The organism is Pseudomonas sp. GW821-FHT09A09 (assembly GCF_059418405.1).
The window spans coordinates 112,670-170,340 of sequence record NZ_JBWKPU010000011.1 but is presented as its reverse complement, the minus strand read 5'-3'; the positions used below and the strand labels follow the sequence as shown (position 1 = coordinate 170,340).

General features: G+C 59.7%; 47 protein-coding genes (2 of these 47 running past the window's edge). 24 read left to right on the top strand and 23 right to left on the bottom strand.

The window, feature by feature from the left end:
- Both AC07OV_RS12420 and AC07OV_RS12415 read left to right on the top strand, forming a co-directional pair.
- Positions 1-542: the 3' end of a PTS fructose-like transporter subunit IIB gene (locus AC07OV_RS12420; RefSeq protein WP_495092314.1), read on the top strand. The gene continues 1,165 nt to the left of window position 1, outside the view; 542 of the gene's 1,707 nt are visible here — the last part of the coding sequence; its start codon lies beyond the left edge, outside the window; its stop codon occupies positions 540-542.
- A gap of 138 nt (positions 543-680) precedes the next feature.
- The gene (locus AC07OV_RS12415) at positions 681-2,222 is read left to right on the top strand and encodes an alkaline phosphatase D family protein (RefSeq protein ID WP_494996542.1); all 1,542 of its coding nucleotides are present in this window, start codon (positions 681-683) and stop codon (positions 2,220-2,222) included.
- A gap of 115 nt (positions 2,223-2,337) precedes the next feature.
- Here AC07OV_RS12415 and AC07OV_RS12410 read toward each other — a convergent pair whose 3' ends face one another.
- Entirely contained in the window at positions 2,338-4,863 is a 2,526-nt protein-coding gene (locus AC07OV_RS12410; protein WP_495092313.1) for a PepSY domain-containing protein, read from the bottom strand.
- 136 nt (positions 4,864-4,999) lie between these two features.
- Entirely contained in the window at positions 5,000-7,306 is a 2,307-nt protein-coding gene (locus tag AC07OV_RS12405) for a TonB-dependent receptor (RefSeq protein ID WP_494996544.1), read from the bottom strand.
- A gap of 206 nt (positions 7,307-7,512) precedes the next feature.
- Between AC07OV_RS12405 and AC07OV_RS12400 the strand changes: the two genes are divergently transcribed.
- Positions 7,513-8,193, top strand: a complete 681-nt coding sequence (locus AC07OV_RS12400) for a Fe2+-dependent dioxygenase (protein ID WP_176995127.1) — start codon at positions 7,513-7,515, stop codon at positions 8,191-8,193.
- A gap of 1 nt (position 8,194) precedes the next feature.
- Entirely contained in the window at positions 8,195-8,947 is a 753-nt protein-coding gene (locus tag AC07OV_RS12395) for a tetratricopeptide repeat protein (protein ID WP_494996545.1), read from the top strand.
- 92 nt (positions 8,948-9,039) lie between these two features.
- Here AC07OV_RS12395 and AC07OV_RS12390 read toward each other — a convergent pair whose 3' ends face one another.
- A complete protein-coding gene (locus AC07OV_RS12390) occupies positions 9,040-10,203 on the bottom strand; it encodes a type III PLP-dependent enzyme (protein ID WP_494996546.1) in 1,164 nt (387 codons plus the stop codon).
- A 674-nt stretch (positions 10,204-10,877) separates the two neighbouring features.
- Here AC07OV_RS12390 and AC07OV_RS12385 point away from each other — a divergent pair.
- Positions 10,878-12,158: a DUF2599 domain-containing protein gene (locus AC07OV_RS12385; RefSeq protein ID WP_494996547.1), complete on the top strand. Its 1,281-nt coding sequence runs from the start codon at positions 10,878-10,880 to the stop codon at positions 12,156-12,158.
- 48 nt (positions 12,159-12,206) lie between these two features.
- Here the strand turns inward: AC07OV_RS12385 and AC07OV_RS12380 are convergent, their stop codons facing one another.
- Genes AC07OV_RS12380 through AC07OV_RS12365 form a run of 4 tightly spaced genes read right to left on the bottom strand, consistent with a single transcriptional unit; the run spans position 12,207 to position 15,682 of the window.
- Positions 12,207-13,364 carry an osmoprotectant ABC transporter ATP-binding protein OsmV gene (locus tag AC07OV_RS12380; RefSeq protein WP_135307767.1) on the bottom strand — a complete coding sequence of 386 codons (1,158 nt, stop codon included), beginning with the start codon at positions 13,362-13,364 and terminating at the stop codon, positions 12,207-12,209.
- Positions 13,361-14,014, bottom strand: coding sequence for an ABC transporter permease (locus tag AC07OV_RS12375; protein ID WP_016971596.1), 654 nt, complete (start codon positions 14,012-14,014; stop codon positions 13,361-13,363). The genes AC07OV_RS12380 and AC07OV_RS12375 overlap by 4 nt, the downstream gene beginning before the upstream one ends.
- A 12-nt stretch (positions 14,015-14,026) precedes the next feature.
- Complete coding sequence (locus tag AC07OV_RS12370) at positions 14,027-14,920, bottom strand: glycine betaine ABC transporter substrate-binding protein (RefSeq protein WP_178919107.1); 894 nt, start codon at positions 14,918-14,920, stop codon at positions 14,027-14,029.
- Positions 14,921-14,929: 9 nt separating this feature from the next.
- Positions 14,930-15,682 carry an ABC transporter permease gene (locus AC07OV_RS12365; protein WP_256349799.1) on the bottom strand — a complete coding sequence of 251 codons (753 nt, stop codon included), beginning with the start codon at positions 15,680-15,682 and terminating at the stop codon, positions 14,930-14,932.
- Between the two features lie 408 nt (positions 15,683-16,090).
- On the opposite strand from AC07OV_RS12365, the gene AC07OV_RS12360 reads away from it, so the two are divergent.
- The 3 genes from AC07OV_RS12360 to AC07OV_RS12350 all read left to right on the top strand — a co-directional run bounded on the left by AC07OV_RS12360 (position 16,091) and on the right by AC07OV_RS12350 (position 18,539).
- Positions 16,091-17,674, top strand: coding sequence for a peptide chain release factor 3 (locus tag AC07OV_RS12360; RefSeq protein ID WP_025856262.1), 1,584 nt, complete (start codon positions 16,091-16,093; stop codon positions 17,672-17,674).
- Positions 17,675-17,935: 261 nt separating this feature from the next.
- Complete coding sequence (locus tag AC07OV_RS12355; protein WP_176995123.1) at positions 17,936-18,181, top strand: hypothetical protein; 246 nt, start codon at positions 17,936-17,938, stop codon at positions 18,179-18,181.
- 97 nt (positions 18,182-18,278) lie between these two features.
- The gene (locus AC07OV_RS12350; protein WP_178919105.1) at positions 18,279-18,539 is read left to right on the top strand and encodes a hypothetical protein; all 261 of its coding nucleotides are present in this window, start codon (positions 18,279-18,281) and stop codon (positions 18,537-18,539) included.
- 109 nt (positions 18,540-18,648) lie between these two features.
- Here the strand turns inward: AC07OV_RS12350 and AC07OV_RS12345 are convergent, their stop codons facing one another.
- The 11 genes from AC07OV_RS12345 to AC07OV_RS12295 form a co-directional block, all read right to left on the bottom strand.
- Positions 18,649-19,620, bottom strand: coding sequence for a peptide ABC transporter ATP-binding protein (locus AC07OV_RS12345; protein ID WP_016971590.1), 972 nt, complete (start codon positions 19,618-19,620; stop codon positions 18,649-18,651).
- Positions 19,620-20,588: an ABC transporter ATP-binding protein gene (locus tag AC07OV_RS12340; protein WP_178919104.1), complete on the bottom strand. Its 969-nt coding sequence runs from the start codon at positions 20,586-20,588 to the stop codon at positions 19,620-19,622. The genes AC07OV_RS12345 and AC07OV_RS12340 overlap by 1 nt, the downstream gene beginning before the upstream one ends.
- Positions 20,589-20,598: 10 nt before the next feature.
- Entirely contained in the window at positions 20,599-21,510 is a 912-nt protein-coding gene (locus AC07OV_RS12335) for an ABC transporter permease subunit (RefSeq protein WP_176995120.1), read from the bottom strand.
- A 10-nt stretch (positions 21,511-21,520) separates the two neighbouring features.
- Entirely contained in the window at positions 21,521-22,531 is a 1,011-nt protein-coding gene (locus tag AC07OV_RS12330) for an ABC transporter permease subunit (RefSeq protein ID WP_176995119.1), read from the bottom strand.
- A gap of 74 nt (positions 22,532-22,605) precedes the next feature.
- Complete coding sequence (locus AC07OV_RS12325; protein ID WP_176995118.1) at positions 22,606-24,204, bottom strand: ABC transporter substrate-binding protein; 1,599 nt, start codon at positions 24,202-24,204, stop codon at positions 22,606-22,608.
- A gap of 80 nt (positions 24,205-24,284) precedes the next feature.
- Positions 24,285-25,682: an OprD family porin gene (locus AC07OV_RS12320; protein ID WP_176995117.1), complete on the bottom strand. Its 1,398-nt coding sequence runs from the start codon at positions 25,680-25,682 to the stop codon at positions 24,285-24,287.
- 171 nt (positions 25,683-25,853) lie between these two features.
- Positions 25,854-27,458 carry an ABC transporter substrate-binding protein gene (locus AC07OV_RS12315; protein WP_176995116.1) on the bottom strand — a complete coding sequence of 535 codons (1,605 nt, stop codon included), beginning with the start codon at positions 27,456-27,458 and terminating at the stop codon, positions 25,854-25,856.
- Positions 27,459-27,763: 305 nt separating this feature from the next.
- Positions 27,764-29,392, bottom strand: coding sequence for an ABC transporter substrate-binding protein (locus tag AC07OV_RS12310; protein WP_176995115.1), 1,629 nt, complete (start codon positions 29,390-29,392; stop codon positions 27,764-27,766).
- 258 nt (positions 29,393-29,650) lie between these two features.
- Complete coding sequence (locus tag AC07OV_RS12305; protein WP_494996550.1) at positions 29,651-31,252, bottom strand: ABC transporter substrate-binding protein; 1,602 nt, start codon at positions 31,250-31,252, stop codon at positions 29,651-29,653.
- 90 nt (positions 31,253-31,342) lie between these two features.
- Complete coding sequence (locus AC07OV_RS12300; RefSeq protein WP_495092312.1) at positions 31,343-34,651, bottom strand: dermonecrotic toxin domain-containing protein; 3,309 nt, start codon at positions 34,649-34,651, stop codon at positions 31,343-31,345.
- A 193-nt stretch (positions 34,652-34,844) separates the two neighbouring features.
- Complete coding sequence (locus AC07OV_RS12295) at positions 34,845-35,558, bottom strand: SIMPL domain-containing protein (RefSeq protein ID WP_495092311.1); 714 nt, start codon at positions 35,556-35,558, stop codon at positions 34,845-34,847.
- A gap of 207 nt (positions 35,559-35,765) precedes the next feature.
- Between AC07OV_RS12295 and AC07OV_RS12290 the strand changes: the two genes are divergently transcribed.
- The gene (locus AC07OV_RS12290) at positions 35,766-37,028 is read left to right on the top strand and encodes an ATP-binding protein (protein WP_176995111.1); all 1,263 of its coding nucleotides are present in this window, start codon (positions 35,766-35,768) and stop codon (positions 37,026-37,028) included.
- Positions 37,021-37,581 (top strand): response regulator transcription factor, encoded by a 561-nt coding sequence (locus AC07OV_RS12285; protein ID WP_003171731.1) that lies wholly within the window; start codon positions 37,021-37,023, stop codon positions 37,579-37,581. Before AC07OV_RS12290 ends, AC07OV_RS12285 begins: the two co-directional genes overlap by 8 nt.
- A gap of 54 nt (positions 37,582-37,635) precedes the next feature.
- On the opposite strand, the gene AC07OV_RS12280 is transcribed toward AC07OV_RS12285, so the two are convergent.
- Positions 37,636-40,257, bottom strand: coding sequence for a dermonecrotic toxin domain-containing protein (locus tag AC07OV_RS12280; protein ID WP_495092310.1), 2,622 nt, complete (start codon positions 40,255-40,257; stop codon positions 37,636-37,638).
- A gap of 260 nt (positions 40,258-40,517) precedes the next feature.
- Here AC07OV_RS12280 and AC07OV_RS12275 point away from each other — a divergent pair, with 260 nt between their 5' ends.
- The gene (locus tag AC07OV_RS12275; protein WP_494996554.1) at positions 40,518-42,242 is read left to right on the top strand and encodes an ABC transporter ATP-binding protein/permease; all 1,725 of its coding nucleotides are present in this window, start codon (positions 40,518-40,520) and stop codon (positions 42,240-42,242) included.
- Positions 42,243-42,412: 170 nt separating this feature from the next.
- On the opposite strand, the gene AC07OV_RS12270 is transcribed toward AC07OV_RS12275, so the two are convergent.
- Positions 42,413-42,850 (bottom strand): Z-ring associated ZapG family protein, encoded by a 438-nt coding sequence (locus AC07OV_RS12270; protein ID WP_003171734.1) that lies wholly within the window; start codon positions 42,848-42,850, stop codon positions 42,413-42,415.
- A 147-nt stretch (positions 42,851-42,997) separates the two neighbouring features.
- Between AC07OV_RS12270 and AC07OV_RS12265 the strand changes: the two genes are divergently transcribed.
- The 3 genes from AC07OV_RS12265 (at position 42,998) to zapE (ending at position 46,181) form a co-directional block, all read left to right on the top strand.
- Positions 42,998-43,627 carry an alpha/beta hydrolase gene (locus AC07OV_RS12265; protein ID WP_016971576.1) on the top strand — a complete coding sequence of 210 codons (630 nt, stop codon included), beginning with the start codon at positions 42,998-43,000 and terminating at the stop codon, positions 43,625-43,627.
- Between the two features lie 24 nt (positions 43,628-43,651).
- The gene (locus AC07OV_RS12260) at positions 43,652-45,007 is read left to right on the top strand and encodes a tryptophan--tRNA ligase (protein ID WP_176995108.1); all 1,356 of its coding nucleotides are present in this window, start codon (positions 43,652-43,654) and stop codon (positions 45,005-45,007) included.
- Positions 45,008-45,086: 79 nt separating this feature from the next.
- Complete coding sequence (gene zapE / locus AC07OV_RS12255) at positions 45,087-46,181, top strand: cell division protein ZapE (protein WP_176995107.1); 1,095 nt, start codon at positions 45,087-45,089, stop codon at positions 46,179-46,181.
- A gap of 116 nt (positions 46,182-46,297) precedes the next feature.
- Here the strand turns inward: zapE and AC07OV_RS12250 are convergent, their stop codons facing one another.
- Entirely contained in the window at positions 46,298-47,218 is a 921-nt protein-coding gene (locus AC07OV_RS12250) for a GlxA family transcriptional regulator (protein WP_176995256.1), read from the bottom strand.
- Between the two features lie 220 nt (positions 47,219-47,438).
- Here AC07OV_RS12250 and AC07OV_RS12245 point away from each other — a divergent pair, with 220 nt between their 5' ends.
- Positions 47,439-48,575 (top strand): acyl-CoA dehydrogenase family protein, encoded by a 1,137-nt coding sequence (locus AC07OV_RS12245; RefSeq protein WP_176995106.1) that lies wholly within the window; start codon positions 47,439-47,441, stop codon positions 48,573-48,575.
- Between the two features lie 113 nt (positions 48,576-48,688).
- Here the strand turns inward: AC07OV_RS12245 and AC07OV_RS12240 are convergent, their stop codons facing one another.
- Positions 48,689-49,729, bottom strand: a complete 1,041-nt coding sequence (locus tag AC07OV_RS12240; protein WP_494996555.1) for an NADP(H)-dependent aldo-keto reductase — start codon at positions 49,727-49,729, stop codon at positions 48,689-48,691.
- Positions 49,730-49,978: 249 nt separating this feature from the next.
- On the opposite strand from AC07OV_RS12240, the gene rplM reads away from it, so the two are divergent.
- From rplM to AC07OV_RS12200, 8 genes are all read left to right on the top strand, one after another.
- Positions 49,979-50,407, top strand: coding sequence for a 50S ribosomal protein L13 (gene rplM / locus AC07OV_RS12235; RefSeq protein ID WP_003188508.1), 429 nt, complete (start codon positions 49,979-49,981; stop codon positions 50,405-50,407).
- A gap of 14 nt (positions 50,408-50,421) precedes the next feature.
- Positions 50,422-50,814, top strand: a complete 393-nt coding sequence (gene rpsI, locus AC07OV_RS12230) for a 30S ribosomal protein S9 (RefSeq protein ID WP_016971570.1) — start codon at positions 50,422-50,424, stop codon at positions 50,812-50,814.
- Between the two features lie 266 nt (positions 50,815-51,080).
- Positions 51,081-51,677 carry a ubiquinol-cytochrome c reductase iron-sulfur subunit gene (petA, locus tag AC07OV_RS12225; RefSeq protein ID WP_122720920.1) on the top strand — a complete coding sequence of 199 codons (597 nt, stop codon included), beginning with the start codon at positions 51,081-51,083 and terminating at the stop codon, positions 51,675-51,677.
- A complete protein-coding gene (locus AC07OV_RS12220) occupies positions 51,677-52,888 on the top strand; it encodes a cytochrome b (RefSeq protein ID WP_176995104.1) in 1,212 nt (403 codons plus the stop codon). Before petA ends, AC07OV_RS12220 begins: the two co-directional genes overlap by 1 nt.
- Positions 52,888-53,667 carry a cytochrome c1 gene (locus tag AC07OV_RS12215; RefSeq protein ID WP_176995103.1) on the top strand — a complete coding sequence of 260 codons (780 nt, stop codon included), beginning with the start codon at positions 52,888-52,890 and terminating at the stop codon, positions 53,665-53,667. The genes AC07OV_RS12220 and AC07OV_RS12215 overlap by 1 nt, the downstream gene beginning before the upstream one ends.
- 149 nt (positions 53,668-53,816) lie before the next feature.
- Positions 53,817-54,434: a glutathione S-transferase N-terminal domain-containing protein gene (locus AC07OV_RS12210; protein ID WP_176995102.1), complete on the top strand. Its 618-nt coding sequence runs from the start codon at positions 53,817-53,819 to the stop codon at positions 54,432-54,434.
- Between the two features lie 17 nt (positions 54,435-54,451).
- A complete protein-coding gene (locus AC07OV_RS12205) occupies positions 54,452-54,871 on the top strand; it encodes a ClpXP protease specificity-enhancing factor (protein WP_176995101.1) in 420 nt (139 codons plus the stop codon).
- Between the two features lie 158 nt (positions 54,872-55,029).
- A complete protein-coding gene (locus AC07OV_RS12200) occupies positions 55,030-55,779 on the top strand; it encodes a FadR/GntR family transcriptional regulator (protein WP_016976230.1) in 750 nt (249 codons plus the stop codon).
- A 132-nt stretch (positions 55,780-55,911) separates the two neighbouring features.
- Here the strand turns inward: AC07OV_RS12200 and AC07OV_RS12195 are convergent, their stop codons facing one another.
- Positions 55,912-57,069, bottom strand: a complete 1,158-nt coding sequence (locus AC07OV_RS12195) for a phospholipase (protein WP_495092309.1) — start codon at positions 57,067-57,069, stop codon at positions 55,912-55,914.
- A 236-nt stretch (positions 57,070-57,305) separates the two neighbouring features.
- On the opposite strand from AC07OV_RS12195, the gene kdgD reads away from it, so the two are divergent.
- Positions 57,306-57,671: the 5' end (the start) of a 5-dehydro-4-deoxyglucarate dehydratase gene (gene kdgD, locus AC07OV_RS12190; protein ID WP_017138261.1), read on the top strand. Its footprint extends 546 nt past the window's final position; only the first 366 of its 912 coding nucleotides appear in the window; it begins with the start codon at positions 57,306-57,308; its stop codon lies beyond the right edge, outside the window.

The following is a 57,671-nucleotide window of genomic DNA, read 5'->3' as shown; positions in this document are numbered from 1 at the left end:
ATATGGGCACGACCAACGCGGTGCTGCTGGGCATTCTGTTGGGCGGCATGATGTGCGTCGACCTCGGTGGGCCGATCAACAAGGCGGCCTATGCGTTTTCCGTGGGCATGTTGGCGGAGCACAGTGGTGGGCCGATTGCCGCCGTGATGGCGGCGGGTATGGTGCCGCCGATTGGCATGGGCATCGCCACCTTCCTTGCGCGCCGCAAGTTCGCCCAGACAGAGCGAGAGGCCGGCAAGGCGGCGATCATTCTCGGGATGGTGTTTATCTCCGAAGGTGCGATTCCGTTTGCGGCCAAAGACCCACTGCGCGTGATTCCGGCGAGCATCGCGGGCGGCACGTTGGCAGGGGCAATTTCGATGTATTTCGGCTGCAAACTGGCAGCGCCCCACGGTGGCCTGGCGGTGCTGGTTATCCCGAATGCGATGAACCATGCGCTGTTGTATCTGCTGGCGATTGTGGCTGGTAGCGTGCTGACTGGCTTGGTCTACGCCCTGATCAAGCGCCCGGACACTGAAGAGCTGGCCGTCACTTCCGCATGACTCCCACCTGTAGGAGCCGGCTTGCCGGCGATGGCGTCCTCAAGGGCCCCATCGCCGGCAAGCCGGCTCCTACAAGTGTCATCTGGTTTTCATCCCCGCGTGGTTTAGTTTCCTTTTGACGCTCAAGAGGGAACCTGCATGAGCCACTTCGACCTCGGCCGCCGCCGCGTGATGCAAGCCGTCGGTGCTGGCCTGTTGCTGCCGGGCCTGGCGCCGGCGGTGATCGCTTCGGTGAAAGACCGTCCGCAACTCACCGACGGCGTTCAGTCCGGTGACCTGCTGGGCGACCGCGCCATGATCTGGAGCCGCAGCGACCGCCCGGCGCGGATGGTGGTGGAGTGGGACACCCGCAGCGTGTTCAGCAACCCGCGCAGATTCATCTCGCCTCTGGCCGACAACCGCACCGACTTTACCGCTCGAGTAGAACTCACCGGCTTGCCCGCCGACCAGGCGATTTTCTATCGCGTGCACTTCGAAGATGCCCAGACCGGCGTCGCCAGCGAGCCCTGGTTCGGCCACTTGCGCAGCGTGCCGCAACAGCGTCGCGACATCCGCTTTGTGTGGAGCGGCGACACCGTTGGCCAAGGCTTCGGCATCAACCCGGATATCGGTGGCATGCGTATTTACGAAGCCATGCGCCTGCGTTTGCCGGACTTCTTTATCCACAGCGGCGACACCATTTACGCCGACGGCCCGGTACCCGCGCAGCTCACCACGGAAGGTGGGCGCATCTGGCGCAATATCACTACCGAAGCCAAGAGCAAAGTCGCCGAAACTCTCGATGAGTATCGCGGCAACTACCGCTACAACCTGATGGATGAAAACGTGCGTCGCTTCAACGCCGAGGTGCCGCAGATCTGGCAGTGGGACGACCATGAGGTGGTCAATAACTGGTCGCCGAGCAAGCAGCTGGACGAGCGTTACCAGACCAAGGACATCAACACCCTGGTCGGCCGCGCACGCCAGGCCTGGCTGGAATATTCCCCCATGCGCCGGCAGGCGGCTGACGGTGGCGGGCGCATTTACCGCAAGCTCAGCTATGGCCCGTTGCTGGATGTGTTCGTGCTGGACATGCGCAGCTATCGCGGGCCCAACGATGACAACCTGGGCGGCGAAAAACCCTTCATGGGGCGTGAACAGCTGGAGTGGCTCAAGCGCGAACTCAAGGGCTCCCAGGCCCAGTGGAAAGTCGTCGCCGCCGACATGCCCATCGGCCTCGGCGTGCCCGACGGCGAGGTCAGCCCGGGCGTGCCGCGCTGGGAAGCCATCGCCAATAACGATCCGGGCGCACCCCAAGGGCGCGAGCTGGAAATGGCCGAACTGCTGGGCTTTTTAAGGGCACAAAACGTGCGTAATCACGTGTGGCTGACGGCGGATGTGCATTACTGCGCTGCCCACCATTACCACCCGGATCGCGCGGCGTTCCAGGATTTCGAACCGTTCTGGGAGTTCGTCGCCGGGCCGTTGAACGCCGGGAGTTTCGGGCCGAATGCGCTGGATAAAACCTTCGGGCCCGAGGTGGTGTTCCAGAAGGCGCCGGCGGTGCAGAACAGTTCACCGTTTGCCGGGTTTCAGTTTTTCGGCGAGGTGCAGATTGATGGGCAGACGGCGGAATTGACCGTGATATTGCGGGATTTGGATGGCGTCTCGGTGTTCGAACAAAAACTGCAACCCGCCTGACCTGGAATACGATCAAACTGTGGGAGCTGGCTTGCCTGCGATGACGATAGTGAATTCACCATCGCTATCGCAGGCAAGCCAGCTCCCACATTTGAACGTCTTCGTCCGGGAGTCATTAGTACACGTCGCGACGATAGCGGCCCTGCTCGATCAACCGTTCCACCGCCTCGCTCCCCAGGATGTCCACCAGCGCCCGGTCAACGCCGGTCGCCATTCCCTCCAGACTGCCGCAGACATAAATCGCGGCGCCATCGGCTACCCATTTGCGCAACACATCGGCCGACTCACGCAGGCGGTCCTGCACGTAGATTTTTTCTTCCTGATCGCGAGAAAACGCCAGGTCGAGCAGCGCCAGGTCACCGCTGGCCAGCCAGCCTTGCAGTTCGTCCTGGCACAGGAAGTCGTGCTTGATATTGCGCTCGCCAAACAACAGCCAGTTGCGTGTATGGCCCTCGACGATGCGCGCCTTGAGCAAGCTGCGCAGGCCGGCCAGGCCGGTGCCGTTACCCAGTAGAATCAGCGGCACTGGCGCTTCTGGCAGGTGGAAACCGCTGTTGCGGCGCAGGCGCAGGCTGATGCCTGAACCGATCGCCGCGTGTTCCGTCAGCCAGCCCGACCCCACGCCCAGGCTGCCGTCGGCGTGACGTTCCTGGCGCACGATCAACTCCAGCACACCGTCGCTGGCAATCGAGGCGATGGAGTATTCGCGCATGCCCAACGGCACCAGCGCGTTCACCAGCGCCTGGGCATGCAGGCCGACCAGATGGGTGCGGTTTTCCGGCAGTTGCCGTGTCGCCAATGCCAGGCTGAGGGACTGCGCCAGCCCGTCGATCACCACACCGTCACTGCCCGCCAGGCCGAGGCCACCGAGGAAATGCTCGATGGCCCACGGGCAGTTGCGGGGCAGGACTTCCACCAGGTCACCCGCCAACCAGCTTTGCGGCGACGGCGGTGTGAGGCCCAGCAAGTAGATGTCCGAGCCCACGCTGTCGCGGTTGAGCAGCGTGCGCTGGCTCAGTGACCAGTTTTCGAACGGCGCCGCTTGCCAGGTCGCGGCGGGCGCCTGGCCGGTGAGTTGGCCCAGTTGCTGTTGCCAGGTGAGCAGGGCGTCGGCGTCGCCGCTGTCGACTTCCACCGGCGCAAACAACGCGTTGCCGCCTTGGTGGGTCAGCCAGAAATGCAGGCGTCGGGCGAAGCCGCAGAAGTGTTCGTACTGGCGATCACCCAGGGCCAGTACCGAGTAGTTCAGGCCCTTGAGGGACAGGTCCTGGCCGAGCACGCTGCGTTCGAAACCACGGGCGCTGTCGGGGGCTTCGCCGTCGCCGAAGGTGCTGACCACGAACAGCGCATGGTGCGACTGGCTCAGGTCGTCGCGGCTGACGCTGCCCAAGGGCTGCACCTTCACCGGCAGCCCAGCGGCCTGCAATTGCCCGGCGGTCTGCCAGGCCAGATGCTCGGCAAAGCCGCTCTGGCTGGCGAAGCCGATCAACCAGGCTGGCGCATCGCTGCTGTTGGCGACAAGGCCTTGGCGGGCATCGCGGACGTGGCGCTTTTTACGGCGGCGGTCGAGGTAGAGCAGCCAGCCGGTAATAAAGAACAGCGGCATGCACAGCGCGCTGATGGTGAGGATGATGCGCCCAATCAAACCGAAGTAGCTGCCGGTGTGCAGCGCATAGACGCTAGTCAGCAGCCGGGAGCCCAGGGACTTGCTGGCGTAGCGGTCGTGGGATTTGACCTCGCCGCTGGCCGGGTCGAGGTTGATCTGGTTCAGCGCCCGGTCATGGGGCGAGTCTTTAAGCAGGTAGTAGACGGTGGCCGGCTGGCCGGCGACCGCTGGCATGCGGATGTTGTAGGCGCTCAAGCCAGGTCCGGCATTGCTGTAGATGCTGCTCCAGATGGCGTCGTAGTTGGCTACCGGCGCCGGGCCTGCGGGTGGAGGGCCGCGTTTGCGCATGCGTTCATTTTGTGGCGCGTCGGACAAGAGCTTCGTCACGCCTTGGTTGTACCAATCGTAGGACCAATACAGGCCGGTCAGTGCGGCCAGCAAATAGGCGAGCAGGCACCAGGTGCCGAACACCGAGTGCAGGTCCCAATTGAAACTGCGGCCTTTTTTGCGCCAGTCCAGGGTCAGCCAGGCGCGCCAGTTCGCCGCTTGGCGCGGCCAGCGCAGGTACAGGCCCGACAGGCAGAAGAACACCAGGATCAGTGTGCAGGCACCGGTGATTTGGCGGCCGGTATCCCCCATGACGAGGAAGCGGTGCAGCTGCAAGATAAAGCCGAACACGTCCTGGCCGACGGCGTCGCCCATGTAGTCGCCGGTGTAAGGGTCGAAGTAGCGCATCTGGCCGCGACGTTCACCGGCTGGCGGGGTGAAGAACACGCGCGCGGCGTGGCCGCTTTCGCTTTCGACCCACAGCATCGACACGGTCTTGCCTTCGGTGGCTTCGAGCTTGCGCACCAGTTCTGCAGGCGGCAGTACGCCGGCCTCGCGCTTTTGCACACTCAACACGGTCGGGTTGAGCACCAGCAGTATTTCATCCTGAAACGAGACCGCAGCCCCGGTGATCCCCATCAACGCCAGCACCAGCCCGGCAGTGATGCCGAAGAACCAGTGCAACTGGAACAGGGTTTTCTTCAACACGTCGGACCGCCTCGCTCATCTGGATATTGTTGTCACGGCGCGCATTATGCCGTGGGTTATCGAGAAATATTCTGTTTAACACGCAAAAGCCCCACGCATCCGATGCGTGGGGCTTTTGCGCGTTTGTTGCCCGCGTTTAGAAGTGGAAGCTGGTGGACAACAGGGCCGTGCGGCCGGCCGCCTGGTTGGCGAAGTGGGCCGCGTAGGCTTTGTCGTAATAGGTCTTGTCGGTCAGGTTCTGCACATTCAATTGCAGGTCGACATTCTTGGTCAGCTTGTAGCTGGCCATGGCGTCGTAGCGAGTGTAGGACGGCACGTACACCGTGTTGGCCGGGTCGCCGTAGACCTGATCGACGTAGAACGCGCCACCACCGATGGTCAGCTTCGGCGTCACGTCATATGTGGTCCACAGGCTGAACGAGTTTTCCGGCGTGTTAGGCATCTGGTTGCCTTTGTTGGAACCCGCGACGACGGCACCGGTACGGCTGCCGTTCTTGCCTGGGTCAACCAGTTCGGCTTTCAGGTAGCTGTAGCCGGCGAACACTTGCCATTGATCGGTGATCTTGCCGCTGGCCGACAGTTCCAGGCCGTCCACTCGCGATTCGCCTGCGGTTTCGTAGGTGTTGGAGTCCACCAGGATGCGCGTGTTTTTCTTCTCGGTGCGGAACACCGCAGCCGACAGGGACAGACGGTTGTGGAACAGGTCCCACTTGGTGCCCAGCTCGTAGTTGACGGTTTCTTCCGGTTTCAGGTCGCTGGTGTTGATGCCGGTCGGGATCGCGTTGCTGTCCACGCCTTCGCCCACCAGGCCACCGGCCGGCGAAGCCGACGTCGCGTAGGAGGTGTAGATGCTGCCGTTATCCAGCGGCTTCCAGACCAGGCCCGCCTGCCAGTTGAAGAACTGGCTGTCGTCCTTGACCTTGCTGCGCGCCTTGACCGTGGACGTCGGCACCGCGTTGGTGTTGGCTTCGGTGTCAAAGGTGTCGTAGCGCAGGCCGACGTTCAGCAACCATTTTGGGTCCAGTTCGATAGTGTCGAACACGTAGGCCGCACGGCTGGTGGCCTTGGTGTTGGTGCCCATGTAGTTGCGTGCGATGGAGCCGGTCCAGGCATCGTCCGGGGTCGGGTTGCTCAAGGAGGTGCACTGGCCGTTTGCAGAGCCCTTGATGACGGTGCACGTCGGATTGGCGTTGGGGCTGACGGTGTAGCCGCTGACACGGGTTTCTTCACCGGTGAATTCCAGGCCGGTGGAATAGCTGTGCTTGAAGCCCAGGGCCTGGAAGCTGCCAAACAGGTCGGTCTGGTTGGTGGTGGTCGTGGTGGTGGAGACACGGGTATTGGCACGACGCCACACGGTGCCGAACTGATTGACGTTGTGCTGGCTGTCATCCGGTTGGGTGAGCACGTAGTCCTGGCCCGTGCTGCCATGGCGCAGGGTGTTTTTCAGCGTCATGTTGTCGTTCAGGTCGTGCTCGATGGAGAACGTGCTGATGTCGGCGCGGGTCTTGCGGAAGTCACGGCTTTTCAAACCGTAGAAGTTGTTGCTGTCGCCGCCGTCGGTGGGTTTGTCGTGGACGTGGGCGGCGTTTGAGGCGCGGCTGCTGTAGCCATACGGAATCCCGGAGTCGGGCAGGTCATTGCTTTCCATATGGTAGTAGCTGAGGTTGACGCGGGTCGGGGTGCCCAGGCCAAAGGTCAGCGACGGGGCCACGCCCCAACGGTCGTAGTCGATGGCGTCGCGGCCGGCGACATTTTGCTCGTGGCTCATCAGGTTCAGGCGGAACGCGGCGCTGTCGTCGAGGAACTGGCGGTTCACGTCGAGCACGTAGCGGCGGGTCTGGTCGGAACCGTAGGTGAAGCCGCCGTTGGTGAAGTCCCGCGCTTGTGGCGTCTTGCTCACCAGGTTGATGCTGCCGCCGGCCGAGCCACGGCCGCCGAACGAGGAATTGGGGCCTTTGCTGACTTCGATCGATTCGATGTCGAAGATCTCACGGCTCTGGCCACCGGTGTCACGCACGCCGTCCAGGTAAGTGTCGCCTTGGGCGTCGAAACCACGGATGAATGGGCGATCGCCTTGAGGGTTGCCGCCTTCACCGGCGCCGAAGGTAATGCCCGGCACCGTGCGCAAGGCATCCTGCAACGAGGTGGCGGCGGTGTCTTTGAGCACTTGTTGTGGCACCACGGTGACGGAGCGCGGGGTGTCCACCAGCGGGGCGGTGTACTTCTGCGATGAGGCTTTTTCCACCTGGTAGGAGGTGTTGTCCTGTTCCTGACCGGTAATGCTGGTGGCGCCGAGGGAGATGCTGTTGCGCTCGCCTTTTTGTTCGGTGTCTTCAGCCGCTTGCGCCAAGTGGGCGGCAGAGCTGGCGCTGAGGGCAACGCCGATGGCCGAAGCCAGCATGCGTGGTGAACTGGCAGGTGTTTTTAGAGTAGTGCGCGGCATGACGTGTCCTTTCCCCAAGGATGTGAGGCCGCGGAATATAGGGTGAACAAGTATTTCTATCAATTGCGATAAATTGCTAATTGCACTGAATTTACATTCTTTACACTTTTTGCTTACGGTTTTTACGAACTCGTTCGTCTGCCGTGTTTTACAGGGCGGATAAGAATCAATACCATTAGCGCCTCTCTGATTTCAGGTACTGTCCCATGCTGCTGCACATACCCGGCCTGTTCTCTCGTGAGGAAGTGCAGCGCATTCGCCAGGCCCTGGAAACCACCGAATGGGCCGACGGTAAAATCACCGCCGGGCACCAATCCGCCAAAGCCAAACACAACCTGCAACTGCCCGAAGGCCATCCGCTGGCCAAGGAAATCGGTGCGGCAATGCTCGAACGGCTGTGGAAAAATCCGCTGTTTATGTCAGCGGCGTTACCGCACAAAGTCTTCCCGCCCTTGCTCAACTGTTACACCGCCGGTGGCAGTTTCGACTTTCATATCGACAACGCCGTACGCCAGGCCCGGGGCAGCCACGAGCGGGTGCGCACCGACCTGTCCTCCACGTTGTTCTTCAGCGACCCCGACGAATACGACGGCGGCGAACTGGAGATCCAGGACACCTTCGGCCTGCAGCGCGTCAAGCTGCCAGCCGGCGACATGGTGCTGTACCCGGGCTCCAGCCTGCACAAAGTCAATGCCGTGACCCGTGGTGCGCGCTATGCCTCGTTCTTCTGGACCCAAAGCCTGGTGCGCGAAGACAGCCAGCGCACCTTGCTGTTCGAAATGGACGGCGCGATCCAGCAACTGTCCCGCGACGTACCCGACCACCCGGCCTTGATCCAGCTCACCGGCACCTACCACAACCTGCTGCGTCGCTGGGTCGAGGTCTGACATGGGCTTTTTATTGCGCCGTGAAGAAGTGCTCAACGTCGAGCAACTGCAATCGATGCTCGACGACTCCCCCGTCCGTGCGGCCCAGGCGATCCTGATGGCGGCGAAGGAGGGTGTGGTGGACGCCCAGGCGCTGCTTGGGCAAATCCTGCTGGAAGGCCGTGGCATTGCGCGGGATGAAGCCTTGGCACTGCGCTGGTTCCAGATCGCGGCACAGGGCGGCCACCTGATGGCGCGCAACATGGCCGGGCGTTGCCTGGAACATGGCTGGGGCTGCGCCATCGACGAAGCCGCTGCCGCTCGGGAATACCAGCAAGCGGCCGAGGCGGGCCTGGATTGGGCGCAGTACAACCACGCCAATTTGCTCGCGACCGGGCGCGGTGTCGCCGAGAATCAGCAGCAGGCGTTCGCGCTTTATCGCCAGGCGGCCGAGCAGGGGCACGCCAAGTCGATGAACCTGTTGGGGCGTTATCTGGAAGACGGGCAGTGCTGCCCAAGGGATCTGGACGCTGCCGAGGCGTGGTATCGACGTTCAGCCGAAGGCGGCGATTTTCGCGGGCAGTTCAGTTATGCGGCGGTGCTGGCGGACAGAGGCCAGATCGACGCGGCGCTGGAGTGGTTGCGAGAGGCGTTGGCGGGCGGGAATCTGAAGTTTTTGCGTACGGCGCAAAAGGCGTTGGAAGCGGCGAATGATCCGCAGATCCGCGCAATGGCCGAGGCTTACCAGAAACGCGCCACACAATTAAACCTGTAGGAGCCGGCTTGCCGGCGATGGCGTCTTTAAGATCGCTATCGCCGGCAAGCCGGGCTCCTACAGGGGGATGTGATCGTTCCCGGGAAGGGTGATCAGACGTAGAAAGATTTCAATGGCGGGAAGCCGTTGAATTCAACTGCGCTGTAGCTGGTGGTGTATGCACCGGTCGACAGCCAGTACAGGCGATCACCAATGGCCAGGTTCAGCGGCAGGCCGTACTTGTAGTTCTCGTACATGATGTCGGCGCTGTCGCAGGTTGGGCCGGCGATGACCACTTCTTCCATCTCGCCTTTCTTCTCGGTCCAGATCGGGAACTTGATGGCCTCGTCCATGGTTTCGATCAGGCCGGAGAACTTGCCCACATCCGTGTACACCCAACGCTCTACCGCTGTGCGGGATTTACGCGCCACCAGCACCACTTCGCTCACCAGGATACCGGCGTTGGCAATCAACGAACGGCCTGGCTCCAGGATGATTTCCGGCAGGTCGTCGCCGAAGTCTTCCTTGAGGAAGCGGATGATTTCTTCAGCGTAGGTTTCCAGGCTGTTGGTGCGGGTGATGTAGTTGGCCGGGAAGCCACCGCCCATGTTGATCAGCTTCAGGTGGATGCCGTCTTCTTCTTTCAGGCGCTCGAAGATCACTTTGACCTTGGCGATCGCCGCGTCCCACACGCTGATGTCGCGCTGCTGCGAACCCACGTGGAAGGAGATGCCGTAAGGCACCAGGCCCAGGTCACGCGCCAGGATCAGCAGGTCCATGGCCATGTCGGTCTGGCAGCCGAACTTGCGCGACAGAGGCCAGTCAGCGGTGGTCGAGCCTTCGGTGAGGATACGCACATACACTTTCGAGCCCGGCGCGGCCTTGGCGATGTTGCGCAGGTCGGCTTCGGAGTCGGTGGAGAACAGGCGCACGCCCTTCTCGAAGAAGTAGCGGATGTCCTTGGATTTCTTGATGGTGTTGCCGTAGCTGATACGGTCCGGGCTGACGCCACGGCCCAGTACTTTGTCCAGCTCGTAGATTGAGGCGATGTCGAAGCTCGAACCTTTGTCTTTCAACAGGTCGATGATCTCGACGGCTGGGTTGGCCTTGACCGCGTAATAGACCTTGGCGAATTCGAAACCGGCGCGCAGGTCATCGTAGGCCTGGCTGATCATCGCGGTGTCGATCACCACGAACGGGGTTTCTTGCGTGTCGGCGAACGCCTTCATTTTGTCAAAAGTGGCGCGCGCGAAATAATCTTCGACCTGGATCGACATGCTGGGAACTCCTAAGGGCAAACTAGATTGATCAATGGGTGCAAATGAACGTCCTCCGTATCCCCACTTTGGTTCGCCTACTTCCCAAGGCATGTCGCCGAAAGCAAAAAGGCCATGGGATCAACCGCTTCCCTTGGCCTTGCTGTCTCGTCGTCAGTACTTGAGCCGGATGGATCGTTTCCAGCATGGACGTTCGGCGCGAACTTTAGGACGTGAGGGGCCATAGATCAACTAAAAATGTCGCGTTTTTGCACGCGTTCGTCGCGGCATCGCGGTCAGCTCCTGTTTAACCGACCTGCATGACAGGCAGATGTTCCCCCAGGGTGCCCACGGGAACGCGTTTACGGTCTGAAACCGTTGTGATCCGGCTACGGGAGGCTTTGCGCTTCCGTCAGGCAGGTTCGATAGATCTATTTCGGAATTAAATGAACCCTTGTAAGTAGGAAGCAGTATAGAAAATCACTGAAAGCCTGTGAGGTTTGACAGTAGTAAGACAAGGTGTTTTTGAGAATACTAAAGCGGGAGAGTTAACTTTTCATACGGCTGTTAATTGCGGCTAATGCTCGCTGTATGCGCATGGGTTTGCCCGTGGGCAGGTACTTAACTGCGCGCTTATAAGTGCGCGGCCAGGCAGTGGCTGCTTAGTTTGAAAGTTAATTTCTTGCGAGGCTATCATGAAAAAATATGGACTGATTGGACCGTGGGTGAAACTGTGGGTGATGAGTATTGTTGCGTTTTCATCCGGCGTTCACGCCAGTGCTGGCTCAGATGCCGTCACCCTGATGACGTACTTCTATAAACACACGGCAAGAGATTGTGGGCCCGGCAGGCTCGCGTCAGAATGTTCGGGCCTTTACCTTCGGGGCACTGACAGCGGGAAACCCTTTGTTGTATGGAATGCAAGCCCTGCTTCAAAGGTCAGCGGCGGGGTTTCGGTTTCGTATTTCAGAATCGATTCTGAATATCAGGATCTGGGTCTCCTTAAAAATAATGGGTTTGTATTAAAGCCCAACGATTTTATTGCGCCGGGTGAACTCAAAATTAAAACACTGTGTATGGCGCCCGTAGATGCCTGGACAGATAATCGAACTGATGCAGGTTGTGCTGACTATAAGGCATCGGCTGAAGTGGAAAAGACGTGTCAGGAGGCGGGGGTAAAAACCGCCGCCGCATGGCTAAGCAATTATAGAAGTGTCGGGAGTGATCACAGGAAACAATGTATTTTTGATACGGTGAAAGACTACGGAAGCTTTAATAAGGCGGATGCGTTTAATACGGCGATCGAAGCCCGGAAGTTAATCAAGGATGAAGAGATAAAAACCCAGACTGAGGCGCGACTGGCCGTGTGGCCTGATAATTCTCGTTTGCCTATTCTGGCGTTTATATACACCGGTATAAAGGGCCAGCCTGACGCTGATGGGAAGTCCTTCGCCGGTCGCACCTTGGCGCAGGATGACCAACGCAGGTGGTTTGAAGACACCCAGACCCGATTGGGAAAAGGAGAGTTCGTACCGGTAATCGATGTGAAAATGCCTGCCTCGACAGCGGATGACGCCACCTTCACCTACTCTCCCGCAGATCAGAAAGTGCCCCCAGGCGATGCTGACAAAGGTTCCTGCGATAGCTATATCGAAAAGGCAGAGTGGAATAACAACTACTATGAGCCTATTGCGAAGAAAACCATCCCCTCTCTCCAGGTTACGCCGACTGCTTGCGGGAGGACCATTGGTCCAGAAAAAACTGACGTCGCATTTGCAGAGCTGGCGCTTAAGGCAGCCAACCAGCCCTCGTGGAATCTCGACCGGATGGGCACCAGTATGCGCCGACAGTTCGTATGCCATGTTGCAACACCCAGCATTGCCGCAGGCAAAGAGACTTGGAATCTGGAACCGGATCGTCCTTATGTCTCTCAAGCAGAAGCGGTAGCTCAAGGCTGTAACCCGCAGCTGAAATAAAGCGGGCCAATTGCTGCCAAGCCAAGGCTTGGCAGCAACGCTTGAGCATTAGGCCAGTGCGGTTTCCGCAGGCGACACAATACTGGTCTTGCCCCCACGGGACTTACCAGAGCTCAAATACTCGGCAATCGACTCCTGGGTCACTTCCCCCAGGAACACCCGCTCAGCATCCATCACCGGCAACCACGAGCGATTGAACTCGTACATGCGCGACAGCAGGATGCGCAAATGCTCGTCATACGCCGCCGTGGCGTTGAACTCACGCAGGTACTGGCCGCAGGTGCCGGTCTGACGGTGCAGGTCGCGACGTCGTACGTACCCCAGCGCCTTGTTCTCTGCGCACGTGACCACCACATAGCGGCGGTCATGCTCATCCATCAATTCCAACGCATCCGCCACCGGCGTCTCAGGGCTCACCGACGGTGCGTTATCCGCCGCGTCTTCGGCCTTCACCAGCAGCAGGCGCTTGAGGGTACTGTCCTGGCCCACGAAGTTGCTGACGAACTCGTCGGCCGGGTGCGCCAGCAGCGTGTCCGGGTGGTCGATCTGCAGCAGCTTGCCGGCGCGGAAGATCGCAATCTTGTCGCCCAGCTTGATGGCTTCGTCGATGTCGTGGCTGACCATGATCACGGTCTTGTTCAGCGCGCGCTGCATCTCGAAGAATTCGTTCTGGATCATCTCCCGGTTGATCGGGTCGACTGCGCCGAACGGCTCATCCATCAACAGCAGCGGCGCATCGGCCGCCAGCGCGCGGATTACGCCGATACGCTGTTGCTGGCCGCCCGACAGTTCACGCGGGTAGCGGTGCAGGTACTGCTTGGGCTCCAGCTTGATCATGCTCATCAGCTCGCGGGCGCGGTCGTGGCATTTCTGTTTGTCCCAGCCCAGCAGCTTGGGCACCACCACGATGTTTTCCTCGATGGTCATGTTCGGGAACAGGCCGATCTGCTGGATCACGTAGCCGATGTTGCGACGCAGGGTCACCTCGTCCAGGTCGGTAGTGTCTTCGCCGTTGATCAAGATCTTGCCCGAGGTCGGCTTGATCAGGCGGTTGATCATTTTCAGCGTGGTGCTCTTGCCGCAGCCCGAAGGCCCCAGGAACACGCAAATTTCGCCTTCGTTGACGGTCAGGCTTACATCGTTGACGGCGGTGATGGTCTTGCCGTTGCTTTGAAAGGTCTTGGACAGGTTTTGAAGTTCGATCATTTGAGCAATCCTTTTGGAGTCAGCGAGCGTTGCAGCCATTGCAGGAGCAGGTCGGCGAAGATGGCCAGAAGACTGACCAGCACGGCGCCGACGATCAGCATCGACATGTCGCTGCGGCTGATGGAAGCCAGAATCAGTACACCCAGGCCACCGGCGCCGATGGTGGCGGCGATGGTCATCACGCCGATGTTCATCACTACGGCGGTGCGCACACCGGCGAGGATCACCGGCACGGCAATCGGCAGCTCGACCATGCGCAGGCGCTGGCCGAAGGTCATGCCGATGCCGCGTGCGGCTTCGCGAATGCCCGGTTCCACGCCGGTTAGGGCCAGGTAGGTGTTACGCATGATGGGCAGCAGGGAGTAAAGGAACACGGCGGTGATCGCCGGCATCGGTCCCAGGCCCTGGCCGAACTTGGAGTAGAACGGCAGCAGCAGGCCGAACAGGGCGATGGACGGCACGGTCAGCAACACGGTGGCGCTGGCTTGCAGCGGCCCGGCCAAGGTCGGGAAGCGCGTCATCAGGATGCCCAGCGGCACGCCGATGAGAATCGCGAGGATCACGGCAATGCCGACCAGGGTGATGTGCTGCCCGGTCAGGTGCAGGACTTGGGCCCAATCAAGATGGGAAAAGGCGTTCAGGAATTCCATGTCTTCTCCTCGTTAGTTGATCGGATGCTGGCGCAGGAAATCGGCGGCCACGGCGGAGGGGCTTTCGTGGTCGACGTCGACCCGCGCGTTCAGCTGGCGCATGGTTTCGTCGTCGAACAGCGCGGCCAGCGGCTTGAGGTCGGCGGCCAATTCCGGGTGGGCGTCGAGATACACCTGACGCACCACGGGCGCGGCGGTGTAGTCCGGGAAGTAGTGCTTATCGTCTTCCAGCAACTTCAATTTGAACGCGTTCAGGCGACCGTCGGTGGTGTAGACCAAGCCAGCAAACACTTGGCCATTACGCAGCGCGGTGTAGACCAGGCCAGCGTCCATCTGCCGGGTGTTCTTGCGGGTCAGGTTCATGTCGTACAGCTTGACCATGCCCGCCAGGCCGTCGGAACGGTTGGCGAACTCGGTGTCCAGCGCCACCAGGCGGTTTTCTTTGGTGTTTTCCGCCATGGCCTTCGTCAGGTCGCTGATGCTGCTGATTTCAGGATGCTCTTCGGCAACCTTCTCCGGCAGCGCCAGGGCGTAGGTGTTGCTGAAGCGTGACGGCGAGAGCCAGACCAGGCCTTTTTTCGCGTCGAGTTCTTTCACTCGGGCGTAAGACTGTTCACTGTCGAGTTTCTCGTCGACATGGTTGTAGGCCACCAGCGACACGCCGGTGTATTCCCAGATCAAATCCAGCTGCCCGCTTTCCTGGGCACTGCGCGCCAGGTTGCTGCCCAGGCCGCCGGTCACGCGGGTGTCGTAGCCTTTGGTACGCAGGTACTGGGAGGTGATTTCGGCCAGCAGGGTCTGTTCGGTGAACACCCGGGCGCCGATGCGGATCAGCGGTTTTTCAGCGGCTTGCGCAAAGCCTGCACACAGCAGGACGCAGCTCAGTATCAAGGTCAGTTTTTTCATGTCGATTCCTTAAGACGCCCGCAGCCCGCGTTCCAGCCAGAGGCGGCTGGCCAGGGTCACCAGACCGTCGAGCAGCAAGGCCAGCAACGCGGTGCACGCGGCGCCGAGCAGCAATTGCGGCTGATTGTTCAGGGCGATGCCAGGGAAGATCAGGCTGCCCAGGCTGTTGGCGCCAATCAGGAACGCCAGCGGGGCGGTACCCACGTTGATCGCCAGGGCCACGCGCACGCCGCCGATGATGATCGGCACGGCGTTGGGCAATTCCACGCGAAACAGCACCTGGCGCGGCGTCATGCCGATGCCGGTGGCGGCTTCTTTCAGGGAGCCCTGGACGTTTTTCAGGCCTTCGTAGGTGTTGCGCACGATGGGCAGGAGGGAGGCGAGGAACAGCGCGAAGATGGCCGGGCCACTGCCGATGCCGAGGACGCCGAGGGCGATGGCCAGTACGGCCAGGGGAGGGACGGTGTTGCCGATGTTGAAGATCTGCATGAAGCGTTCTGCGCGTCCGACCATGTTCGGTCGGCTGAGCAGGATACCGGCGGGGATCCCTACAACGAGGGCAGCCAGCATGGAGACAAGAACGAGGATCAGGTGAGCTTGCAGGTAAAACAACAAATCGTCGCGGTACAGTTCGATCGTGTTGATGCCGATCCAGTGGACCAGCAGGGCCAGGAGCGCGACGACAACCACGCCTCCTATCAGCCCTTTGCCATAGCGAATAGCCACAGGCGGACTCCTTTTTTCTTTTGTCGGCGAACACATTCTCCGGCGGCAATGCCATTCCTGGCTGTCGGCGAATGAGTTCGCGAAAAGCAGCTCGCCGATACCGGCAACGCGGTATGCGATCGAGCCATGAGCGCAGCCTCGTCAGGCTAACTTGCTGATTTATCAGCCCCTGTTCCGAGTGCGGTAGCAGGGGAGTGGACGTCTCGACCTTTTAAAAGGTTCCATACTTGGCAGCATTTAGCCACCCTTGCCGACGTTTTTCTCCCCCGTAGGAGCCGGCTTGCCGGCGATGGCGTCCTTGATCCAATGTTGAATTCAAGGGCCTCATCGCCGGCAAGCTGGCTCCTACGGGGGGTTGTGGTTGATGGGCGAACGGTGGTCCGGGAGCGTTGATTTGCGCTATACTCGCCGCCCTTTTTTGACTCACCTGCCAGGCGATTTCCCATGACCCACCAGGCCGCCGAAGTCGCGAAACGCCGCACTTTCGCCATTATTTCCCACCCCGATGCCGGTAAAACCACCATCACCGAGAAGCTCCTGCTGATGGGCAAGGCAATCGCGGTGGCCGGCACGGTGAAATCCCGCAAGTCCGACCGCCATGCCACCTCCGACTGGATGGAAATGGAAAAACAACGGGGTATTTCCATTACCACGTCGGTCATGCAGTTCCCGTATCGCGACCACATGGTCAACCTGCTCGACACCCCGGGCCACGAAGACTTCTCCGAAGACACCTACCGCACCCTGACGGCAGTGGACTCGGCATTGATGGTCCTCGACGGCGGTAAAGGCGTCGAGCCACGGACCATCGCGCTGATGGACGTATGCCGTCTGCGTGACACGCCGATCGTCAGCTTCATCAACAAACTCGACCGCGACATCCGCGACCCGATCGAGCTGCTCGATGAAATCGAAGCCGTCCTGAAGATCAAGGCCGCGCCGATCACCTGGCCGATTGGTTGCTACCGCGACTTCAAGGGCGTTTACCACCTGGCCGACGACTACATCATTGTCTACACCGCCGGCCACGGTCACGAGCGCACCGAAACCAAGATCATCGAGAAGCTCGACTCCGACGAAGCCCGCGCCCACCTGGGTGACGAGTACGACCGTTTTGTCGACCAGCTGGAGCTGGTGCAGGGCGCCTGCCATGAGTTCAACCAGCAGGAATTCCTCGACGGCCAATTGACCCCGGTGTTCTTCGGGACCGCCCTGGGCAACTTCGGTGTCGACCACGTGCTCGACGCCGTGGTGGATTGGGCGCCGCGCCCATTGGCCCGTGTCGCCAACGAACGCACCGTGGAACCGGTGGAAGAGAAGTTCTCGGGTTTCGTGTTCAAGATCCAGGCGAACATGGACCCCAAGCACCGCGACCGTATCGCCTTCATGCGTATCTGCTCCGGCAAATACGAAAAAGGCATGAAGATGCGCCACGTGCGCACCGGCAAGGATGTGCGCATCGGCGACGCCCTGACGTTCTTCTCTTCCGAGCGTGAACAGCTCGAAGAGGCCTACGCCGGCGACATCATCGGCCTGCACAACCACGGCACCATCCAGATCGGCGACACCTTCACCGAAGGCGAAGCGCTGGGCTTTACCGGTATCCCGCACTTCGCCCCGGAACTGTTCCGCCGCGTACGCCTGCGTGACCCGCTCAAATCCAAGCAACTGCGCCAAGGCTTGCAGCAGCTCGCGGAAGAGGGCGCCACCCAGGTGTTCTTCCCGGAGCGCAGCAACGACATCATCCTCGGCGCCGTCGGTGTGCTGCAGTTCGATGTGGTCGCCAGCCGCCTGAAAGAGGAGTACAAGGTCGAATGCTCCTACGAGCCCATCACCGTGTACTCCGCGCGCTGGATCGAGTGCAGCGATAAGAAGAAGCTGGAAGAGTTCTCCAACAAGGCCGTGGAAAACCTCGCACTCGACGGCGGCGGTCACCTGACCTACCTGGCCCCGACCCGGGTCAACCTGGCACTGATGGAAGAACGCTGGCCGGACGTGAAATTCCGCGCGACCCGCGAGCACCACTAAGGTCCGGGCGGTACAGAAAAGGGCGAAGCTGTGATGGCTTCGCCCTTTTTCATTTTGGCAGGCACCGATCAATCCTGTGGGAGCTGGCTTGCCTGCGATGGCATCAACCGGGTCTGCTTGATGCACCGAGGTGCCTGCATCGCAGGCAAGCCAGCTCCCACAATTTTGATCTTCATCCAATCCGCAGCATTGGCGCTAAGCGCGCATCCGGTCTAGCGTTTCACATATTTCACCGATTCACCGACGGAATAGGAGTTCCTGATGCGTTTAACTCGACGCGCCATTCAACTGGTGCTGCTGGGCGTCTTGGGGTTGTCCGCCTCCTGGGCGCTGGCGGGGGCAGGCACCCCCCAGTGGAAGGACACCGGCCCGGTGACCAAGCGCAAGCAAAACGAGGTCAATTCCGGCAGTTGGCAGCCCCAGGCTCAACCGGCGCCGAAGGAGGATGCAGAAAACCCTTACAACGAGGGGGAAGACAGCGAGACCTACGATGATGGCGATACCTGAGGCCTGATTGGCGCAAACCCGGGATCGGAACTAGCTTAATCCACAGCGACGGCGGAATGCCGGCGTACGTGATTCACTGACTGGACGGAAATCGACCATGACTATCTTTCAACGTGTAGTGCTGTTGCTGAAAGTGTTGGTGATGTTATCGCTGGGTGTTTCGTCTGCATGGGCCAATGCGGCCGTGCAGAGCCAGGCACCGGGCTTTGTGGCGGCGAAGACGGCGCAGGCCGGGGGCTTGCAGCTGGCCAAGAGCGAGTCGGAGCCCGGTGATGAAGACCAGGGCGGCTCAAAGGATGATGACGACCAGCAAGCGCCGCCAGACGACGATGACACCGAAGGTGACAGCGATACATAAGGCGCCATGAAAAAGCCCCGCCTGCCGGACTGATGCGCAATCCGACGGGAGGGGCGGTAGAACTCAATCAATGCCCCGGGCTCAACACCCGGGGCATTTTTGTGGCGGCTCAGGCCACGAACTGCTCCGCGTAGTGGCAAGCCACTTGGCGGTTGTCCAGCGCGCGCAACTGCGGCTCTTCGCTGCTGCAACGCGCTGTCGCGTAAGGGCAACGCTTGTGGAAGGCGCAGCCCGGCGGCGGGTTCAGCGGGTTAGGCAGCTCGCCGACGATCTTGATCTTCGGCTTGTTCGGGTCCGGGTGGATGGTCGGGGTGGCCGACAGCAACGCCTGGGTGTACGGGTGCAGCGGGCGTGCGTAGATGTCTTCTTTGGGGCCCACTTCCACCGGGCGGCCGAGGTACATCACCATCACGTCGTCGGCAACGTGCTGCACCACCGCCAGGTTGTGGGAGATGAACACGTAGGCCGTGTTGAATTCCTGTTGCAGGTCCATGAACAGGTTGAGCACCTGAGCCTGGATCGACACGTCGAGTGCCGAGGTGGGCTCATCCGCCACCAGCACTTTCGGTTGCAGCATCATGGCGCGGGCCAGGGCGATGCGCTGGCGCTGGCCACCGGAGAACATGTGCGGGTAGCGCTGATAATGCTCGGGGCGCAGGCCCACTTGCTTCATCATCGCCTGCACTTTCTCGCGGCGTTCAGCGGCGGACAGGTTGGTGTTGATCAACAGCGGCTCGCCGAGCTGATCACCGACCTTCTGCCGTGGGTTCAATGAGGCGTACGGGCTCTGGAACACCATCTGCACGTCTTTGCGCAATTGCTTGCGCTGGGCCTTGTCGGCGCCAGCCACTTCCTGGCCGGCGATTTTCAAGGAGCCCGACGACGGTTCTTCAATCAGCGTGAGGGCACGAGCCAGGGTGGACTTGCCGCAACCCGACTCGCCTACCACGGCGAGGGTCTTGCCGGCTTCCAGCTCGAACGACACCCCGTTGAGGGCACGCACGGTGGCGTGGCCCTTGAACAGGCCACGGGACACTTCGTAGTGACGGGTGAGGTCGCGGGCGGTAAGAACGACGGCCATTACGCCACCTCCTGGTTCAAGGGGTAGAAGCAGCGCGCAAGGCTGTTGGTTTTTGGATCAAGGCCCGGGCGCTGGGCGCGGCAGGATTCCTGCACATACGGGCAGCGCGGCGACAACAGGCAACCCTGCGGGCGGTCATAACGACCCGGAACGATACCCGGCAGCGTGGCCAGGCGCGTGGCGCCCAGGCTGTGCTCGGGGATCGCCTTGAGCAGGGCTTCGCTGTACGGGTGTGCCGGAATGTCGAACAACTGCGGCACCTGGCCGACTTCCACGGCTTGGCCGGCGTACATCACACATACGCGTTGGGCGGTTTCTGCCACGACGGCGAGGTCGTGGGTGATCAACACCAGGCCCATGTTCTGTTCTTTTTGCAGGGCCAGCAGCAGTTCCATGATCTGCGCCTGGATCGTTACGTCCAACGCGGTGGTTGGTTCGTCGGCGATCAGCAGTTTTGGCTCGCCGGCAATCGCCATGGCGATTGCCACACGCTGGCTCATACCGCCGGACAGTTGGTGCGGGTAGGCGTCCATACGGCTGGCAGCGCCCGGGATCTCCACTTTCTCCAGCAGTTCGATGGCACGCTTGCGCGCTTGCTTGCCGGACATTTTCAGGTGCAGGCGCAGCACTTCTTCAATCTGGAAACCCACGGTGTAGCTGGGGTTCAGCGCGGTCATCGGGTCCTGGAAGACCATGGCCAGGTCCTTGCCGACGATCTGACGACGCTGGCGGCTGCTCAGTTTGAGCATGTCCTTGCCGTCGAAGGTCAGCGAGTCGGCGGTGACGATGCCAGGGTGCTCGATCAGGCCCATCAGCGCCATCATGGTCACGGATTTACCCGAACCCGACTCGCCAACGATCGCCAATACTTCGCCTTTGTCGACCGACAGGTCCAGGCCATCGACCACCGGCACGGCGGTCTTGTCGCCGAAGCGCACGTTGAGATTCTTGATTTCTAACAGTGACATGGGAATCTCCTCAGGCGGCGTTCTTGAGTTTCGGGTCCAGCGCGTCGCGCAGGCCGTCACCCATCAAGTTGATTGCCAGCACGCTGAGCAAAATGGTCAAACCAGGCAGGCTCACCACCCACCAGGCGCGTTCGATGTAGTCGCGGGCCGAAGCCAGCATGGTGCCCCACTCAGGGGTTGGCGGTTGTACGCCAAGGCCCAGGAAGCCCAGTGCGGCGGCATCGAGAATCGCCGAAGAGAAGCTCAAGGTGGCCTGTACGATCAGCGGTGCCATGCAGTTGGGCAGCACGGTGATGAACATCAGGCGTGGCAGGCCGGCGCCGGCGAGGCGGGCGGCCGTCACGTAGTCGCGGTTCAGTTCGCCCATCACCGCCGCGCGCGTCAGACGGACGTAGGACGGCAGGGACACGATGGCAATCGCAATCACGGTGTTGATCAGGCCAGGGCCGAGGATCGCGACAATGGCTACGGCCAGCAGCAGCGAAGGCAAGGCCAGCATGATGTCCATCAAACGCATGATGGTCGGGCCGAGCAAGCGCGGGAAGAACCCGGCGAACAGGCCCAGCAGGATGCCTGGGATCAGCGACATTACCACCGACGACAAGCCGATCAGCAACGACAGGCGCGAGCCCTGGATCAGGCGCGAGAGCAAGTCACGGCCCAGCTCGTCGGTGCCCAGCAAAAATTGCATCTGCCCGCCTTCCAGCCAGGCCGGTGGGGTCAGCAGGAAGTCGCGGTATTGCTCGCTCGGGTTATGCGGGGTCACCCAGGGGGCAAAAATCGCGCAGAACACGATCAGCAGCATGAACAGCAGGCCGGCAACCGCGCCTTTGTTCTTGGAGAAGGCTTGCCAGAATTCTTTGTACGGGGACGGGTACAGCAGGCTTTGATCGACTGCCGACGCTTGGGTAGGTGTGGTCATGGTCATGATCTCAGCGCTGGTGACGGATGCGTGGGTTGGCGAAGCCGTAGAGGATATCCACCACGAAGTTCACCAGGATCACCAGGCAGGCGATCAGCAAAATGCCGTTTTGCACCACCGGGTAGTCCCGCGCGCCAATGGCTTCGATCAGCCATTTGCCGATGCCGGGCCACGAGAAGATGGTTTCGGTCAGGACCGCGCCGGCCAGCAGGGTGCCGACTTGCAGGCCGACCACGGTCAGCACCGGGATCAGCGCGTTACGCAGGCCGTGCACGAATACCACGCGCGCCGGCGACAGGCCCTTGGCCTTGGCGGTACGGATGTAGTCTTCGCGCAGCACTTCGAGCATCGACGAACGGGTCATCCGCGCGATCACGGCCAGCGGGATGGTGCCGAGCACGATGGCCGGCAGGATCAGGTGGTGCAGGGCGTCGAAGAACGCGTCCGGCTCGTCAGCCAGCAGCGTGTCGATCAGCATGAAGCCGGTGCGCGGCTCGATGTCGTAGAGCAGGTCGATCCGCCCGGACACCGGGGTCCAGCCCAGGCTCACCGAGAAGAACATGATCAGGATCAGGCCCCACCAGAAGATCGGCATCGAATATCCCGCCAGGGAGATGCCCATCACCCCATGGTCGAACAGGGATCCTCGCTTGAGTGCCGCGATCACCCCGGCCAACAGGCCCAGGACGCCGGCGAACAACAGGGCGGCCATGGACAGTTCCAGGGTCGCGGGAAACAGTGCGGTGAACTCGGTCCACACGCTGGTGCGGGTGCGCAGGGACTCGCCAAGGTCGCCTTGGGCGAGCTTGCCGACATAGTCCAGGTATTGCGCATACAGCGGCTTGTTAAGGCCAAGGCGTTCCATTGCCTGTGCGTGCATCTCGGGGTCGACGCGCCGCTCGCCCATCATGACTTCAACGGGGTCGCCAGGGATCATGCGTATCAACGCAAACGTGAGCAACGTGATGCCGAAGAACGTGGGGATCAATAACCCCAATCGGCGGGCAATAAAACTAAACATCTTGTTGTGTACCTCAATCAGCCGGTTAGGCAGGTCCGGCACCGCCAGTGTCGACGGTGCCGAGCGTCTCTTATTTACTTCACCTGGGTGGTGGCGAAGTTATTTGTGGTCAGAGGGCTTTGGGTATAACCCTCGACGTTTTTGCGCATGGCGGTGAACATCTTCGGATACGCCATTGGAATCCAGGGTTGGTCTTTCTCGAAAACGTCCTGGGCTTGTTGATAGAGTTCAGCGCGCTGGCCAGGTTCAGCGATGGCGCGCGCCTTGTCGATCAAGTCTTGAAACTCTTTGTTACACCAGCGGGCGTAGTTTTCGCCGTTTTTGGCAGCATCGCAACTCAGGTTCGGGGTGAGGAAGTTATCCGGGTCCCCGTTATCCCCGGCCCAGCCGGCCGAAACCATGTCGTGCTCACCGTTTTTAGCACGCTTGAGCATTTCGCCCCATTCCATGACTTTGATATTCACTTTCAGGCCGATCTGCGCCAGGTCCGCCTGCATGCGCTGGGCGCCGAGCATCGGGTTGGGGTTGGTCGGGCCGCCACCGTTGCGGGTGAACAGGGTGAACTCAGTGCCTTCCGGTACTCCGGCTTCCTTGAGCAGGGCGCGGGCCTTGTCCAGGTCACGTGGCGGGTTCTTCAGCTTGTCGTTGAAGCCCAGTAGCGTCGGCGGGTAAGGGCCGGTGCCGACCACGGCATTGCCTTTGCCGTACAGGGCTTCGGTGTAGCCGGCCTTGTCGAAGGCGATGTTGATCGCGTGGCGTACCCGTGCGTCGCTCATGTACTTATGGGTGGTGTTCAGCGCGGTGTAGCTGGTGGTCATCGCCGCCAGTTCGTCGACCTTCAGGTTCGGGTCGGCCTTGACGCTCGGCACGTCATCGGGCTTGGGGTACAGCGCGATCTGGCACTCGTTGGCCTTGAGCTTCTGCAGGCGCACGTTGTTGTCGGTGGTGATCGCCAGGATCAGCGGATCGGCAGGCGGCTTGCCACGGAAGTAATCCGGGTTGGCCTTGAAGCGTACCTGGGCGTCCTTGGCGTAGCGGGTGAAGATGAACGGGCCGGTGCCGATCGGCTTGGCATTCAGGTCGTCGGTCTTGCCGGACTTGAGCAACTGGTCGGCGTATTCGGCGGAGTGGATCGAGGAAAACGCCATGGCCAGGTCGGCCAAAAACGGTGCTTCAGGACGGGTCAGGGTGAAGACCACGGTGTGATCGTCGGTCTTCTCTACGCTCTTGAGCAGTTCCTTGAAGCCCATGCTTTCAAAGTACGGGTAGCCCACGCTGGACTTTTTGTGCCACGGGTGATTCGGGTCCAGCTGGCGCTGGAAGCTCCAGAGCACGTCGTCGGCATTCAGGTTGCGCGTGGGTTTGAAGTAGTCGGTGGTGTGGAACTTGATGTCGTCACGCAGGTGAAAGGTGTAGGTCAGGCCATCGGCGCTGATCTCCGGCAGGGCCTTGGCCAGTGCGGGGATCACTTCGGTGGTGCCGGGCTTGAAGTCCACCAGGCGGTTGAACATGGTTTCAGCGGCGGCGTCAGCGGTGACGGCCGTGGTGTACAGGACCGGGTCGAAACCTTCCGGGCTGGCTTCGGTGCAGACCACCAGTGGTTTGGCCGAAACGCCGATCGCAACGCTCAGCAGCGCGGCGGCCATGGCGGCTTGGAGTGGGAGCATTTTCATTCAGAGCCCTCTGCAATCGATTGAACCAGACAAGCGTAGACGGCAGGCTCGTCCTGAGCCGGCCGTCTACCTGGCGCTAATTAAAGAATGTTGAACGGAATGGTGGTGACCAGACGGAACTCACGGATGTTGCCGTCAGCCTGGTTTTCGCTGGCACGGTGAGTCACGTAGGTGCCACGGATGGTGGTGGCTTTCAGAGGGCCGCTCTGGATTGCGTAGGAAGAACCCACGCCGTATTCCTGGTGGTGTTCACCGTTCTGGGACTGGATGCCGTTGTAAGCGAAGCCTTTCACGCCGCCGTCGCCGGTGTAGTGAGTACCGTCGATGCCCCAACCGCGAGCCGAGTAGATGTTGAACTTCAGGCCTGGCACGCCGTATTCGGCCATGTTGATGCCGTAGGCAACCTGGAAGGACTTCTCGTTCGGACCGTTAAAGTCGGAAGTCAGGGAGTTGGCCAGGTAGATACCGTTGGTTTCGTGCAGGTAGTCGAAGTACTCGTTACCGTTCACTTCCTGGTACGAGAAGGTCAGGCTGTGAGCCTGGTGGGTCAGGCCGAGCGACAGCGAGTAGGTGTCGTTGTCGATCTTGCCCATCAACTTTTTGCCTTCGTCGACGGTTTTGTAGTAGTTCAGGCCGGTGGTCAGGCTCAGTACCTGGCTGTCACCCAGTTCGTGGGTAGCGCCGAAGTAGTACTGGTTCCAGAAGTCTTTCACGTTGGCGGCGAACAGGCTGGTCTTCAGACTCTTGAGTGGCTGGTAGTTGACGCCCAGGGTGCTGACCTTGTCGGTTTCCTGCTTGCCATTGCCGTATTCGGTGCGGAACTTCGAAAGGCTCTGCTCAGTCCGCGGGGATACGCGGTCAAAGACACCGCCCTGGAAAGACAGGTTGCTGAACTCTTCGCTGTTGAAGCTCACACCTTCGAAGCTCGAAGGCAATGCACGGTTGCCGATGGTGTCGACGATACCGCTGCTGAAATTCTGGCGACCGGCGGTCAAGGTGGTGTTCGACACGCGGAACTTGACGTTGGCCAGGCCCAGTTTGCTCCATTGGCCTACTGCGTCACCGTCGGAGTCAGCGAGGGTACGGTTGGAGCCGCCCTTGATGTCGCGCTTGCTGCGGTCCAGGACCACGGCGTTGTAGGCCGCCACTTCAGTGGCTACGCCCACGGTGCCTTGGGTGAAGCCCGAGGAGTAGTTGAGGATGGTGCCTTGTACCCAGTTGGTACGGTTCGCGTCGGTGCGCGTTTGACCGTGCTTCTCGTACGAGAAGCGCTGACCACGGAATTTCTTCTCGGTCGAGTACCAGTTACGCGTTGTACCGCCCAGGCTTTGACCGTCGATAAAGCCTTTGGCCTCGCTTTGGGCGCTGGTGCCGGCCAGTGTGGTTGGAACGAAGTCCTGGCTCTGGGTTTCAGCGTAGGCGGTGGCCGTGATGCTGCTGATGGCCAAGGCCAGAAGCGCGGTGCTGCTCAGTTTCATGGGTGAAGCTCCTTTGGTTCTCTTTTTTAATGCCAGTCTTTTTAGGTGAACCGGCTATTGGGTGTGTAACTCGTTCAAGCCTTTGCAAACGTTTGCCGTAGGAGAATTCCCAACAAAAGGCTGCACGTTTGCAGCAGAGCAGACTTCGCTCTGCGCAATCCGGTTATTTTCTTATGGGTTGATACTGACGCCCGAGAACACGTTGCGGCCGAAGGGGCTCACTTTGAAGCCTTCGACTTTGGCGCTTAACGGCTGGTTGACCGTCGAGTGGGCGACTGGCGTGATGGGCACCTGCTGCTTGAGCAGTTGCTGCGCCTGTTTGTACAGAACAGTCCTTTGTTCGCGGTCGGTCACGACCTTGGCTTGCTTGACCAGCTTGTCGTACGCCGGGTCACACCACATGGAGTAGTTGTTCCCGCCGATGGCGTCGCAGCTGTAGAGGGTGCCCAGCCAGTTGTCCGGGTCACCGTTGTCACCGGTCCAGCCGATCAGGCTGATATCGTGCTCACCGTTCTTGGTGCGCTTGATGTACTCGCCCCATTCGTAGCTGACGATCTTCACTTTCAGGCCGATCTTGGCCCAATCGTTCTGCAGCATTTCGGCCATCAGCTTGGCGTTGGGGTTGTACGGCCGTTGCACCGGCATCGCCCACAGGGTGATCTCGGTGCCTTCCTTCACGCCGGCGGCCTTGAGCAGTTCCTTGGCTTTTTCCGGGTTGTAGGCGGCGTCCTTGATGGTGTCGTCGTAGGACCACTGCGTCGGCGGCATGGCGTTGACCGCCAGTTGGCCAGCGCCCTGGTACACGGCGTTCAGGATGCTCTGCTTGTTCACCGCCATATCCAGCGCCTGGCGCACTTCGAGCTGGTCGAAGGGTTTGTGGCGCACGTTGTAGGCGATGTAGCCGAGGTTGAAGCCGGGCTTGGTCAGCAGTTGCAGGTTCGGGTCGGCCTTGAGGGCGTCGACGTCGGCCGGGCGTGGGTGCAGGGTCACCTGGCACTCATTGGCCTTGAGCTTCTGCACGCGCACCGAGGCGTCGGTGTTAATCGCGAAAATCAACTGGTCCAACTGCACCTTGCTCGGGTCCCAGTACTGTTTGTTGGCGACGTAGCGGATCTGCGAGTCTTTCTGGTAACGCTGGAAGACATACGGGCCGGTGCCGATCGGCTTCTGGTTAATGTCGCTGGGCTTGCCGCTCTTGAGCAACTGCTCGGCGTACTCGGCCGAGAGGATCGCGGCGAAGCTCATGGCGATGTTCTGTACGAACGCGGCGTCCACCGAGTTCAGGGTCATCACCACGGTGTGCGGGCCGGTTTTCTCGACCTTGGCAATGTTCTTGTTCAGGCTCATCCCGTTGAAGTACGGAAACTCGGTGGGGTAGGCCTTGCGAAACGGGTGCTCGGGGTCAAGCATGCGGTTGAAGGTGAACAGCACGTCGTCGGCATTGAAGTCGCGCGTTGGCTTGAATTCCTTGTTGCTGTGGAATTTCACCCCTTCACGCAGGTGAAAGGTGTAGGTCAGGCCGTCTGGCGAAATATCCCACTTGGTTGCTAGCGCGGGCACCACGTTGGTTGCGCCTTTTTCAAACTCAACCAGGCGGTTGTACAGCGGCTCGGCCGCATCGTTGTCGGTGGCGGTGGTGTACTGCGCAGTATCAAAGCCTGCGGGGCTGCCTTCGGAGCAGAACACCAGGCTCTTTTTCTCGGCGGCGTAGCCGGTGGTGGCCACAGCCAGCAAGCTGGTGGCAAACAGTGCAGATAGAACGGTGGTATGGCGCATGACGATCCCGATCCCTAGTTGTATTTGTCATCAGCGAGCAATCACCCAGGCGTACAGCCTGGGGGACATCACTGATCCCACACACAGCAAGTGCCTTTCTCAGACTGAAGCCTCTGCTGTCCTGCGACGTTATGGGCCGTGGACCGTGCAGTAAATGCATCAAATCTGACTGACCTTGTAGGTAACGGAGCCGCAGATCGCAGTTCATTGCTGTAGGACGGCAATGGTTGCGAACGTGGTCTATTTCCTACGGTCTAGGCGGATGCAATAACGGCGACGTTATGAAACGTCGCCGCTATGAATCCTTACTTGCCGCTGACGCTAACGCCGTAGAAGGAGTTCAAGCCAAACGGGCTGATCTTGAAGTCCTGCACGGTGTTGCGCATGGGTTGATACACCGTCGAGTGCGCGATAGGTGTGTAAGGCAGTTCTTTCTTGAGGAGTTGCTGCGCCTGTTTGTACAGTTCAGTGCGCTTGGCGACGTCCGTGGTCGACTTGGCCTGGCTGATCAGGTCGTCGTATTGCTTGTTGGTGAACTTGGAGAAGTTGTTACCGTTCAACGCCGAAGAGGCGAAGAGGGTGCCCAACCAGTTGTCCGGGTCACCATTGTCACCGCTCCAGCCAATGATCATGGCCTGGTTCTCGCCACCTTTGGAACGCTTGATGTACTCGCCCCACTCGTAGCTCACGATGTTGACCTTCAGGCCGATCTGTTTCCAGTCGCTCTGCAGCATCTCGGCCATCAGCTTGGCGTTCGGGTTGTACGGACGCTGAACCGGCATCGCCCACAGGGTGATCTCGGTGCCTTCCTTGATGCCCGCTTCCTTGAGCAGTTCCCGCGCCTTGGCCGGGTCGTACTTGGCATCCTTGATGGTGGTGTCGTAGGACCATTGGGTCGGCGGCATGGCGTTGACCGCCAGTTGGCCTGCGCCCTGGTACACGGAGTCGATGATCTGCTGCTTGTTCACCGACATGTCCAAGGCTTCGCGAACACGCAGGTCAGCCAATGGGTTTGGCGTGGTCTGGCCCTTGAGCACAGGCATCACGTTGTAGGCGATGTAGCCCAGGTTGAAGCCCGCTTGGTGCGGCATCTTCATGTCCTTGTCCGCTTCCAGGGGCTTGATGTCCGCCGGGCGAGGATAGGCAGTGATCTGGCACTCGTTTTTCTTCAGCTTCTGGATACGCACCGAGGCGTCCGTGGAGATCGAGAAGATCAGGTTGTCGACCTTGACGTCTTCAGGCTTCCAGTAATCCTTGTTGCCGGTGAAACGGATGTTGGAGTCTTTCTGGTAGCTCTTGAACACGAACGGGCCAGTGCCGATTGGCTTCTGGTTGATGTCCGAGGCCTTGCCTTCCTTCAACAGCTGGGCGGCGTATTCGGCCGACTGGATGGAGGCGAAGCTCATTGCCAGGTTCTGGATGAAAGCGGCGTCCACGGTGCCAAGGGTGAACTTGACGGTGTGGTCATCGACTTTCTCGATGTTCTTGATGTTCTTGTCCATCTCCATGTCGGAGAAGTACGGGAACTCGGTGGGGTAGGCTTTGCGGAACGGGTCGTCCTTGTTGATCATGCGGTTGAACGTGAAGAGCACGTCATCGGCATTGAATTCACGAGTCGGCTTGAAATACGGGGTGGTGTGGAACTTGACGCCTTCACGAAGGTGGAAGGTATACGTCAGGCCATCCGGGGAAACATCCCAACTGGTGGCTAGGCCAGGAATCACGGCGGTGCCGCCACGTTCGAACTGGCTCAGGCGGTTGAACACGGTTTCGGCCGAGGCATCGAAGTCTGTTCCGGTGGTGTACTGGCCTGGGTCAAAACCGGCCGGGCTCCCTTCGGAGCAGAACACCAGGTTAGTCGCCGCGTGGGCAAAAGGAGCTGCGGCCATAAGGCCAGCGCTAACTAAAAGCGGAAGGACTGCGTGTTTAAGCATGTTGGCCTCATGATTTGTTGTCATTTTTGGTAGTGAGGGCGACCTCGTGAGTCGACCTGCGGATACTTATGCAGGGGCCATACCCAATGCAAGATGCTGAACCCTTGCAGGGATGAAAGTGTGGTACGAACGTACAGGAATGTCGCATTTATGAAAGTTTGTACATAAATGCATATATATAGAGGTTTTTTTCGGTGCGCGAGGCGCACCAAAAAAGACCAACCGAGGCGTCTAGCGCACTCGGTTGGGGCGTTGCTGTTACTTATCTAGACTCACGCCGTAGAAGGGCGTCAGGCCAAACGGGCTGATCTTGAAGTCGCGCACTTCCTTGCGAAGTGGCTGGAAAACTGTCGAGTTTGCAATAGGCGTTATAGGTACTTGTTCCTTAAGGATTTTTTGCGCCTGTTGATACCACTTGATGCGCTGGTCGCGGTCGTTGCTGACCTTGGCCTGCTGCACCAGTTTGTCGTAGGCCGGGTTACACCATTTGGCGTAGTTGCTGCCCTTGACCGCGGCACAACTGTAGAGCACGCCGAGCCAGTTATCGGGGTCGCCATTGTCACCGGTCCAGCCATAAATCATTGCATCGTGCTCGCCATTTTTGGCGCGCTTGATGTATTCGCCCCACTCATAGCTGACGATGTTGGCTTTGATCCCGACCTTCTCCCAATCCTGCTGGATCATTTGTGCCGACATCCGCGCGTTCGGATTGGAGGCGCGTTGTACGGTCATCGCCCAGAGGTTGATGGTGGTACCCGGTGCAACCCCTGCTTCTTTTAGTAGCGCCCGCGCCTTGGTCGGGTCGTAGGGCGCGTCCTTGATGGTGGGGTCATAAGACCACTGCGCCGGAGGCAGGGCGTTCTGCGCCAATTGTCCGGCACTCTGGTACACGGCCTTGATGATCGCCGGCTTGTCGATCGCCATGTCCAGGGCCTGGCGGACCTTGAGTTGGTCCAGTGGTGGATGGGTCACGTTGTAGGCGAGGAAGCCCAGGTTGAAACCGGCCTGTTGCAGCACGCGCAGGTTCGGGTCCTGTTTCATCACTTCAATGTCGGAGGGACGCGGGTAGCCACTGACCTGGCATTCGCCGGCCTTGAGTTTCTGCAGGCGTGCGGCGGCGTCCGGGGTGATGGCGAACACCAGGTTGTCGAGCTTCACGTCCTCGGGCTTCCAATACTGTTTATTGGCCGCGTAGCGAATCTGCGAGTCTTTCTGGTAACGCTTGAACACGAACGGCCCGGTGCCGACGGGTTTCTGGTTGATGTCTTCGGCCTTGCCTTCCTTTAATAGCTGCGCTGCGTACTCGGCCGACTGCACCGAGGCGAAACTCATGGCCAGGTTCTGCACGAACGACGCATCGACGTTGTTCAGGTTGAAACGCACGGTGTGGTCGTCGAGTTTTTCGACGTTCTTGATCGTGGTGTTCAAGCCCATGTCGGTGAAGTACGGCGACTCGGACGGGTACGCCTTGCGGAACGGACTCTCGGCGTCCAGCAGGCGGTTGAAGGTAAACAACACATCATCCGCGTTGAAGTCGCGGGTAGGGGTGAAGAAATCGGTGGTGTGGAACTTGACGCCATCGCGCAGGTGGAAGGTGTAGGTCAGGCCGTCTTTGGAAATGTCCCAGCTCGTCGCCAGGCCAGGTTCGACTTCGGTACCGCCGCGCTTGAACTGAGTCAGGCGGTTGAACACGGTTTCGGCGGACGCATCAAAATCGGTGCCGCTGGTGTACTGGCTGGGGTCGAAACCGGCAGGGCTGGCTTCGGAACAATAAACCAGGGTAGTGGCCGCGTGAGCCATCGGCATAAAAGCCAGCAGGCCTGCAGCCAGGAGGAGCGGTTTGAAGGCGATTCTTTCCATGGAGACCCCTGAAGTGGCAGGCATATAAAAGCCGCCCAAACGAAAACGGCGGAACCGAGGGTACCGCCGTTCAGGGGGATGTTTAAATGATCATTTCACCACGAGTGTGAGTTCAATGTTGGACGGCGCGTGTTTATCGATTACGTAAGTATTGTCGACGTCGTAGATCTCGTTGCTTTCGGTGATGGTGAAGGTCCGTTTGGTGGTGATCTCAACTCCCGGGATTTTGTAACGCTCAGCGTCTGGTTGGCTGATAGTGTTCGTGCCCACAAAATGAACCTTGGCGCGCTTCGTCTGGGTGTCGTATTCGATGGTGATCTCTGTGTCTTTGCCGCCCAGGTAGAATCCGTCCTTCAACCCGCTTGAGTCCTGGTTCAGGTAGTTCGAGGCCGGCGCCAGAGAGCCTTGGTGAGCCACTTCGGAAATACGTGCCCGCAGCAGTGGATCAGGAACCAGTGCTTCAAACTGGCGAAGTCTTTCCTCTGTTTTTTTCAGGCCATCTTCGGCGGTGCTCTTGAGTACGGTGCGCGTTTCATTCGCGCCGTCCTTCACAACAACAGAATAATTGAAGCGGGACAGGTCCTTGGTGAATTGTTCCGAGTATTGGCTCGAGCTGAAGTCCGAGGGGCCGGCAGCTTCTGTCAGGCCGACTTCGAAGTTGTCCTCTGCCAAGTCCCATGAAATACCGAGCTTGGTCTTTATGACGCCGTTCTCTTCGATATTGCGTATGGAGTACTCGTAGCTGGCGCGGTCGTCCACGGACAGGAACTCATCGAGTTGGTCAGCGCCGTCGATTTTTTTGCCTTCCAAATCAACAAATGCGTCGGAAATTCTTGGCGCTGGTTTGGCAGTTTCTCCAGGCGATGTCGAGGGGCGCGACCATGGCCATTTTCCGCCCGGTCCGAGGCCGCGCGCCCACTCGCCATTGGCCGTGGCATGTACGGTCATCACCGGCTTACCCGTATCACGGTTGATGATCTGCACATAATCATTGCTCAGCTTGAAGTCGCCTTTGATCTCGAATACCTGGCGAACACCGGTGGTATCGGTATAGCGAATAAACCAATGGTCCTTTCCTGATACATCATCTTTGACTTGATAGATGCCTTTGCCATTGCGTGTGCCGTTTTCAATGAGACTTTCGCCGTCGGGCACCGCGTATTCGCTGATGTTGCCCGCCTGGCTGGGCTGTAACCGGTTTACCTCGGGAAGCGCCTTGGGGCCTCTTGTCTGCGCAGTGTCTATTTGAGGCGATTCGCCTGGGGCAGAGGCGCCTGGGTTCTCCTCCGGTAATTCAAAAGGGTCCTCCACACGTGCGCTGGCCCCAACCGAGAACAGCGTGTTCAGCAGACCATCAAATGCTTTGGATGCTCCGTCCTTGCGTTCGGCCTCGGTGTCGCCTGACGATGCTTTTTCCGCCCCCAGTGCAAACTCGGTCAACCCGGTGACGACGGCTACAGCCGCTACCGGCGCAGCGATGGGCGCAAGTTTCGCCAGCAGGCCCGCCGCCACAGTAATGTCGTTCAGCCAGGTGTCCCTGATCACCTCGCTGTTGGACTTGATCACCGTGTCGGCGTCGCTTTTCATACGCTCTTTGGTGCTGGTCGTGACGGTGTGGAACACGTCGCCCTCGATTTTCGAGTGGCTGTCGTTGATCGCCGGATCCTTCAGCTTTCCGGTAGACATTTTGTCGAACAACGTACTCAGGCCCTCGGTTTTCTCACCAACGTGGGTAAACCACAGGATGGGCATGAGCACTTTGGCCGCGCGCGCGCCAAAGCTGGCCTCATGGTCCTGGCGATAAATCAGCGGGTAGTGGGAGAGCAAGTCTTCGCGCTTCTTGGGGTCTTTGGTTTGGTCCACGATCCATTGATTCAGTTTTTCCAGGGAGTCAAACCTCAAAAAAGCGGGCTCGGCGCCGGGCATGGACAGTACTTGGCGGCCGTCAGCAGCGCTGAATCGCACTATGTCGCTGGAGGTGAAACCATGGATGTTGAAGGCATGTGCCTGGGCGGTGCCTTTGTCGGGATTGCTGGCCTTGAGTTGCTCGATAGTGAGCGGCGCATGCTCATCGAGTGGCAGATTGGACGCGGCGCCCATCACCAGGCGGTAGTCTTCTCGGGTGAATTTATGCTCGGGAGCTTGCAGGGCTCGTTCGGCGGGCGACCTGGCTTCGTTGGCCTTGAGTTGCTTGCGGGCCTGGTAAACGAATTCGCCCTTGATGGCGACTTCGTAATTCTCGGATTGAGTGCTCCAGAAATGATCGATTTTCTGGGTCATCTCTGCCTGGAAGTCGGTTTTCCAGCTCGCGTGCATGAGGGCAGATGGCGCCAGAGGGAACTGGTTGTGAGCACCATACCCGCCTTTCGTGCTTTGACCGGGGCCATCCAGGTATAAACCGGCGTCCAGGTCGAGGTTGCCCGGCACCCCGTCGTGCTCGTTAAAGTTTTTCAGCAGGGCATCGGGCAGGCGCAGCGAAGAATAAGGCTCTTCACCGGGGTGCTCCCAGCCGGTCACCGTGGCCGTGCTTTCGCTCAGGGGCGTGTTGGCGGTCTTGAAACGGTTCAGATAGATCGTGTCCGCATCGACGTGCTTGCCAGTCAGTTGGAAAATTAGCTTTTCCGCCCATTTCTTCGCTTCTTCGCGGGTTTTGGGCAGTTGGGTGGCAACGTTGACTGCCAGGCGCTTGTATTCCAGGGCCTGGGGGGCGCCGATGTAGAACTTGGCGGCCTCTTGTCTTTGCACAGCCAATGCGTGAGTCGAACGGCTACTGGCCGGGCGCGCGTGGTCATTGGGTGAAATGGGATCGAAGGCGTTCTGCAACTGCAGATGCCTGATTTGCTCATTGGCCTCGGATTGGTTTTTAGGCAGCGGTATACCCTGGAAGTTGGCAACTACCTTCGCGCTGACCCGAGTTGAACCCTCTTCGAGCTTCACGCGCAAAGGGCCTCTGTTTTCGGGCGCAATCACTTTTGCAGCGGCCAGCAGTGGGCCTGACACCTGACCCCAGCCCGACGTGTCCGAGAGGGTAAAGGTTCTGGTTTTTCCGTCTTCCTCGACCGACAGCGTGCCTTTGAACGGGTCGATAGAAAGCGTGGTGAATGGCCCGATCTTTTGATCGCGCAACCAGCTTTGAACCACCGGATGTTCCACTTGGGCCCGATACAGATCCAGCCATTGCCCAAGCGCACTCTGTGCAGGAACGGTGATCAGTCCGGGCGTGTTGCTCTGTGCTTTGTTTTGCACCGCTTTTAGGTAGGCGTTGAGCAGGGCTGTCTCATGGGGAGATGAACCGGGGCCGGCCCCGTTTGTTGGCGCCGTTACCGTAGCCGGTTGATGGGGTAACCCGTCGGGAGCGTGCGGTGGGATGACCGCTGTGTAGTGGGGAGGGATAAGCATAAAACTGGTTCTCGTGAAATAAACAACGTCTATGCAGCACTCCCTGTGGCTGCGCCGTTGTGTGTGTCGCGAAAACCGGATGGTTGATTCCATCCCATATGCTGCCAAGTATTACGTGATTAGGTCGAAACGCTGCTCAAAAAAAGGCGCTACCCTACGCGGGCTGCGCCTTTTTCACCGTCGAACATGCGGGTTATTGCAAGACTTCAATCACGCCGTCGGCACTCATGCTGACCTGGCTGGTACCAGCCTCCACTTCAGGCGTCGGCGCCGAATCGGCCATGGCGGCTTTCATCATCATCCCGCCATTGCGCGCGTAGGGCATCGGGTAACCGTTGGTATTGAAGTTCAGGTTGACGATCTTGTAGCCCTTGCCGCCGAGCGCGTCGGTGGCCAGTTGCGCGCGGGCCTTGAAGGCGGCGACAGCGTCCTTGTGTAGGGCATCTTCGCTGGCCTTGCGCGTGGCGTCGGCGATAGCGAAGTCCATGTTTTCCATCTTCAGGGTATTGAGCAGTTCGCCGGTGAGCTTGGACAGTGCCGGGAAGTCCGCGCTTTCCAGGCGCAGTTCGGCACGCTCGCGCCAGCCGGTGATCTTCTGATTCTTGTTGTCGTAGATCGGGTAGCTGTTGCGACTGCCCTGGCGCAGGGTCACGCCTTTGACTTCGCGGGCTTCACCGAGGGCCTTGTTCAGGGTGCTGGTGATTTCAGCGGCGAGCTTGGCCGGGTCGCTGTTCTGGGATTCGGTGTAGAGGGTCACGATCATCTTGTCACGGGCAACCTCCTGGCTGACCTCGGCGCGCAGGGAAATCTGGTTGTAGTTCAGGCCTTCGGCGGCCAGGGCAGGGAGGCTGGCAAGCGTGGCGACGCCGAGGGTGATGACGGCTGCACTGCGAGTGAAACGAGACATGGAAGCTCCTTGGGGGTTGTGCGTGTTCGGTATGACTGTAGACGGTGGCATCGGGTTCTTCGGGTTTACACATTACCTACAAGTTGTGGCGGTGCCGACGAACGGTCATTTGCCTCGCCTGCGTCAAAGAGCCACACAGGCCGTGGCAGGGGGCCTGCTTCGTTTATACTCCTGCCGATCCGCCTGCAGCGCTCACCGGGAGAGCTCATGCTCGCCGCCGTAAAACTGACTTCCGCCACCCGCCAGAACCTCTGGCGCCTGACGTTCATCCGCACCTTGGTGCTGGCCGCACAGGCCGGTTCCGTCGGGCTCGCCTATTGGTTCGACCTGTTGCCGCTGCCCTGGCTGCAACTGGGCGTGACCCTGGGTTTCTCCATCGTGCTCTGTGTGTTCACCGCGATCCGGTTGCGCACCACCTGGCCGGTCACCGAGCTGGAGTACGCCCTGCAGTTGGCTTGCGACCTGTTTATCCACAGTGTGTTGCTGTATTTCTCCGGTGGCTCCACCAACCCGTTCGTGTCCTATTACCTGGTGCCGCTGACCATCGCCGCCGTGACCTTGCCATGGCGCTATTCGGTGGTGCTGTCGGGCATCGCCCTGACCCTGTACACCCTGTTGCTGGCACGCTTCTATCCACTGCAAACCTTCCCCATCGCCCGGGAAAACCTGCAGATCTACGGGATGTGGCTGAGCTTTGCCCTGTCTGCCGCGGTCATCACCTTCTTCGCCGCGCGCATGGCCGAAGAGCTGCGTCGCCAGGAAGAATTGCGCGCCATCCGCCGCGAAGAAGGCCTGCGCGACCAGCAACTGCTGGCCGTCGCCACCCAGGCTGCTGGCGCCGCCCATGAGTTGGGCACACCGCTGGCGACCATGAGCGTGTTGCTCAACGAAATGACCCAGGACCATCACGACCCTGTGCTGCAAGAGGACCTTGGCGTGCTGCGCGAGCAGGTCAAGCAGTGCAAGCAGACCTTGCAGCAACTGGTGCGCGCCGCCGAAGCCAATCGCCGCCTGGCGGTGGAGATGCAGGACGTGACCCAGTGGCTCGACGAAGCCCTGAACCGTTGGCACCTGATGCGCCCCGAGGCCAGCTACCGCTTTCATCTATTAGGCCAGGGCACTGTGCCGCGCATGGCACCGCCACCCGACCTGACCCAGGCATTGCTCAACCTGCTGAACAACGCCGCCGACGCCTGCCCCGAAGGGCTGGGTGTACAACTGGACTGGGACGCGGAAAACGTCACCATCAGCATTCGTGACCACGGCGCGGGCGTGCCGCTGGCCATTGCCGAGCAGATCGGCAAACCCTTCTTTACCACCAAGGGCAAAGGCTTCGGCCTGGGCCTGTTCTTGAGCAAGGCCAGCGTGACCCGCGCGGGCGGCTCAGTGAAGCTCTATAGTCATGAGGAAGGCGGCACGCTCACCGAGCTGCGCCTGCCCCGTGTCGCACGAGGAGATATCGATGAGTGACGAGATCCAAGTCGAAGGCGAAGAACTGCCGCACCTGCTGCTGGTAGATGACGACGCCACCTTTACCCGCGTGATGGCGCGCGCCATGAGCCGTCGAGGTTTTCGCGTCAGCACCGCAGGTTCCGCCGAAGAAGGCCTGACCATTGCCCAGGCCGATCTGCCGGACTACGCCGCGCTTGACCTGAAGATGGACGGCGACTCCGGCCTGGTGCTGCTGCCCAAGCTGCTGGAGCTCGACCCGGAAATGCGCGTGGTGATCCTCACCGGCTATTCCAGCATTGCCACGGCCGTCGAGGCGATCAAGCGCGGCGCCTGCAACTACCTGTGCAAACCGGCCGACGCCGATGACGTGCTGGCCGCATTGCTCTCCGAGCACGCCGACCTCGACACCCTGGTGCCGGAAAACCCGATGTCGGTGGACCGCCTGCAGTGGGAACACATCCAGCGCGTGTTGACCGAGCACGAAGGCAACATCTCCGCTACGGCCCGCGCCCTGGGCATGCATCGCCGTACCTTGCAGCGCAAGCTGCAGAAGCGCCCGGTTCGCCGCTGAGGGCTGGTGCTGTGAAGTGAAATGGCCGGGTTGCCCGGCTATTTCCAGTCGACCTCAGTCGAAGTAGTTGGGAAATGTATTCGGCCCGAGGTACAGAAAGTTCGACGGTTTCAGCTTGATTTCCTTGGGCATCCTCAGCTCGACGAACGGGCTGCCGGCGGTGATGGCACCGAGCTCCTCGGGTGCCTGGTCGGTGCTGAATATCACCATGTAGTTGCCCCTGCCCACATAGCGCTCGTTACCCAGAAACAACAGGTCTTCGACGTTCTCACCGTTGAATTGCTGGCCTGGAGGGTTGACGTATATGCCCCCCTTTGAGCCTGCGCGCGTTGCTCCTCGCGTCGAATCTGTAATGCTTTGTCCCTGGGCGATCGCTTCCGCGCCGGCCTTGTCGGTGTAGTGAATGTATACCGGCTGCCCGTTGTACGTGCCCGAATCCAATAGGGATTGCCAATCCTGATGATTGGCCAATGGCGGGTTCGCTGAAATACTTGGCACTGCATTTTCTTTCGAGGCCGGGCCTTTTTGCTGTGCGGGCTTGATGAATTTCTTGCCGCCGCCTTTCATTGTGTTCAAGCGCCATTCACCGTGACCCGCAGATTCCAGGAACATCACGGTTTTCTGGGTGACGGGGTCAATGACCCGAACATACCCGTTCTCGATTTTGTAATTTCGGCTGATCTCAAACACTCGGCTGACGCCCGTGCCGTCGGTGTAACGGACGTAGAACTGTTCCCCAACCTGATACGTACCATCTCCTCTCAATGTGCGACCTTCAAGGAGATTTTCGGGCAGGGCGTGAGCGCTGAAGTCGGGCAGGGGGCGAGCGGTGCTCGGCCGGATGGGCTCCACGTCCGGCGTGTGTATCTGCGCCGTTTCGGGGCTGTTCGGCGCAGGGTTATCGTTGGGCGTTATGATTTCGTACTCGACTTTGCCCGCCGCGCCTTCTGTTGCCTTGCCTGCTCTCGCGATATGGGGGAGCACGACGGTTGCGGCATTGAAAACACCAAACACGATCCGCTCGGTGCCTTGGGGTTTACCGTGCGCCTTGTCGTCAATACCAACGACGGTGGTGGTGACGCCGTCTGCCAGATAAAAAGCATCCAGCGCCAGCCCTACTTCAGGCATCACCAATGCCAGCGGCGTTAAAAACAGCGCAAATTTTTTGGTTTTTTCCAGGCCCGACAAAATGGCCTTTTTGGTTACATCTGCATTACTGGTGATCTGGACATCCGCATCGGCATAGGAGCGATCTTTCTGGCGTTTCGTCATTTCATCAAGCGGCAGGCTACTGGGCTCTGTAGTGATGTACGTTTGTGGATCCCAAAAGCCGCTGAAGGCCCGGTGATCGTAATTGAACAATCCGCCCGGGGTTTCACGCTTTTGCGGCCAGGTGCCGAGCCCTGCCAGGGTTTCGTCGACACCGGCCCTGGTCAATCCGTTGGGTTTGTCTTTCAAGGCAAAGTGCAACGCCATGGCGTCACGTTTGGCCGGGTCGGCCATTTGCTCTGCCAGCCAGGTCTTCATCTCGGCCTGGCTGTTGAAACTGTGCAGTGGCGAGGAGTTACCGGGGATGTATAGCAGGGTCAGCGCCGGTGTGCTCTTGGTGTCCGTGATGTACATCAGGTCGGTGGATTGATAGCTGCCGACTTTCAACAGGCCCAGTTCAATGTTGGGATCCTTGGGCGGGTTCTTTTGCAAGTCCTCGAACTTGACGTCTGGCCATGACTCCTGATGACCTGACAGGCCGGCAGCCCGCATGATCAGCTCGCGACCTTGTGTGGTCAGGCTACCTTCCTGGTGTTGGCCCATGGCGGATTTGACGAGCGAGGCTTTGGCCAGCACAGGGTATTTCTCCTGGTGGCGGCTCCAGAAGTCATCCAGATACTCTTTGTAAGGCTTTTGATAGTCAGCCGTCTTGATCAGTTGCCTGAGTTCTGCCGGCCTGATCCCACTTTCGTTGCCAGCGTTGTAGGCTGTTGCAGGCTCTCCTGGGGACTCTTTATAAATACCTTGGAAGGTATGAGTGATGTCGGCCTTTTCCGTACCCGGATTAAAACGGCTGGAAAAGTCGAATGTTCCAGGTGTGCGTATTTCCAGATCGGGTTTGACGATGACGTCCGGGCCACCGGCGTAGTAAGGCACTGCAAACCCTTGCCCCGAGGGCGTCTCCTGGGCGTTCTGTATGAGCGCCTGGGTCAACGAGAGGCGCTGAATGATTTTCGCGGGATAGGGCTTTTCGCCGGTGGTGTTGTATTCGAACGTCACCAGATACGTGTTATCGGGGTCGACGTTCCACCTTTTTTCCTCCTCGGGGAATTTGGACCGTTGTATAAACTTTGCGAATAGATTCTTGAAGAAGTTTGAAGCTTCCTGCTCGACGGTATTGAGCGAGTTGCTGACGTCTTGCGTGATGGGGTCGATGTTGATGTTGACGCCCAGGTCGACCGGGGATGGCGTTTTCTCACCCACCCCGATGCGTTTACCCGGATCAGGGTTGATGCTCACTTCTTCGTAACCGCCTCCTGATGATTGCGGCGTCGGTTTGACCACCTGCACGACTTCCTGGTCTTTAGGCGCGCTGGCATCAATCGAGCGTTTTGGGCGAGCTTGCGGCGACGTGGAGGCTGATGACACAGGGTAAAGGTTGACGTGTTGATGGGGGGCAATTTGCATAACGGGAGCCTCAGGCAGGAACGGTTATTGATGGGCTTCCTGTGTGGCAAGGCCGTAGGCAACGTTCCTCTGTCTATGTCACTTCTTCTTTCACTCGCGGTAGGTCGAGCTTTCTTGACGCGCGCGGTCTGTGGCGAAAGAAGCGTCCTTTACCGCGCTGAACAAAGTCTGAACAATCTGCGTCAGGCCGCACGGCGCCCTGAACCGATCGTCTATGATCGGTTCAAACACCTGTCACATTCTCTTACAGAGCCTGAACGATGAATCAGAACGCTGAGTACTCCGCGGTCAACGACGCGGTGCGTGGGCACTTCTTTCGCCGAACCTGGGCGATGATCACGCCCTATTGGCGCAGCGAAGAGAAGGGTAAAGCCTGGTTATTGCTGGCGGCGGTGATCGGTCTGTCGCTGTTCAGCGTGGCGATCTCCGTGTGGATCAACCACTGGTACAAGGACTTCTACAACGCGCTGGAAAAGAAGGACACCGATGCCTTCTGGCAACTGATCGGCTACTTCGGCGGGATCGCCGCCGTGGCGATCCTCGGTGCTGTGTACCGCCTGTACCTGACCCAGATGCTGACCATCCGCTGGCGTGCCTGGCTCACCGAGAAACACTTTGCGCGTTGGCTCTCCGACAAGAACTACTACCAGCTGGAGCAGGGCGGCTACACCGATAACCCGGACCAGCGGATTTCCGAAGACCTCAACAACTTCACCTCCAGCACTTTGAGCCTGGGCCTCGGGTTGCTGCGTAACGTGGTCAGCCTGGTGTCGTTCTCCATCATCCTGTGGGGCGTGTCGGGCAGCATCGAAGTGTTTGGCATCACCATTCCCGGCTACATGTTCTGGTGCGCGCTGTTGTATGCCGCCGTGGGCAGCTGGCTGACGCACTTGATCGGCCGTCGCTTGATCGGCTTGAGCAATCAACAACAACGTTTCGAAGCGGACCTGCGTTTTTCCATGGTGCGCGTGCGTGAGAACGCCGAGAGTATTGCGCTGTACAACGGCGAACCGAACGAAAACCAGCGCCTGAGCGCGCGTTTCGGCAAGGTCTGGCACAACTTCTGGGACATCATGAAAGTGTCCAAGCGCCTGACGTTCTTCACCGCCGGCTACAGCCAGATCGCAATCATCTTCCCGTTCATCGTCGCGGCGCCGCGTTACTTCACCGGCAAGATCGAGCTGGGCGAGCTGATGCAAATCAACTCGGCCTTCGGCAACGTGCAAGAGAACTTCAGCTGGTTTATCAGCGCGTATTCGGAGCTGGCGTCGTGGCGCGCCACCAGTGATCGTCTGTTGAGTTTCCACCAGGCCATGAGCGAGAACGAGCAGCGCGCGCCGGCCATCGACGTGCGCCCGGAGGGCGAGCGCCTGGTGGTGCAAGACCTGGGCATGGACCTGGCCGACGGCCGCCATTTGCTCACCCATGCCGACATGACGGTAGAGCCGGGCCAGCGCGTGATGCTCAGTGGTCGTTCCGGCAGCGGCAAAAGTACGTTGCTGCGAGCGATGGGGCATTTATGGCCCGCAGGCCACGGCAGCATTCGCCTGCCGGCGGCGCGCTACCTGTTCCTGCCGCAAAAGCCTTACCTGCCGATTGGCACGTTGAAGGCGGTGTTGAGTTATCCACAGGAGGACAGCGTCTACCCGGCGGAACGTTATGCACAGGTGCTGGAGACCTGCCGCCTGCCGCATCTGGTGGCGCGCCTGGACGAAGCCAACCACTGGCAGCGCATGCTCTCGCCGGGTGAGCAGCAGCGCCTGGCGTTTGCCCGCGCGTTGTTGTTCGCACCGCAATGGCTGTACATGGACGAAGCCACCTCGGCCATGGATGAAGAGGACGAGGCGACGTTGTATCAGGCATTGATCGATGAGCTGCCGGGGCTGAGCATCGTCAGCGTCGGCCATCGCAGCAGCCTCAAGCGCTTCCATGGGCGGCATGTGCGGATCGAAAGCGGGTTGTTGCAGGAGCAACCCGTGGCCTGACGCGCTCCCCGTAGGAGCCGGCTTGCCGGCGATAGCGGTGGATCAAGCAACCCATCTTTTGCCTGACACGCCGCCATCGCGGCAAGCCGGCTCCTACAGTTGATGCGTGATCCAATAAAAAAGCCCGGCTGATCATCGATCAGCCGGGCTTTTTTGTGCGTGAAGAGATGTTACTTCTTCAAGCCGTAATGCTCATCCAGCATGCCTGGGGCGTTCGGCGTTTTTGGCGCGTAGTCCCGTGGTGGCTCCTGGTTTTCCCGGGGTGGGGTCAGGCGCTCCCGTGGGGTTTGCGGTGCATCGGAATGCAACGCGGCCAGCAGGCGCTGACGGGTGATGTCGTCGAGGGCCAGGCGGTTGGCGCCATCGGCGAGGTGATCCTGTACTTCCTGGTAGCTCTGGGTGAGCTTCTTGACCAGGGTCGCGGTGCTGTTGAAGTGGGTAACAACCTCGTTCTGATAACTGTCAAAACGTTCCTGGATGTCATCCAGCTGACGCTGCGTGCGGTTAGGCGCGGCATTGGGCAGCAAGCGAGCAACCAGGAAACCAATGGCGACACCGGCAACCAGGGCAAGAGTCGGCAACAACCAAACTAAGAGCGAGTGTTCCACGAGTCCTTCCTCTATAAACGGCTTTGCTTTACGTTAACGGCTCGGACCTGCGCTGTATACCGCGATTAAGCTCGCAATGATGCCATGCACAGACTTTTAGCTAGACGAGTCGACCCTTTGAGAGGTCACGGAGTTCATTCCTTGCTCATGCGTGAAACCCCCGTTTTGATCGATGGCCCGGTAGGCCAATTGGAAGCCCTGTACCTGGATCACCCCGAGCCACGTGGCCTGGCGCTGATCTGCCACCCCAACCCGGTGCAGGGTGGGACCATGCTCAATAAAGTCGTTTCGACCCTGCAACGCACCGCCCGCGATGCCGGTTTGATTACCTTGCGTTTCAACTACCGGGGCGTCGGCGCCAGTGCCGGTACTCACGATATGGCCACCGGCGAAGTCGATGACGCCGAAGCGGCCGCCACCTGGCTGCGGGAAAAACACCCGGATTTGCCGATCACCCTGCTCGGTTTCTCCTTCGGTGGCTACGTGGCGGCCAGCCTCGGCGGGCGCCTGGAAGCCAAGGGCGAACAACTCGCGCACCTGTTTATGGTGGCCGCTGCGGTGATGCGCCTGCGTGATACCGACGTGCTGCCACAGGGCTGCCCGCTGACCCTGATCCAGCCAGAAACCGACGAAGTGGTCGACCCGCAGACCGTCTACGACTGGTCCGCCGCCCTGAAACGCCCCCATGAGCTGCTGAAAGTGGCAGAATGCGGGCACTTTTTTCATGGCAAGCTCACCGATCTGAAGGATCTGGTGCTGCCGCGCCTCTCGAATTGATAGCAGTCTGATAAGCGATTACCCATGACGACTCGTACCCGTATCCTCACCGGCATCACCACCACCGGCACGCCGCACCTGGGCAACTACGCTGGCGCGATCCGCCCGGCAATCCTTGCCAGCCAGGACGCCAATGCCGACTCCTTCTACTTCCTGGCCGACTACCACGCCCTGATCAAGTGCGATGACCCGCAGCGCATCCAGCGCTCGCGTATGGAAATCGCCGCGACCTGGCTGGCCGGTGGCCTGGATGTGAACCGGGTGACGTTCTATCGCCAGTCGGACATCCCGGAAATCCCCGAGCTGACCTGGCTGCTCACCTGCGTGGCCGCCAAGGGCCTGCTCAACCGTGCCCATGCGTACAAGGCCTCGGTGGACAAGAACGTGGAAGCCGGCGAAGACCCGGATGCGGGCATCAGCATGGGCTTGTACAGCTACCCGGTGCTGATGGCGGCGGACATCCTGATGTTCAACGCGCACAAGGTGCCGGTCGGCCGCGACCAGATCCAGCACGTGGAAATGGCCCGCGACATCGGCCAGCGCTTCAACCACCTGTTCGGCAACGGTAAAGAATTCTTCACCATGCCCGAGGCGTTGATCGAAGAAAGCGTCGCCACCTTGCCGGGCCTGGATGGCCGCAAGATGTCCAAGAGCTACGACAACACCATCCCGTTGTTCACCAGCGCCAAGGACATGAAAGACGCCATCTCGCGCATCGTCACCGACTCCCGCGCACCGGGCGAAGCCAAAGACCCGGACAACTCGCACCTGTTCACCTTGTATCAGGCGTTTGCCAGCAAGGCGCAGGAAGAAGAGTTCCGCGCTGAACTGCTGCAAGGCCTGGGCTGGGGTGAGGCGAAGAACCGCCTGTTCCAACTGCTGGACGGCCAACTGGGCGAAGCCCGCGAGCGTTACCATCAATTGATGTCGCGCCCTTCCGACATGGAAGACCTGCTGCTGATCGGTGCCAAGAAAGCCCGTGCCGTGGCGGCGCCGTTCCTGGCTGAACTGCGTGAAGCGGTGGGCCTGCGCTCGTTCGTCAATCAAGCGGCGGCGCCGGTGGCGGCCAAGAAGAAAGCTGCGAAAGCCGCGCGCTTCGTGAGCTTCCGTGAAGATGATGGCAGCTTCCGCTTCCGCCTGCTGGCGGCCGATGGCGAACAACTGCTGCTGTCGCGCAACTTTGCCGATGGTAAAGCCGCTGGTGCGGTGACCAAGCAGCTGCAAAGTGGCGACGCCCTGGACGTGCGCACCGAAGCCCTGGGCTTCAGCGTATGGCTGGACGGCGCCGCGGTGGCCGACAGTGCCGAGTTCGCCGACGAAGCGTCGCGCGATGCGGCCATCGAAGCCCTGCGCGTTGCGTTGACCCCTATCGAGGATTAACCCGACCAAGGGTTGATTGCCATTATCCGGGGCCGTCGTTACAGTGACGGCCCGTTTTTGTTGCCTTGCTAACGAAATTATGACGCCCCTAGAACGATATCAAGCTGATCTGAAGCGCCCTGAATTCTTTCATGACGCGGCCCAGGAAAATGCGGTGCGCCATTTGCAGCGCCTGTACGACGACCTGATCGCCGCTTCGCAAAACAAGCCAGGGATGTTCAGCAAGCTGTTTGGCAAGAAAGACCACACGCCGGTCAAAGGCTTGTACTTCTGGGGCGGCGTCGGCCGGGGCAAGACTTACCTGGTAGACACCTTCTTCGAAGCGCTGCCGTTCAAGGAAAAGGTCCGGACGCACTTCCACCGCTTCATGAAGCGCGTGCACGAAGAAATGAAGACCCTGCCGGGCGAGAAGAACCCGCTGACCATCATCGCCAAGCGTTTCTCCGAAGAAGCGCGGGTGATCTGCTTCGATGAATTCTTCGTCTCCGACATCACCGATGCCATGATCCTGGGCACTCTGATGGAAGAGCTGTTCAAGAACGGCGTGACACTGGTTGCCACCTCGAACATCGTGCCCGACGGTTTGTACAAGGACGGCCTGCAACGTGCGCGCTTCCTGCCCGCCATTGCGCTGATCAAGCAGAACACCGAGATCGTCAACGTCGACAGCGGCGTCGACTACCGCCTGCGCCATCTGGAGCAAGCCGAGCTGTTCCACTTCCCGCTGAACGAAGCGGCCCACGAGAGCCTGAAAAAGAGCTTCCGTGCGCTGACGCCGGAATGCACCCAGGCAGTGGAAAACGACAAGCTGATGATCGAGAACCGCGAAATCATTGCCTTGCGCACTTGTGATGACGTGGCCTGGTTCGACTTCCGTGCCCTGTGCGACGGCCCGCGTAGCCAGAACGACTACATCGAGTTGGGCAAGATCTTCCACGCGGTGATCCTGAGTGGCGTGGAGCAGATGAGCGTCACCACCGATGACATTGCACGCCGTTTCATCAACATGGTCGACGAGTTCTACGACCGTAACGTGAAGTTGATCATCTCGGCGGAAGTTGAGTTGAAGGATTTGTACACCGGTGGTCGCTTGAACTTCGAGTTCCAGCGCACGCTGAGCCGCCTGCTGGAAATGCAGTCCCACGAGTTCCTGTCACGCGGTCACAAGCCCTAAACGCATCCCTTGTAGGAGCCGGCTTGCCGGCGATGGCGGCCTCAACATCAATGTTGATGGTGCTGGCCTCATCGCTGGCAAGCCAGCTCCTACAGTGGAGCTGTGTTTAAACTGGGTTATGCAGCTTGCTGGAACTGCTGCCGGTACTGGTTCGGCGACAGTTCCGTGTGCTGCCTGAACAACCGCGCAAAGAAACTCGCATCGTCGTAACCCACCTCATAACTGATGGTCTTGATGCTCTTGCGGCTGCCCGAGAGCAGGCCCTTGGCCGTCTCAATGCGCAGGCGTTGCAGGTAGTGCAACGGCTTGTCGCCGGTCGCGGTCTGGAAGCGGCGCATGAAGTTGCGGATGCTCATGCCGTGTTCCCGGGCCACGTCTTCGAAGCGGAACTTGTCCGCAAAGTGTTCTTCGAGCCAATGCTGGATCTGCAGGATGATCACGTCCTGGTGCAGCTTCTGTCCGCCAAACCCGATGCGCCCCGGTGCGTAGCTGCGCTGCACTTCGTAGAGGATGTCGCGGGCCACGGCCTGGGCGATGTTGGCGCCGCAGAAGCGTTCGATCAGGTAGATATAAAGGTCGCACGCCGACGTGGTGCCGCCGGCGCAATACAGGTTGTCGGCGTCGGTGAGGTGTTTGTCCTGATTGAGCTGGACCCTGGGGAAACGCTCGCTGAAGGCATTGAAGAAACGCCAGTAGGTGGTCGCCTCCTTGCCATCGAGCAGGCCGGCCTCGGCCAGCCAGAACACCCCGGTAGCTTCGCCGCAGAGTACGGCGCCACGGGCGTGTTGTTCGCGCAGCCACGGCAGCACTTGAGGGTAACGCGCGCACAGCGCGTCGAAATCATCCCAGAAGGCCGGCAATACGATGATGTCGGCGTTTTCCAGGCCGCCGTCCACCGGCATGATCACGTTGCTGAAACTGCGTACCGATTGCCCGTCGGGGCTGACCAGGCGCGTTTCGAATGCGGGGGTGAGGCCCAGACCTTGTTGCTTGCCGTAACGCAGGCTGGCGAGGTGGAAGAAATCCTTGGCTTGCATGAGGGTTGAAGCGAATACCCGATCAATGGCCAAAATGCTGACGCGCCGCAACGGCGTGGAGATTTGGTTAGACATAATTTCATTTATTCTTATAGGGGAAAGTGGTCACCAGACGGCTGGATCGTCTTATTTTTTGTCGCATGTGTCCAGTGTCCCGTGATGCTTTCGCGGCATAGTCTCTGTGGGCTCGTCCTTGTCCGACAATCCTCGCAGGTGACCCATGATTCCCAGAACCTTGTACAGCCCGGAGCACGAACTCTTCCGCGACAGCGTGCGCACGTTCCTCGAAAAAGACGCCGCGCCGTTCCATGGGCAATGGGAAAAACAGGGCTACATCGACCGTGGCCTGTGGAGCAAGGCGGGGGAGGCGGGGATGCTGTGTTCCCACCTGCCGGAAGAGTATGGCGGCCTGGGCGCGGACTTTTTGTACAGCGCGGTGGTGATCGAAGAGATCAGCCGCCTCGGCCTGACCGGCATCGGTTTTTCCCTGCATTCGGATATCGTTGCGCCGTACATCCTGCATTACGGCAGCGAGGCGCTGAAGCACAAATACCTGCCCAAGCTGATCTCCGGCGAGATGGTCACGGCCATTGCCATGACCGAGCCAGGTGCCGGCTCTGACCTGCAAGGGGTCAAGACCACCGCGGTGCTGGACGGCGATGAGTATGTGATCAACGGCTCCAAAACCTTTATCACCAATGGCTACCTGGCCGAGTTAGTCATCGTCGTGGCCAAGACCGACCCTAAGGCCGGTGCCAAGGGCACCAGCCTGTTCCTGGTGGAGGCCGACACGCCGGGCTTCGACAAGGGCAAGCGCCTGGAGAAAGTCGGCATGAAAGCCCAGGACACCTCCGAGCTGTTCTTCCAGGACGTGCGGGTGCCCAAGGAAAACCTGCTGGGCCAGGCCGGCATGGGTTTCGCGTACCTGATGCAGGAGTTGCCCCAGGAACGGTTGACCGTGGCGATTGGCGCCGTGTCGTCAGCCGAGGCGGCGCTGGCGTGGACGCTGGAGTACACCCGCGAACGCAAGGCGTTTGGCAAGGCGATCGCCGATTTCCAGAACACCCGGTTCAAGCTGGCGGAGATGGCCACCGAGATTCAGATCGGGCGTGTGTTTGTGGATAAGTGCATCGCGTTGCACCTGGAGGGCAAGCTGGATGTACCCACGGCGGCGATGGCCAAGTACTGGGCCACGGACCTGCAATGCAAGGTGCTCGATGAGTGCGTGCAGTTGCACGGTGGCTACGGCTTCATGTGGGAATACCCGATCGCCCGGGCGTGGGCGGATGCGCGGGTGCAGCGGATTTATGCGGGGACCAATGAGATCATGAAAGAGATCATTGCTCGGGCGCTTTGATCATGTGGTGCTTTTGAGGGCGCCATCGCAGGCAAGCCAGCTCCCACATTTGACGGTATTCACAAATCAAAATGTGGGAGCTGGCTTGCCTGCGATAGCGGTCTGCCGGTCAATCAAGGCGCAGGGTTCGGATGATCCTTCTGAATCGCCTCAATCCCCTCCAACACCTCTTTCGACAATTTCAGGTCGGCACTGGCAATGTTGCTGTCCAGTTGCTCAAGCGACGTGGCGCCAATGATGTTGCTGGTCACAAACGGCTGTTGCGTCACAAACGCCAGCGCCATCTGCGCCGGATCCAGCCCATGTTCTCGCGCCAGTGCCACATAACGGCTGCAGGCTGCTTCCGACTGCGGGTTGAAGTAGCGGCTGAAGCGGCTGTATTCGGTCAGGCGCGCCTTGGCCGGGCGTGCACCGTTTTCGTACTTGCCGCTGAGCATGCCGAACGCCAGGGGCGAGTAGGCCAGCAGACCGCACTGTTCACGAATCGCGACCTCCGCCAGGCCCACTTCAAAGCTGCGGTTGAGCAGGTTGTAGGGGTTCTGGATCGACACGGCGCGGGTCCAGCCACGGGCTTCGGCCAGGGCCAGGAACTTCATGGTGCCCCACGGGGTTTCGTTGGACAGGCCGATGTGGCGGATCTTGCCGGCCTTGACCTGCTCGTCCAGCACCTCGAGGGTTTCTTCCAGTGGGGTGAGGTTGTCTTCGTCCTTGTGCTTGTAGCTCAGTTGGCCGAAGAAGTTGGTGCTGCGCTCCGGCCAGTGCAACTGGTAGATGTCGATCCAGTCGGTCTGCAGGCGCTTGAGGCTGGCGTCGAGGGCTTCGACGATGTGCTTGCGGTTGTGGCGCAGGTGGCCGTCGCGGATGTAGTCGATGGTGTTGCCAGGGCCGGCGATCTTGCTGGCCAGGATCCAGTCGGCACGGTCGCCGCGGCTTTTGAAGTAATTACCGATGTAGCGTTCGGTGGTGGCATAGGTGTCGGCCTTGGGCGGCACCGGGTACATTTCGGCGGTGTCGAGGAAGTTGATCCCCGCGGCCTTGGCCCGTTCGATCTGTGCGAAGGCCTCTGCCTCGCTGTTCTGCTCGCCCCAGGTCATGGTGCCCAAGGCTATCGCGCTCACGTTCAGATCCGTACGGCCCAGCTGTCGATAATCCATCGGGTACTCCTTCGGGGAAAACAATCATAAAAGCAGGTTGAATTTTTTTTGGCAATCTGCATAATTGCCCACCTCTTTCTGCAGTGGAAGTGATGCGCCGCCTGCCGAAGAATCTTGCCGTTGAACGGACGCGCCGACCCGAGCCCCCGATAGCGTCTGTATCCGGCTGCCTTTGACCTTGTCAAAGTACGCACTATTCAGTAAGATCCGCCGTCTAAATTTACAGGCGGCCCCTGAGGCTATTAAAGAATGACAACTTTTACTGCAAAACCGGAAACAGTTCAGCGCGACTGGTTTGTCGTCGACGCCGCTGGTCAGACCCTGGGTCGTCTGGCCACTGAAGTCGCCAGCCGTCTGCGTGGCAAGCACAAGCCTGAGTACACCCCGCACGTTGATACCGGTGACTACATCGTCATCATCAACGCTGAGCAGGTTCGTGTAACCGGCAACAAAGCAAGCGACAAAATGTACTACCGTCACTCCGGTTTCCCAGGCGGTATCAAGTCTTCCAACTTCGAAGGCCTGATTGCCAAGAAGCCTGAAGCCCCGATCGAAATCGCGGTCAAAGGCATGCTGCCTAAGGGCCCACTGGGTCGCGATATGTTTCGCAAGCTGAAAGTCTATGCGGGCGCTGTACACCCTCATGCTGCTCAGCAGCCCCAAGAACTGAAGTTTTAACGGAATAGTTCATTATGTCGGCGACTCAAAATTACGGCACTGGCCGTCGCAAAACCGCAACCGCACGCGTTTTCCTGCGTCCGGGCACTGGTAACATCTCGATCAACAACCGCTCCCTGGACAACTTCTTCGGCCGCGAAACTGCCCGCATGGTAGTTCGTCAGCCGCTGGAACTGACCGAGACCGTTGAAAAGTTCGACATCTACGTCACCGTTATCGGTGGCGGTGTAAGTGGTCAAGCTGGCGCAATCCGCCACGGTATCACTCGCGCACTGATGAGCTACGACGAAACCCTGCGTAGCGCTCTGCGCAAAGCTGGCTTCGTTACTCGCGATGCCCGTGAAGTTGAACGTAAGAAAGTCGGTCTGCGTAAAGCGCGTAAGCGTCCGCAGTACTCGAAGCGTTAATTCGCTTTACGTTCCACAAAAACGCCCAGCCTCCTCACGGAGCTGGGCGTTTTTTATTGCCTGCGATTTATGCACAAATTTGCGCGTGACAACTTGCCACATCCGTAGACCCCCTATACTACAAGGCCTGGGGGCGGAGCCCCGGGCAATTCCCTTGTCATACGTGGGGCTTTTCATTACCATCCGACAAAATTTTTATAAGCAAAGATTCAATACTTAGTAGACGCCTGATTTAACAGGCCAAAAAGCTGATGGGAGAGGACTGAATGAGCAATGACGGCGTGAATGCAGGCCGGCGTCGCTTCTTGGTAGCAGCCACATCCGTGGTGGGTGCTGCAGGAGCGGTGGGGGCTGCGGTCCCGTTCGTGGGGTCATGGTTTCCCAGTGCCAAGGCGAAAGCCGCAGGTGCACCGGTGAAGGTGAATATCAGCAAGATCGAGCCAGGCCAGCAGATGATTGCTGAGTGGCGCGGCCAGCCGGTCTTCATTGTTCGTCGTACCGAGGAAATCCTGGGAAATCTCAAGAAAATCGAGGGTCAGCTCTCTGATCCCGACTCGAAGAATTCCGACCAACCCGCCTACGTCGATAAGGAAATCCGTTCGATCAAGCCAGAGATCCTGCTGCTGATCGGTATCTGCACCCACCTGGGCTGCTCGCCTACCTTCCGCCCGGAAGTTGCTCCTGCCGACCTTGGCAAGGACTGGGTCGGTGGCTACTTCTGCCCCTGCCACGGTTCTCACTACGACCTGGCCGGTCGCGTCTACAAGTCACAACCCGCACCGTTGAACCTGCCCGTTCCGCCGCACCAATACGAGACGGACAGCATCGTTATCATTGGCGTCGACCAGGGGGAGAAGGCCTGATGAGCAAGTTCATGGATTGGGTGGATGCGCGTTTCCCCGCGACCAAAATGTGGGAAGACCATCTCAGCAAGTACTACGCGCCTAAAAACTTCAACTTCTTCTACTTCTTCGGCTCCCTGGCCCTGCTGGTGCTGGTCAACCAGATCGTCACCGGCGTCTGGCTGACCATGAGCTACACGCCGTCGGCGGAAGAAGCGTTTGCGTCCGTCGAATACATCATGCGTGACGTCGAGTACGGCTCGATCCTGCGCCTGCTGCACTCCACCGGCGCATCGGCGTTCTTTATCGTCGTCTATATGCACATGTTCCGCGGCCTGCTCTACGGTTCGTACCAGAAGCCTCGCGAGCTGGTGTGGGTTTTCGGCATGCTGATCTACCTGGCTCTGATGGCCGAAGCCTTCATGGGTTACCTGCTGCCGTGGGGCCAGATGTCGTACTGGGGCGCCCAGGTGATCATCTCGCTGTTCGGTGCGATCCCGGTGATCGGCAACGACCTGACCCAGTGGATCCGGGGTGACTACCTGATCTCCGGTATTACCCTGAACCGCTTCTTCGCGTTGCACGTCGTGGCCCTGCCGATCGTGATCCTGGGCCTGGTGGTGCTGCACATCCTCGCGCTGCACGAAGTGGGTTCCAACAACCCCGATGGCGTGGACATCAAGAAGCTCAAAGACGAAAACGGCGTACCGCTGGACGGCATTCCGTTCCACCCGTACTACACCGTGAAAGACATTGTCGGCGTGGTGGTGTTCCTGTTCATCTTCTGCTCGATCGTGTTCTTTTTCCCGGAGATGGGCGGTTATTTCCTGGAGAAACCCAACTTCGAACAGGCCAACGCCTTCAAGACACCTGAGCACATTGCCCCGGTCTGGTACTTCACGCCGTTCTACGCCATCTTGCGGGCGATCCCCGACAAGCTCATGGGCGTGATGGCGATGGGCGCCTCGATCGCGCTGCTGTTCGTGTTGCCATGGCTCGACCGCAGCCCGGTCAAGTCCATGCGCTACAAAGGCTGGCTGAGCAAGATCTGGCTGTGGGTGTTCTGCATCGCGTTCGTGATCCTGGGTGTCCTGGGCGTACTGGCGCCAACCCCTGAGCGTACGTTGCTGTCGCAGGTCTGCACCTTCCTGTACTTCGCCTACTTCATTCTGATGCCGTTCTACACCCGGCTAGAGAAGACCAAACCGGTTCCGGAAAGGGTGACTGGCTGATGAAAAAATTATTCGTTGCATTGATGCTTGCGGCCCTGCCGCTACTGTCCTTCGCTGCCGAGCACGGTGGCCCGGAGCTGGAAAAAGTCGACATCGACGTGTCTGACAAAGCGGCCATGCAAGACGGCGCACGGACGTTCGCCAACTATTGCATGGGCTGCCACAGCGCCAAGTTCCAACGTTATGAGCGAGTGGCCGACGACCTGGGGATCCCCCACGACGTGATGCTGCAAAAACTGGTGTTCACCGGTGCCAAGATCGGCGACCACATGAGCATCGGCATGCAGCCGGCTGACGCCAAGGTCTGGTTCGGTGCTGCGCCGCCCGACCTGACCCTGGTCGCCCGTGTACGGGGCACCGACTGGCTCTATGGCTACCTGAAGTCCTTCTACGACGACCCGGCACGCCCTCTGGGGGCCAACAACCGCGTGTTCCCGAACGTCGGCATGCCGAACGTTCTGGTCGGCCTGCAAGGCAAGCAAGTGGTAGGATGCAAGCAGATCCAGGTCGTTGAAGACGGCAAGAAGCAATACGATCCGCTGACCGGCACGCCGTTGACCCATGAAGCGTGCGATCAGTTGAAGATAGAGACCCCCGGTGCCCAGACCGAGGCGCAGTTCGACGAGACGGTCAAGAACCTCGTGACCTTCCTGGCGTACTCTGCCAACCCGGTCAAACTGCAGCACCAGCGCATCGGCACATATGTGCTGCTGTACCTGGCCTTCTTCTTCGTATTTGCCTATCTGCTCAAACGCGAATACTGGAAGGATGTGCATTGATCCAACCGTAAGCAATTGCTGTTAATCTTGCGCGCCCAGCGGCATCTCTGAACACGTAGCGCTCTGGTTGTACCAGGCGATACAGAGATGCTCTCTGGGCGCGCTCGTTTTTGAGCTTTCGATAATTTCAACAAGCGAGGAGGACCGCCATGGGCGTGACCAATCGGTTGGCCTGTTACTCCGACCCCGCCGACCACTATTCCCACCGAGTACGCATCGTGCTCGCAGAGAAGGGTGTCAGCGCCGAGATCATCAGTGTGGAGGCGGGCCGTCAGCCGCCGAAACTGATCGAAGTGAACCCTTACGGCAGCCTGCCCACCCTGGTCGATCGTGACCTGGCGTTGTGGGAGTCGACCGTGGTGATGGAATACCTGGATGAGCGTTACCCGCATCCACCTTTGCTGCCGGTGTACCCGGTGGCGCGTGCCAACAGCCGCCTGCTGATCCATCGGATCCAGCGTGACTGGTGCGGGCTGGTGGATGTGATTCTGGATGCGCGTACAAAAGAAGCCGTCCGCGTGCAGGCGCGTAAGGAATTGCGCGAGAGCCTGACCGGCGTTTCGCCGTTGTTCGCCGATAAACCTTTTTTCCTCAGCGAGGAACAAAGTTTGGTGGATTGCTGCCTATTACCGATACTCTGGCGTTTGCCGATTCTTGGTATTGAACTGCCGCGGCCTGCCAAGCCGCTGCTTGATTACATGGAGCGCCAGTTTGCGCGTGAGGCTTTCCAGGCGAGTCTGTCTGGTGTCGAACGCGATATGCGCTAAGGCTTAAGGAGCCGCTGATGAACTCCAGTCGACCCTACTTGGTCCGCGCGCTCTATGAGTGGATTGTGGACAACGATTGCACCCCGCACATGCTGGTCAATTCCGAATTTCCTGCGGTTCAGGTGCCGCAGGGGTTTGCCAGTGACGGCCAGATCGTCCTGAACGTGTCACCCAGTGCTGTGCGACACCTGCACATGGACAACGAAGCCGTGAGCTTCGAAGGGCGTTTCGGCGGTGTGCCGCATACGCTGTTCGTGCCCATTGGTGCCATCCTCGGGATCTACGCCCGGGAAAATGGCCAGGGCATGGTGTTTGATCTGGAGTCGCCTTTCGAGGACGACGAATCGATCGAAAGCGAAGACGGCGATGACCTGCCGCCACCGGATGCCGAGCCACCGCGCCCAAGCGGCCGGCCGAGCCTGAAAGTGGTGAAGTAACGGGCTTTCCCTCGGGGGAGCGCTGAAAGAATGCCTCGACCTGTGTCGGGGTATTTTTTTGCGCGAAGGATATAGATGAAAGTCGCGCCCGGACGGTGATCGTACAACCACCATGGGCTATGATGCGTGCTCAAGCTCACCGAGAAAGATGATTCATCATGGAAAACGCCAACACCGCCCCTCGTCTTCCCCGCAAGCGCCGCAGCCTTGCCCAGGAATTGGTCACGGTGTTGTCCGAGCAGATCCGCGACGGCCAACTCAAGCGCGGCGACAAGCTGCCCACCGAGTCAGCGATCATGGACGCCCATGGCGTCAGTCGCACGGTGGTCCGTGAAGCGATCTCGCGCTTGCAGGCCGCAGGGCAGGTGGAAACCCGTCACGGTATCGGCACGTTTGTGTTGGATACGCCCAGCCCGAGCGGCTTCCGGATCGACCCGGCCACGGTGGTGACACTGCGTGATGTGTTGGCGATCCTGGAGCTGCGGATCAGCCTGGAAGTGGAGTCTGCAGGTCTGGCTGCGTTACGTCGCAGTGATGAGCAACTGGCTGCGATGCGTGCGGCGCTCGATGCATTGAATGAAAGCGCGGCACACGCCGGCGATGCGGTGGCCTCCGACTTTGCGTTCCACCTGGAAATTGCGCTGTCCACCGGCAACCGTTACTTCACCGACATCATGACCCACCTGGGTACCAGCATCATCCCGCGTACGCGTTTGAACTCGGCACGCCTGGCCCATGATGACCAGCAGCACTACATGGGCCGCCTGAGCCGCGAGCACGAAGAGATCTACGAGGCGATTGCCCGCCAGGATTCGGACGCGGCACGAGCGGCCATGCGTTTGCATTTGACCAATAGCCGGGAGCGGCTGCGCCATGCCCACGAAGAGGCAGAAGCGCAGCGCGGTTGAAGGCTACACCGGCCTGATGCTGGGCCTGGTTCGTGTGGGAGCCGGGCTTGCCCGCGATGGCATCGCTTCGGTGTGTCTGATAGACCGAGGTGCTTGTATCGCCGGCAAGCCGGCTCCTACAGTGGGTTCGCGTCAGTTGGCCGGTTGGTTGGGCTTGTAGTCCTTGAGCAGCAGGTAAGTGCTCCACCCCCACCAATCATTGGTCCAGTGCTTGTCGTTCAGGTCATTCACGTCCTTGCGGCGCAGCACCTTGTCTCCCTCCACCTTGAACAGTGGCGAGAAGTTGTTCGCCGGGTTCTGCGCGGCATTCAGGTCCGGCACATACAGCGGTGCCTTGAAGTTGGCCGGGGAGGGCGCAACCCCACTGATGAACGTGTCGAAAATCTCATCGGCCGACGCCTGCACCGCACGTTTGACCTGCACCCGGTTGTCCGCATCAATCGCGTCGAAGTAGCGTTTGTCGCCGTAGGCATGCCATTGATCGCCCATGGCGTTGCGCACCTTGAGCCCGAACTTGCTGTCTTCGTCGTGCATGAAACGGCTGATCAGCGAACCCAGCTCACCCGGTGTCACCACTGCCGCCAGTTGTTTGCGTGGCACGCGCAAATGGCCGGCAGAAAACAGGTCGGTCAGGAAGTGATCCGCGAAACTGTTCATGGCATACGCCAGTTCCAGCGCCTGGTCGGTGCCGGTCTGATGGGCGACCACCGCCTGTTGCAACGCCGCGGTATGGCCGGCCAGGTACGCCGACAGTGCCCACTCACCAAAGTGGTCGGCGTTATCCGCCGCCAGCTTCAAGTAACGACCCAACGGTATAAGCGCAGACACCGCGCTGCCACCTCCGGTGATGCGGTTCCATTCCTCAGACAACGTATCTCCCAGGGCATCATAGGCTTCATGGGCTTGCTTGCCGTCCTTGATCGCCTGGTTGACCGCGTTGATCTCCTTTTGCATGACCGCGAGAATCTTGCGCGCTTCTTCTCGCGAAGCGGGCAGCACGGCCAACGAGTTGAACGCGGCGGTAAAGCGTTGCACGCGATCAGTCGGGGAGGCGCCATCGCTGATGGGTTGGCCAGGAATGCCATAGAAGTCGCCGCCCAAGGCGATCACTTGGCCGTAGGTGAGAGCCAGCCCGTTCGGCAGGTGCAGTTCCACTTGGCGCGCCGGAATGGCCGATGCGTCCTTGACGAAACGCAGCAACGTGTCGTCGCCAATTGCGGTGTGCTCGCCGCCTTCGAAGCGCAGAGTTGGCGGTTTTTTTTCGGGTGCTGCGAGTTCAAGATCTGACATGTTAGCTCCTTGCTATGTCGTAGGAATCTTTCGTATTAACTGTATGTATATACAGTTAAATCGAGCATAGAGGAAAAACTTCCTACGTCAAGAACTCGAGCCTCAACACATCTCTCAGGATGAAGTCGGATGAATTGCAGTTGACGAATCTTTTTATAGTTGTACGATGACGTACGACATCATCAAAACCAACAACAACCTTTCGACAGAAAGTCTTCGCCCAGGGTGTTCGAATAATGAATCCACAAGAACTGAAGTCCATCCTCTCCCACGGTCTGCTGTCTTTCCCGGTGACCGATTTCAACGCCCAGGGTGACTTCCACCAGGCGGGCTACATCAAGCGCCTGGAATGGCTGGCCCCTTACGGCGCCACCGCCTTGTTCGCGGCCGGCGGCACCGGTGAGTTTTTCTCCCTTGCCGCCAGCGAATATTCCCAAGTGGTGAAAACCGCGGTTGATACCTGCGCTACCAGCGTGCCGATCCTCGCCGGCGTGGGTGGTTCGACCCGCCAGGCCATCGAGTACGCCCAAGAGGCCGAGCGCCTGGGCGCCAAAGGCCTGTTGCTGCTGCCGCACTACCTCACCGAAGCCAGCCAGGACGGC

Bases quoted from the DNA above. Each gene is read 5' to 3' on its own strand.
- AC07OV_RS12415 (WP_494996542.1), top strand. From the start codon at position 681: ATGAGCCACTTCGACCTCGGCCGCCGCCGCGTGATGCAAGCCGTCGGT.
- AC07OV_RS12405 (WP_494996544.1), bottom strand. From the start codon at position 7,306: ATGCCGCGCACTACTCTAAAAACACCTGCCAGTTCACCACGCATGCTG.
- AC07OV_RS12400 (WP_176995127.1), top strand. From the start codon at position 7,513: ATGCTGCTGCACATACCCGGCCTGTTCTCTCGTGAGGAAGTGCAGCGC.
- AC07OV_RS12395 (WP_494996545.1), top strand. From the start codon at position 8,195: ATGGGCTTTTTATTGCGCCGTGAAGAAGTGCTCAACGTCGAGCAACTG.
- AC07OV_RS12390 (WP_494996546.1), bottom strand. From the start codon at position 10,203: ATGTCGATCCAGGTCGAAGATTATTTCGCGCGCGCCACTTTTGACAAA.
- AC07OV_RS12385 (WP_494996547.1), top strand. From the start codon at position 10,878: ATGAAAAAATATGGACTGATTGGACCGTGGGTGAAACTGTGGGTGATG.
- AC07OV_RS12380 (WP_135307767.1), bottom strand. From the start codon at position 13,364: ATGATCGAACTTCAAAACCTGTCCAAGACCTTTCAAAGCAACGGCAAG.
- AC07OV_RS12375 (WP_016971596.1), bottom strand. From the start codon at position 14,014: ATGGAATTCCTGAACGCCTTTTCCCATCTTGATTGGGCCCAAGTCCTG.
- AC07OV_RS12370 (WP_178919107.1), bottom strand. From the start codon at position 14,920: ATGAAAAAACTGACCTTGATACTGAGCTGCGTCCTGCTGTGTGCAGGC.
- AC07OV_RS12365 (WP_256349799.1), bottom strand. From the start codon at position 15,682: ATGTGTTCGCCGACAAAAGAAAAAAGGAGTCCGCCTGTGGCTATTCGC.
- AC07OV_RS12360 (WP_025856262.1), top strand. From the start codon at position 16,091: ATGACCCACCAGGCCGCCGAAGTCGCGAAACGCCGCACTTTCGCCATT.
- AC07OV_RS12355 (WP_176995123.1), top strand. From the start codon at position 17,936: ATGCGTTTAACTCGACGCGCCATTCAACTGGTGCTGCTGGGCGTCTTG.
- AC07OV_RS12350 (WP_178919105.1), top strand. From the start codon at position 18,279: ATGACTATCTTTCAACGTGTAGTGCTGTTGCTGAAAGTGTTGGTGATG.
- AC07OV_RS12345 (WP_016971590.1), bottom strand. From the start codon at position 19,620: ATGGCCGTCGTTCTTACCGCCCGCGACCTCACCCGTCACTACGAAGTG.
- AC07OV_RS12340 (WP_178919104.1), bottom strand. From the start codon at position 20,588: ATGTCACTGTTAGAAATCAAGAATCTCAACGTGCGCTTCGGCGACAAG.
- AC07OV_RS12335 (WP_176995120.1), bottom strand. From the start codon at position 21,510: ATGACCACACCTACCCAAGCGTCGGCAGTCGATCAAAGCCTGCTGTAC.
- AC07OV_RS12330 (WP_176995119.1), bottom strand. From the start codon at position 22,531: ATGTTTAGTTTTATTGCCCGCCGATTGGGGTTATTGATCCCCACGTTC.
- AC07OV_RS12325 (WP_176995118.1), bottom strand. From the start codon at position 24,204: ATGAAAATGCTCCCACTCCAAGCCGCCATGGCCGCCGCGCTGCTGAGC.
- AC07OV_RS12320 (WP_176995117.1), bottom strand. From the start codon at position 25,682: ATGAAACTGAGCAGCACCGCGCTTCTGGCCTTGGCCATCAGCAGCATC.
- AC07OV_RS12315 (WP_176995116.1), bottom strand. From the start codon at position 27,458: ATGCGCCATACCACCGTTCTATCTGCACTGTTTGCCACCAGCTTGCTG.
- AC07OV_RS12310 (WP_176995115.1), bottom strand. From the start codon at position 29,392: ATGCTTAAACACGCAGTCCTTCCGCTTTTAGTTAGCGCTGGCCTTATG.
- AC07OV_RS12305 (WP_494996550.1), bottom strand. From the start codon at position 31,252: ATGGAAAGAATCGCCTTCAAACCGCTCCTCCTGGCTGCAGGCCTGCTG.
- AC07OV_RS12300 (WP_495092312.1), bottom strand. From the start codon at position 34,651: ATGCTTATCCCTCCCCACTACACAGCGGTCATCCCACCGCACGCTCCC.
- AC07OV_RS12295 (WP_495092311.1), bottom strand. From the start codon at position 35,558: ATGTCTCGTTTCACTCGCAGTGCAGCCGTCATCACCCTCGGCGTCGCC.
- AC07OV_RS12290 (WP_176995111.1), top strand. From the start codon at position 35,766: ATGCTCGCCGCCGTAAAACTGACTTCCGCCACCCGCCAGAACCTCTGG.
- AC07OV_RS12285 (WP_003171731.1), top strand. From the start codon at position 37,021: ATGAGTGACGAGATCCAAGTCGAAGGCGAAGAACTGCCGCACCTGCTG.
- AC07OV_RS12280 (WP_495092310.1), bottom strand. From the start codon at position 40,257: ATGCAAATTGCCCCCCATCAACACGTCAACCTTTACCCTGTGTCATCA.
- AC07OV_RS12275 (WP_494996554.1), top strand. From the start codon at position 40,518: ATGAATCAGAACGCTGAGTACTCCGCGGTCAACGACGCGGTGCGTGGG.
- AC07OV_RS12265 (WP_016971576.1), top strand. From the start codon at position 42,998: ATGCGTGAAACCCCCGTTTTGATCGATGGCCCGGTAGGCCAATTGGAA.
- AC07OV_RS12260 (WP_176995108.1), top strand. From the start codon at position 43,652: ATGACGACTCGTACCCGTATCCTCACCGGCATCACCACCACCGGCACG.
- zapE (WP_176995107.1), top strand. From the start codon at position 45,087: ATGACGCCCCTAGAACGATATCAAGCTGATCTGAAGCGCCCTGAATTC.
- AC07OV_RS12250 (WP_176995256.1), bottom strand. From the start codon at position 47,218: ATGCAAGCCAAGGATTTCTTCCACCTCGCCAGCCTGCGTTACGGCAAG.
- AC07OV_RS12245 (WP_176995106.1), top strand. From the start codon at position 47,439: ATGATTCCCAGAACCTTGTACAGCCCGGAGCACGAACTCTTCCGCGAC.
- AC07OV_RS12240 (WP_494996555.1), bottom strand. From the start codon at position 49,729: ATGGATTATCGACAGCTGGGCCGTACGGATCTGAACGTGAGCGCGATA.
- rplM (WP_003188508.1), top strand. From the start codon at position 49,979: ATGACAACTTTTACTGCAAAACCGGAAACAGTTCAGCGCGACTGGTTT.
- rpsI (WP_016971570.1), top strand. From the start codon at position 50,422: ATGTCGGCGACTCAAAATTACGGCACTGGCCGTCGCAAAACCGCAACC.
- petA (WP_122720920.1), top strand. From the start codon at position 51,081: ATGAGCAATGACGGCGTGAATGCAGGCCGGCGTCGCTTCTTGGTAGCA.
- AC07OV_RS12220 (WP_176995104.1), top strand. From the start codon at position 51,677: ATGAGCAAGTTCATGGATTGGGTGGATGCGCGTTTCCCCGCGACCAAA.
- AC07OV_RS12215 (WP_176995103.1), top strand. From the start codon at position 52,888: ATGAAAAAATTATTCGTTGCATTGATGCTTGCGGCCCTGCCGCTACTG.
- AC07OV_RS12210 (WP_176995102.1), top strand. From the start codon at position 53,817: ATGGGCGTGACCAATCGGTTGGCCTGTTACTCCGACCCCGCCGACCAC.
- AC07OV_RS12205 (WP_176995101.1), top strand. From the start codon at position 54,452: ATGAACTCCAGTCGACCCTACTTGGTCCGCGCGCTCTATGAGTGGATT.
- AC07OV_RS12200 (WP_016976230.1), top strand. From the start codon at position 55,030: ATGGAAAACGCCAACACCGCCCCTCGTCTTCCCCGCAAGCGCCGCAGC.
- AC07OV_RS12195 (WP_495092309.1), bottom strand. From the start codon at position 57,069: ATGTCAGATCTTGAACTCGCAGCACCCGAAAAAAAACCGCCAACTCTG.